This window comes from Allobosea sp. MMO-172 (genome assembly GCF_037147855.1).
GTDB lineage: Bacteria > Pseudomonadota > Alphaproteobacteria > Rhizobiales > Beijerinckiaceae > Allobosea.
This window is the reverse complement of the sequence record NZ_JBBCUM010000003.1, coordinates 226069-281816: the sequence shown is the minus strand read 5'-3', so window position 1 is coordinate 281816 and position 55748 is coordinate 226069. Positions and strand designations below refer to the sequence as shown.

At 66.6% G+C, this 55748-nt stretch carries 56 protein-coding genes and 1 tRNA gene (2 of these 57 only partly in view); 26 read left to right on the top strand and 31 right to left on the bottom strand.

Annotated features, from left to right (window positions below):
- Together WFK61_RS06600 and uxaC are read right to left on the bottom strand one after the other, a co-directional pair.
- Positions 1-1189: the 5' portion of a mannitol dehydrogenase family protein gene (locus WFK61_RS06600; protein WP_336810744.1), read on the bottom strand. It extends 281 nt beyond the left edge of the window; 1189 of the gene's 1470 nt are visible here — the first part of the coding sequence; it begins with the start codon at positions 1187-1189; its stop codon lies beyond the left edge, outside the window.
- Positions 1186-2589: a glucuronate isomerase gene (uxaC, locus tag WFK61_RS06595; protein WP_336810743.1), complete on the bottom strand. Its 1404-nt coding sequence runs from the start codon at positions 2587-2589 to the stop codon at positions 1186-1188. The genes WFK61_RS06600 and uxaC overlap by 4 nt, the downstream gene beginning before the upstream one ends.
- 177 nt (positions 2590-2766) lie before the next feature.
- On the opposite strand from uxaC, the gene WFK61_RS06590 reads away from it, so the two are divergent.
- The 3 genes from WFK61_RS06590 to WFK61_RS06580 all read left to right on the top strand — a co-directional run bounded on the left by WFK61_RS06590 (position 2767) and on the right by WFK61_RS06580 (position 6211).
- Positions 2767-4257 carry an ABC transporter substrate-binding protein gene (locus tag WFK61_RS06590; RefSeq protein WP_336810742.1) on the top strand — a complete coding sequence of 497 codons (1491 nt, stop codon included), beginning with the start codon at positions 2767-2769 and terminating at the stop codon, positions 4255-4257.
- A gap of 152 nt (positions 4258-4409) precedes the next feature.
- Positions 4410-5354, top strand: coding sequence for an ABC transporter permease (locus tag WFK61_RS06585; protein WP_336810741.1), 945 nt, complete (start codon positions 4410-4412; stop codon positions 5352-5354).
- Complete coding sequence (locus tag WFK61_RS06580) at positions 5351-6211, top strand: ABC transporter permease (RefSeq protein ID WP_336810740.1); 861 nt, start codon at positions 5351-5353, stop codon at positions 6209-6211. The genes WFK61_RS06585 and WFK61_RS06580 overlap by 4 nt, the downstream gene beginning before the upstream one ends.
- Positions 6212-6217: 6 nt before the next feature.
- Here the strand turns inward: WFK61_RS06580 and WFK61_RS06575 are convergent, their stop codons facing one another.
- Together WFK61_RS06575 and WFK61_RS06570 are read right to left on the bottom strand one after the other, a co-directional pair.
- The gene (locus tag WFK61_RS06575) at positions 6218-6778 is read right to left on the bottom strand and encodes a DUF4337 family protein (RefSeq protein ID WP_336810739.1); all 561 of its coding nucleotides are present in this window, start codon (positions 6776-6778) and stop codon (positions 6218-6220) included.
- 117 nt (positions 6779-6895) lie between these two features.
- Positions 6896-7822 (bottom strand): tyrosine recombinase XerC, encoded by a 927-nt coding sequence (locus WFK61_RS06570; protein ID WP_442896269.1) that lies wholly within the window; start codon positions 7820-7822, stop codon positions 6896-6898.
- A 304-nt stretch (positions 7823-8126) separates the two neighbouring features.
- On the opposite strand from WFK61_RS06570, the gene WFK61_RS06565 reads away from it, so the two are divergent.
- From WFK61_RS06565 to WFK61_RS06540, 6 genes are all read left to right on the top strand, one after another.
- Entirely contained in the window at positions 8127-10328 is a 2202-nt protein-coding gene (locus WFK61_RS06565) for a primosomal protein N' (protein ID WP_336810738.1), read from the top strand.
- A gap of 208 nt (positions 10329-10536) precedes the next feature.
- A complete protein-coding gene (locus WFK61_RS06560; protein ID WP_336810737.1) occupies positions 10537-11106 on the top strand; it encodes a F0F1 ATP synthase subunit delta in 570 nt (189 codons plus the stop codon).
- Positions 11106-12638, top strand: a complete 1533-nt coding sequence (gene atpA, locus WFK61_RS06555; protein WP_257734010.1) for a F0F1 ATP synthase subunit alpha — start codon at positions 11106-11108, stop codon at positions 12636-12638. Before WFK61_RS06560 ends, atpA begins: the two co-directional genes overlap by 1 nt.
- A gap of 103 nt (positions 12639-12741) precedes the next feature.
- The gene (locus tag WFK61_RS06550; RefSeq protein ID WP_306222610.1) at positions 12742-13611 is read left to right on the top strand and encodes a F0F1 ATP synthase subunit gamma; all 870 of its coding nucleotides are present in this window, start codon (positions 12742-12744) and stop codon (positions 13609-13611) included.
- A gap of 74 nt (positions 13612-13685) precedes the next feature.
- Positions 13686-15170 carry a F0F1 ATP synthase subunit beta gene (gene atpD / locus WFK61_RS06545; protein ID WP_336810736.1) on the top strand — a complete coding sequence of 495 codons (1485 nt, stop codon included), beginning with the start codon at positions 13686-13688 and terminating at the stop codon, positions 15168-15170.
- Between the two features lie 112 nt (positions 15171-15282).
- Positions 15283-15696: a F0F1 ATP synthase subunit epsilon gene (locus WFK61_RS06540; RefSeq protein ID WP_336810735.1), complete on the top strand. Its 414-nt coding sequence runs from the start codon at positions 15283-15285 to the stop codon at positions 15694-15696.
- 181 nt (positions 15697-15877) lie between these two features.
- Here WFK61_RS06540 and WFK61_RS06535 read toward each other — a convergent pair whose 3' ends face one another.
- Together WFK61_RS06535 and WFK61_RS06530 are read right to left on the bottom strand one after the other, a co-directional pair.
- Entirely contained in the window at positions 15878-16369 is a 492-nt protein-coding gene (locus WFK61_RS06535; protein ID WP_336810734.1) for an RNA pyrophosphohydrolase, read from the bottom strand.
- Positions 16370-16415: 46 nt separating this feature from the next.
- Positions 16416-16721, bottom strand: coding sequence for an ArsR/SmtB family transcription factor (locus WFK61_RS06530; RefSeq protein WP_336810733.1), 306 nt, complete (start codon positions 16719-16721; stop codon positions 16416-16418).
- A 101-nt stretch (positions 16722-16822) separates the two neighbouring features.
- On the opposite strand from WFK61_RS06530, the gene WFK61_RS06525 reads away from it, so the two are divergent.
- The 3 genes from WFK61_RS06525 to WFK61_RS06515 all read left to right on the top strand — a co-directional run bounded on the left by WFK61_RS06525 (position 16823) and on the right by WFK61_RS06515 (position 20952).
- On the top strand, positions 16823-17923 hold the full coding sequence (locus WFK61_RS06525) for an NADH:flavin oxidoreductase/NADH oxidase (RefSeq protein WP_336810732.1): 1101 nt from the start codon (positions 16823-16825) through the stop codon (positions 17921-17923).
- Between the two features lie 254 nt (positions 17924-18177).
- The gene (locus WFK61_RS06520) at positions 18178-19239 is read left to right on the top strand and encodes an ABC transporter substrate-binding protein (protein ID WP_336810731.1); all 1062 of its coding nucleotides are present in this window, start codon (positions 18178-18180) and stop codon (positions 19237-19239) included.
- Positions 19240-19335: 96 nt separating this feature from the next.
- Complete coding sequence (locus WFK61_RS06515) at positions 19336-20952, top strand: AMP-binding protein (RefSeq protein ID WP_336810828.1); 1617 nt, start codon at positions 19336-19338, stop codon at positions 20950-20952.
- Here the strand turns inward: WFK61_RS06515 and WFK61_RS06510 are convergent.
- The 4 genes from WFK61_RS06510 to WFK61_RS06495 form a co-directional block, all read right to left on the bottom strand.
- On the bottom strand, positions 20921-22072 hold the full coding sequence (locus WFK61_RS06510) for a GNAT family N-acetyltransferase (RefSeq protein ID WP_336810730.1): 1152 nt from the start codon (positions 22070-22072) through the stop codon (positions 20921-20923). The two genes, WFK61_RS06515 and WFK61_RS06510, sit on opposite strands and share 32 nt — an antisense overlap.
- A 108-nt stretch (positions 22073-22180) precedes the next feature.
- A complete protein-coding gene (locus WFK61_RS06505; RefSeq protein ID WP_336810729.1) occupies positions 22181-23290 on the bottom strand; it encodes a CobW family GTP-binding protein in 1110 nt (369 codons plus the stop codon).
- A gap of 13 nt (positions 23291-23303) precedes the next feature.
- Positions 23304-24185, bottom strand: a complete 882-nt coding sequence (locus WFK61_RS06500) for a DMT family transporter (protein ID WP_336810728.1) — start codon at positions 24183-24185, stop codon at positions 23304-23306.
- Between the two features lie 37 nt (positions 24186-24222).
- Positions 24223-25803 (bottom strand): serine hydrolase, encoded by a 1581-nt coding sequence (locus WFK61_RS06495; protein ID WP_336810727.1) that lies wholly within the window; start codon positions 25801-25803, stop codon positions 24223-24225.
- A 216-nt stretch (positions 25804-26019) separates the two neighbouring features.
- Here WFK61_RS06495 and WFK61_RS06490 point away from each other — a divergent pair, with 216 nt between their 5' ends.
- From WFK61_RS06490 to WFK61_RS06470, 5 genes are all read left to right on the top strand, one after another.
- Positions 26020-26925, top strand: coding sequence for a DMT family transporter (locus WFK61_RS06490; RefSeq protein WP_336810726.1), 906 nt, complete (start codon positions 26020-26022; stop codon positions 26923-26925).
- 134 nt (positions 26926-27059) lie between these two features.
- Positions 27060-28229, top strand: coding sequence for an acetyl-CoA acetyltransferase (locus tag WFK61_RS06485; RefSeq protein ID WP_336810725.1), 1170 nt, complete (start codon positions 27060-27062; stop codon positions 28227-28229).
- 35 nt (positions 28230-28264) lie between these two features.
- Positions 28265-29458 (top strand): MFS transporter, encoded by a 1194-nt coding sequence (locus WFK61_RS06480; protein ID WP_336810724.1) that lies wholly within the window; start codon positions 28265-28267, stop codon positions 29456-29458.
- 69 nt (positions 29459-29527) lie between these two features.
- Positions 29528-29761 (top strand): AbrB/MazE/SpoVT family DNA-binding domain-containing protein, encoded by a 234-nt coding sequence (locus tag WFK61_RS06475; protein ID WP_336810723.1) that lies wholly within the window; start codon positions 29528-29530, stop codon positions 29759-29761.
- On the top strand, positions 29761-30171 hold the full coding sequence (locus tag WFK61_RS06470) for a type II toxin-antitoxin system VapC family toxin (RefSeq protein ID WP_336810722.1): 411 nt from the start codon (positions 29761-29763) through the stop codon (positions 30169-30171). The genes WFK61_RS06475 and WFK61_RS06470 overlap by 1 nt, the downstream gene beginning before the upstream one ends.
- Positions 30172-30174: 3 nt before the next feature.
- Here the strand turns inward: WFK61_RS06470 and WFK61_RS06465 are convergent, their stop codons facing one another.
- Positions 30175-30447: a BolA family protein gene (locus WFK61_RS06465; RefSeq protein WP_336810827.1), complete on the bottom strand. Its 273-nt coding sequence runs from the start codon at positions 30445-30447 to the stop codon at positions 30175-30177.
- 95 nt (positions 30448-30542) lie between these two features.
- On the opposite strand from WFK61_RS06465, the gene WFK61_RS06460 reads away from it, so the two are divergent.
- Entirely contained in the window at positions 30543-31160 is a 618-nt protein-coding gene (locus WFK61_RS06460; RefSeq protein ID WP_336810721.1) for a J domain-containing protein, read from the top strand.
- Positions 31161-31302: 142 nt separating this feature from the next.
- Here the strand turns inward: WFK61_RS06460 and WFK61_RS06455 are convergent, their stop codons facing one another.
- The 5 genes from WFK61_RS06455 to WFK61_RS06435 form a co-directional block, all read right to left on the bottom strand.
- Positions 31303-33291, bottom strand: a complete 1989-nt coding sequence (locus WFK61_RS06455; protein ID WP_336810720.1) for a protein meaA — start codon at positions 33289-33291, stop codon at positions 31303-31305.
- Between the two features lie 241 nt (positions 33292-33532).
- Complete coding sequence (locus tag WFK61_RS06450) at positions 33533-34450, bottom strand: cell wall hydrolase (RefSeq protein WP_336810719.1); 918 nt, start codon at positions 34448-34450, stop codon at positions 33533-33535.
- A gap of 303 nt (positions 34451-34753) precedes the next feature.
- Positions 34754-35230 (bottom strand): DUF1178 family protein, encoded by a 477-nt coding sequence (locus WFK61_RS06445; RefSeq protein ID WP_336810718.1) that lies wholly within the window; start codon positions 35228-35230, stop codon positions 34754-34756.
- Between the two features lie 47 nt (positions 35231-35277).
- Positions 35278-35535, bottom strand: a complete 258-nt coding sequence (grxC, locus tag WFK61_RS06440) for a glutaredoxin 3 (protein WP_336810717.1) — start codon at positions 35533-35535, stop codon at positions 35278-35280.
- A 28-nt stretch (positions 35536-35563) separates the two neighbouring features.
- Positions 35564-36316, bottom strand: a complete 753-nt coding sequence (locus WFK61_RS06435) for a ComF family protein (RefSeq protein WP_336810826.1) — start codon at positions 36314-36316, stop codon at positions 35564-35566.
- 465 nt (positions 36317-36781) lie between these two features.
- On the opposite strand from WFK61_RS06435, the gene WFK61_RS06430 reads away from it, so the two are divergent.
- Positions 36782-36857: transfer RNA gene (locus WFK61_RS06430), tRNA-Glu, on the top strand.
- A 185-nt stretch (positions 36858-37042) separates the two neighbouring features.
- Entirely contained in the window at positions 37043-37282 is a 240-nt protein-coding gene (locus WFK61_RS06425) for a hypothetical protein (RefSeq protein ID WP_336810716.1), read from the top strand.
- 572 nt (positions 37283-37854) lie between these two features.
- Here the strand turns inward: WFK61_RS06425 and WFK61_RS06420 are convergent.
- The 3 genes from WFK61_RS06420 to WFK61_RS06410 form a co-directional block, all read right to left on the bottom strand.
- Positions 37855-38328, bottom strand: coding sequence for a hypothetical protein (locus tag WFK61_RS06420; protein WP_336810715.1), 474 nt, complete (start codon positions 38326-38328; stop codon positions 37855-37857).
- A gap of 560 nt (positions 38329-38888) precedes the next feature.
- Positions 38889-39521 carry a S24 family peptidase gene (locus WFK61_RS06415; RefSeq protein WP_336810714.1) on the bottom strand — a complete coding sequence of 211 codons (633 nt, stop codon included), beginning with the start codon at positions 39519-39521 and terminating at the stop codon, positions 38889-38891.
- 44 nt (positions 39522-39565) lie between these two features.
- Complete coding sequence (locus WFK61_RS06410; RefSeq protein WP_336810713.1) at positions 39566-39796, bottom strand: hypothetical protein; 231 nt, start codon at positions 39794-39796, stop codon at positions 39566-39568.
- A gap of 191 nt (positions 39797-39987) precedes the next feature.
- On the opposite strand from WFK61_RS06410, the gene WFK61_RS06405 reads away from it, so the two are divergent.
- Both WFK61_RS06405 and WFK61_RS06400 read left to right on the top strand, forming a co-directional pair.
- Positions 39988-41346, top strand: a complete 1359-nt coding sequence (locus tag WFK61_RS06405) for a hypothetical protein (RefSeq protein ID WP_336810712.1) — start codon at positions 39988-39990, stop codon at positions 41344-41346.
- 103 nt (positions 41347-41449) lie between these two features.
- Positions 41450-41701 carry a hypothetical protein gene (locus WFK61_RS06400; protein WP_336810711.1) on the top strand — a complete coding sequence of 84 codons (252 nt, stop codon included), beginning with the start codon at positions 41450-41452 and terminating at the stop codon, positions 41699-41701.
- 476 nt (positions 41702-42177) lie between these two features.
- On the opposite strand, the gene WFK61_RS06395 is transcribed toward WFK61_RS06400, so the two are convergent.
- Positions 42178-42423, bottom strand: a complete 246-nt coding sequence (locus WFK61_RS06395) for a hypothetical protein (RefSeq protein ID WP_336810710.1) — start codon at positions 42421-42423, stop codon at positions 42178-42180.
- A gap of 280 nt (positions 42424-42703) precedes the next feature.
- Here WFK61_RS06395 and WFK61_RS06390 point away from each other — a divergent pair, with 280 nt between their 5' ends.
- Positions 42704-43915 (top strand): winged helix-turn-helix transcriptional regulator, encoded by a 1212-nt coding sequence (locus WFK61_RS06390; protein ID WP_336810709.1) that lies wholly within the window; start codon positions 42704-42706, stop codon positions 43913-43915.
- On the opposite strand, the gene WFK61_RS06385 is transcribed toward WFK61_RS06390, so the two are convergent.
- The 11 genes from WFK61_RS06385 to WFK61_RS06335 form a co-directional block, all read right to left on the bottom strand.
- Positions 43898-44989 carry a DUF2806 domain-containing protein gene (locus WFK61_RS06385; RefSeq protein WP_336810708.1) on the bottom strand — a complete coding sequence of 364 codons (1092 nt, stop codon included), beginning with the start codon at positions 44987-44989 and terminating at the stop codon, positions 43898-43900. The genes WFK61_RS06390 and WFK61_RS06385 overlap by 18 nt on opposite strands.
- A gap of 46 nt (positions 44990-45035) precedes the next feature.
- Positions 45036-45947, bottom strand: coding sequence for a hypothetical protein (locus WFK61_RS06380; RefSeq protein ID WP_336810707.1), 912 nt, complete (start codon positions 45945-45947; stop codon positions 45036-45038).
- Positions 45944-46129 (bottom strand): hypothetical protein, encoded by a 186-nt coding sequence (locus WFK61_RS06375; protein WP_336810706.1) that lies wholly within the window; start codon positions 46127-46129, stop codon positions 45944-45946. The genes WFK61_RS06380 and WFK61_RS06375 overlap by 4 nt, the downstream gene beginning before the upstream one ends.
- 308 nt (positions 46130-46437) lie before the next feature.
- A complete protein-coding gene (locus WFK61_RS06370) occupies positions 46438-46944 on the bottom strand; it encodes a DUF411 domain-containing protein (protein WP_442896268.1) in 507 nt (168 codons plus the stop codon).
- An 84-nt stretch (positions 46945-47028) separates the two neighbouring features.
- The gene (locus WFK61_RS06365) at positions 47029-47283 is read right to left on the bottom strand and encodes a heavy-metal-associated domain-containing protein (RefSeq protein ID WP_336810705.1); all 255 of its coding nucleotides are present in this window, start codon (positions 47281-47283) and stop codon (positions 47029-47031) included.
- Between the two features lie 73 nt (positions 47284-47356).
- On the bottom strand, positions 47357-47575 hold the full coding sequence (locus WFK61_RS06360) for a hypothetical protein (protein WP_336810704.1): 219 nt from the start codon (positions 47573-47575) through the stop codon (positions 47357-47359).
- Between the two features lie 74 nt (positions 47576-47649).
- The gene (locus WFK61_RS06355; protein WP_336810703.1) at positions 47650-47928 is read right to left on the bottom strand and encodes a copper-binding protein; all 279 of its coding nucleotides are present in this window, start codon (positions 47926-47928) and stop codon (positions 47650-47652) included.
- 25 nt (positions 47929-47953) lie between these two features.
- Entirely contained in the window at positions 47954-48436 is a 483-nt protein-coding gene (locus WFK61_RS06350; protein WP_336810702.1) for a cupredoxin domain-containing protein, read from the bottom strand.
- A 28-nt stretch (positions 48437-48464) separates the two neighbouring features.
- Positions 48465-49901, bottom strand: a complete 1437-nt coding sequence (locus WFK61_RS06345; RefSeq protein ID WP_336810701.1) for a multicopper oxidase family protein — start codon at positions 49899-49901, stop codon at positions 48465-48467.
- 14 nt (positions 49902-49915) lie between these two features.
- Entirely contained in the window at positions 49916-51439 is a 1524-nt protein-coding gene (locus tag WFK61_RS06340; RefSeq protein WP_442896267.1) for a TolC family protein, read from the bottom strand.
- Positions 51436-51654, bottom strand: a complete 219-nt coding sequence (locus WFK61_RS06335; RefSeq protein ID WP_336810699.1) for a hypothetical protein — start codon at positions 51652-51654, stop codon at positions 51436-51438. Before WFK61_RS06335 ends, WFK61_RS06340 begins: the two co-directional genes overlap by 4 nt.
- Before the next feature lie 121 nt (positions 51655-51775).
- Here WFK61_RS06335 and WFK61_RS06330 point away from each other — a divergent pair, with 121 nt between their 5' ends.
- The 3 genes from WFK61_RS06330 to aceE all read left to right on the top strand — a co-directional run.
- On the top strand, positions 51776-52600 hold the full coding sequence (locus tag WFK61_RS06330) for a response regulator transcription factor (RefSeq protein ID WP_336810698.1): 825 nt from the start codon (positions 51776-51778) through the stop codon (positions 52598-52600).
- Positions 52597-53967 carry an ATP-binding protein gene (locus WFK61_RS06325; RefSeq protein ID WP_336810697.1) on the top strand — a complete coding sequence of 457 codons (1371 nt, stop codon included), beginning with the start codon at positions 52597-52599 and terminating at the stop codon, positions 53965-53967. The genes WFK61_RS06330 and WFK61_RS06325 overlap by 4 nt, the downstream gene beginning before the upstream one ends.
- A 298-nt stretch (positions 53968-54265) precedes the next feature.
- Positions 54266-55748, top strand: the 5' portion of a protein-coding gene (gene aceE, locus WFK61_RS06320; RefSeq protein ID WP_336810696.1) for a pyruvate dehydrogenase (acetyl-transferring), homodimeric type. It continues 1202 nt past the right edge of the window; 1483 of the gene's 2685 nt are visible here — the first part of the coding sequence; the start codon lies at positions 54266-54268; its stop codon lies off the right edge, out of view.

The following is a 55748-nucleotide window of genomic DNA, read 5'->3' as shown; positions in this document are numbered from 1 at the left end:
CGATTCCGGCGCCGGCCTTCAGCCGTTCGCGGATGGTGCCGAGCAGGCGCTGCGGCAGCTTCTGCGAGCCGTCCATGGCGATCTGCCAGGTGCGGTGGCGGATCGCCGGGTTCTGGAAGCGGACGAGCAGCGCCTTGGCGTAGTCCGCCAGCACGACGCCCTGCGGTGCCGGCACGGTCGGGATGATCTCGGCCCAGAGACCTTGCAGGAAACGGGCGAGGATGGGATCGCCGCTGGCCTCGGCGACCGTCTCATGGCCGGCGAGATAGCCGAGATAGGCGAGCGAGGAATGCGCGCCGTTGAGCATGCGCAGCTTCATGAACTCGAACGGCGCGACCTCCGAGACCATCTGCGCGCCGACGTCGTGCCAATCCGGGCGGCCGTTGGCGAAGACGTCCTCGATTGCCCATTGCCGGAAGGGCTCGCCGATGACGGGGGCGGCATCCTCGGAGCCGACCAGCCGGGCCACCTCGGCGATATCGGCATCGGTCGTGGCGGGGACGATCCGGTCGACCATCGTCGCCGGGAAGGCGCCGTTGGACTCGATCCAGGCGGCGAGCTTGTCGTCGATGAGCGCCGCGAAATCTCGGACGAGGCCGCGCAGGACATGGCCGTTGGAGGGCAGGTTGTCGCAGCAGAGAGCCGTGAACGGCCCCAGGCCGGCAGCGCGGCGCGCCCTCAGCCCGGCGACGAGGATGCCGACGGCCGAGCGCGGCGCCTGCGGGTTGGCGAGGTCGTGGACGATGTCGGGATGATCGGCCTTGAGCCGGCCGGTCGCCGGATCGTGGCAATAGCCCTTCTCGGTGACGGTGAGCGAGACGATCCGGGTCTCGGGCGCGGCCAGCCTCGCGACGAGCGCGGATGGGCTTTCAGGCGCGACGAGAACGTCGAGCACCGAACCGATGACGCGCAGTTCCGGCCCGGCCGGGGCGAGCTTGAGCAGGGTATAGAGCCCATCCTGCGGCTTCAGTTTGTCGCGCTGGTCGGGGCGCTGGAGGCTGGCGCCGACGATGCCCCAGGCGCCGAAGCGCTTCTCCAGCGCGTCCTCGGTATATTCGGCGAGGTGGCCGCGGGCGAAGGCGCCGAGGCCGAGATGGACGATGCCGGGCTTGAGGGCCGAGCGGTCATAGGCCGGGCGGCGGACGGAGGCCGGCAATCCGGCGAGCGTGGCGGCGGAGAGGCGGGTCACAGCTTGTAGGCCTCCTTGGCGAGGCGATAGGCGAGGTCATAGGCGACCTCGGCCGCCTCGTCCTCTTCCAGCCGGTGCTCGGCGACGAGCTTGGCGAGATAGGCGCAGTCGACGCGGCGCGCGACGTCGTGCCGGGCGGGGATCGAGAGATAGGCGCGGGTGTCGTCGTTGAAGCCGACGGTGTTGTAGAAGCCGGCCGTCTCGGTCGTCAGCTCGCGGAAGCGCAACATCGCTTCCGGCGCATCGAGGAACCACCAGCCCGGCCCGAGCCGCAGCGCCGGATAATGCCCGGCGAGAGGGGCGAGTTCGCGCGAATAGACGGTCTCGTCGAGGGTGAAAGCGATGACGGTGAGGTTGGGCTCATTGCCGACCGCGTCGAGCAGCGGCTTCAGCGCTTCCACGTAGTTCGTCTCGGTCGGGATATCGCAGCCCATGTCGCGGCCGAAATGCTCGAACAGGACGGGGTTGTGATTGCGCCAGGAGCCGGGGTGGATTTGCAGGACGAGCCCGTCATCGAGGCTCATCTTGGCCATTTCGGTCAGCATCTGGCCGCGGAACAGGTCGGCATCCTTGGTCGAGACCTTGCCCTTCAGGACCTTGGCATAGAGTTTTTCCGCATCCGCATCCGAGAGATTGGCGGTGCGGGCCGTGGCATGGCCGTGGTCGGAGGAGGTGGCGCCGCGCTCCTTGAAATAGGCGCGCCGCTTGCGGTGGGCGGCGAGATAGCCGGTCCAGCTGCCGATATCCTCAGCCGTCAGTTCGCCCAGTTTTTCCAGATTGTCGGCGAAGCCCTCGAATTCCGGATCGACGACGCTGTCGGGGCGATAGGCCGTGACGACCTTGCCGTCCCAGCCGGAATTGCGGGCCATGTCGTGCCAGCGGAGATCGTCGAGCGCGCCCTCGGTCGTGCTGATCGCCTCGATGTTGAAGCGCTTGAACAGGGCGCGCGGGCGCAGCTCGGGCTCCTCCAGCTTCGCGGCGATCCTGTCGTAGATCTTGTCGGCATTCTCAGGCGTCAGGCGCTCGTTGATACCGAAGACGGTCGAGGTCGCGTGCTCGAACCAGAGCCGCGTCGGCGTGCCCCGGAACAGGTGCCAGTGATCGGCGAAGAGCTTCCAGATCTTGCGCGGATCGGTCTCGACGGGCCCGCCATCCCTTCTGTTGATGCCGAGCTGTTCCAGCCGGACGCCCTGCGAATAGAGCATGCGGAAGATATAATGGTCCGGCTTGACGAAGAGGGTCGCCGGATCGGGAAAGGCGTTGTCCTCGGCATACCAGCGCGGATCGGTATGGCCGTGCGGCGAGATGATCGGCAGGTCGCGGACCGTGGCGAAGAGCCGGCGCGCGATGCCGCGCGTCACCGGATCGGCGGGAAAGAGGCGATCGTCGTGCAGCAGCATGGGCATCTCCATCGGTCGCACCGATCTCTAGAGCCGGGCGCGGCAGGGGTCAATCGTCTGGTATACTAGTGCGCCAGATGGCGGCTTTTGCCCAACGGGGATTGCGGTGCGGGCGGGCTTGCGCTCGCTGCGTTTCCCGCGCCATCTTCGCGCCGCAACGACATCGGAGCGATGGACATGACGACGCGGCGTGAACTCCTGGCAGGGGCGGGACTGGCAGCGCTGGCGGCGCAGCTCCCCGTCGTCGCGCTGGCCCAGGCGAAGGACAGCGTCACGATCGCCCAGACGCTGGAGCCGCCGACGCTGGACCCGACCTCCGGCGCCGCGCAGGCGATCCGCGAGGTCACGCTGCAGAACATCTTCGAGGGTCTGGTCAAGATCGACCGCACCGGCAAGCTGCAGCCCTGCCTCGCCGAGAGCTGGCAGATCGCCGACGACAACATGACCTATCGCTTCAAGCTGCGGCAGGGCGCCAAGTTCCACGACGACACGCCCTTCACGTCCGAGCAGGTGAAGTTCTCGTTCGAGCGCGCAGTCGCGGCCGATTCGACCAATGCCCAGCGCCAGCTCTTCACGCCGATCGCCGAGATCACGACGCCGGACCCGGCGACCGTGGTGATCAAGCTGAAGCAGCCGACGGCGAATTTCCTCTTCGGCCTCGCTTGGGGCGATGCGGTGATCGTGGCGCCGGCGAGCGCCGCCAACAACAAGACCAACCCGGTCGGCACCGGCCCGTTCAAATTCGTGCGCTGGAACCGCGGTGACCGGCTCGAGCTCGCCCGCAACGACAGCTACTGGGGCGAGAAGCCGGCCCTGGCCAAGGCCACCTTCCGCTTCATGTCGGATCCGCAGGCGCAGTTCGCAGCGCTGCGGGCCGGCGATGTCGACGCCCATACCAATCTTTCGGCGCCGGAGGCCGTGCCGCAGCTCAAGGCCGATGCCAAGCTCAAGGTCACGATCGGCGGCACCGAGGGCGAGACGGTGCTCGCCACCAACAATGCCAAGCCGCCCTTCGACAATCTCAAGGTCCGGCAGGCCATCGCGCACGCGCTCGACCGCAAGACCATCGCGCTCGGCGTCTACGGCTTCGACGTCAACCTGATCGGCAGCCATTTCTCGCCGCTGCATCCGGCCTATGTCGATCTGACCGGGACTTATCCTTACGACCCCGCCAAGGCCAAGGCGCTGCTCAAGGAGGCCGGCTTCCCGAACGGTTTCAACTGCACGCTGAAGCTGCCGCCGCCCTCCTATGCCCGCCGCTCCGGCGAGATCGTCGCGGCGCTGCTCGCGCAGGTCGGCATCAATGCGGCGATCGAGCCGCTGGAATTCCCGCAATGGCTGGAGCGCGTCTTCCGCAACAAGGATTACGACCTCAGCATCATCGCCCATACCGAGCCGCTCGACATCGATATCTACGCCCGCGACACCTACTACTTCCAGTACAAGAACCCCGAGTTCAACGCGCTGATGGCGAAGATCGCGGTGACCTTGCCGGAAGCGGAGCGCAACGCGCTCTACAAGCAGGCGCAGGAGAAGCTGGCGCGTGACGCGGTCAACGGCTTCCTCTTCATCCTGCCCAAGATCACGGTGGCGAATGCCGCGCTGGAGGGCATGTGGACCGACTGGCCGCTGCCGGTGACGCCGCTGGCGGAATTGCGCTGGCGGTGAGGTTATCCATAGACCCAACCGGGTCATCCCGGGCGACCGGAGGGAGACCCGGGATCCATGCCTGAACCTTTGCCGGAAATGCTCCGGCATGGATCCCGGATCGGCGCGGCTGCGCCGCTTGTCCGGGATGACCGTGCGGAGAGGTATCGGTCGTGATCGGCTACATCCTGCGCCGGCTCGTCGCGCTGGGCCTGACCCTGTTCGCGGCGGCGCTGGTCATCTTCGTCGTGCTCGAAATCCTGCCGGGCGACCCGGCGGCGGTGACGCTCGGCCTGAACGCCGCGCCCGAGGCGCTGGCCGCACTGCGAGCCGAGATGGGGCTCGACAAGCCGGCGGCGCTGCGCTTCTTCCTCTGGCTCGGCGGGCTCGTCACCGGCGATCTCGGCCAGAGCTATACCTATCGCGTGCCGGTGCTGCAGCTCATCACTGAGCGCATGGCGGTGACGCTGCCGCTCGCGCTGATGGCGATCGCATTGGCGACTGCGATCGGCATCCCGCTCGGCATGCTCGCGGCTTCGCGTCATGGCCGGCTCGCCGATGCCGGCGTCATGGCCTTCGCGCAGGCCGGGCTCGCCATCCCGAATTTCTGGTTCGGCCTGCTGCTCGTACTCGTCTTCGCGGTCGGGCTCGGCTGGCTGCCGGCCGGCGGTTTTCCGGGCTGGCAGGCGGGGATCGGCGTTTCGTTGAAGGCGCTTCTCATGCCGGCACTGGCGCTCGCCCTGCCGCAGGCGGCGATCATCGCGCGGGTGACGCGGTCCTCGATGCTCGACACGCTGCAGGAGGATTTCGTCCGCACCGCCCGCGCCAAGGGGCTGAGCGAGAGCACGACGATGCGCCGGCACGCCTTGCGCAACGCGCTGATCCCGGTGGTCACCATCCTGGGTTTGCAATTCTCGGTCTTGATTGCCGGAGCGATCATCATCGAGAACGTCTTCGCCCTGCCGGGGCTGGGGCGGCTGGTCTTCCAGGCCATCGCCCAGCACGATCTGATCGTGGTCAAGGACCTCGTCATGCTCTTCGCGGGACTGGCGATCCTGATCAATTTCGCGGTCGAACTGCTTTACGGGCTGATCGATCCGCGGCTGAGGCAGTCATGAGCGCGGTCGAGGACAAGGCGCCGGGGGGCAAGCGGCACTGGTGGCTCGCGCCTTCCTTCGTGATCGGCGTGGTGCTGGCGACGCTTGTCGTCGCGGCGGCGCTGCTCTCTTACGTCTGGACGCCCTACCAGCCGACGCAGATGATGATTCTGAACCGGCTGAAGGGCCCGTCCGCCGCGAACTGGTTCGGCACCGACCAGTTCGGCCGCGACGTCTTTTCGATGATCATGGTCGGCGCGCGCAATTCGCTGGCGGTGGGGCTCGGCGCCGTCGGCATCGGCATGGTCGCGGGCACGACGCTGGGGCTGGTCGCATCCGTCCGGCGCGACGGCATCCTCGACCACATCATCATGCGCACGGCCGATTTCACCCATGCCTTCCCGGCCGTGCTGACGGCGATCATGATGACCGCGATCGCCGGCCCCGGCATGCTCAACGCGATCGTCGCGATCGCCGTCCTGAACCTGCCCTATTTCGCGCGGCTGGCGCGCGGCGCGGCCTTGCAGGTCTGGGCGCAGGATTTCATTCAGGCGGCGCGGGCGGCCGGCCTGAACAACCGGCAGATCACGCTGCGCCATGTCCTGCCGAATATCGCCGGCATCCTCGTCGTGCAGGCGACGATCCAGTTCGCGCTTGCGGTCCTGGCCGAGGCCGGGCTGTCCTATCTCGGATTGGGCACGCAGCCGCCGAATCCCTCCTGGGGACGGATGCTCAACGAGGCGCAGACCTTCATGGCGGCGCAGCCCTGGCTCGCGATATTTCCGGGCGCCGCGATCGCCTTGACCGTGCTCGGCTTCAACCTGCTGGGGGACGGCTTGCGCGATGCGGTCGATCCGCGTCTGCGCCGGGCCCGGTAAAGCCCGTCAGAACAGAGCGGTCGGCGCGAACTGGGCCAGCGCCATCAGCGCGATGCCGGCGAGGCCGAGCAGGCCACCGGTGAGGGCGAGCAGGCCGACGCCGGTGATGATCGCGGCCGACGAGATGACGATGGCGATCTGGATCAGGCCCGACGCGATGTCGAACTTGTCGTCGCGGGCAGCGGCGATGTCGCGCTGGGCCTCGGCCGCCTTGGCGCGGGCGGCGAGTTCCTTGCGGCCCTCGTTGGTCTCCGGCTCGGAATCATAGCGCGCGACGGTCTGCTTCCAGCTGTCGATGCGCTTGCTCAGGCGCTGCCGGGCAGCTTCGTCGGTGACGCCGGCGAGCTCGACTTCCATCGCCTCGGCGGCGGTGCGCACGGTCGTGCCGCGGATCGTCTTGGCCTGGAAGAAGGCCCAGAGATTGGAGGCCTCGATATTCTTCGCGACCGCCTCCTGCTCGGCATTCTTGCCGCCGATCTCGGAGAAGGCGAGCGTGAGCGCGAGCAGCGCGATCAGCAGCGCGACACGCTTGTTGCCGCCCTGGGGCGTTTCGACGGAAGCGGACACGAATCACCTCGCAGGGCCATGGTGGCGGCGCTGTTTAAGGCTTTCCGATAAGTCAGCAAGATGTCGGATCGCCCTGCGTCCTGACGGACGCAAGATGGCGTTCCGTTCTCCCTCCCGTCAGCGCCCGGCGCGCGGATGGGCGGCGTCATAGGCGGCCATCAGGCGGGCGGAGTCGATGCGGGTGTAGATCTGCGTCGTCGAGAGCGAGGCGTGGCCGAGCAGTTCCTGGATGGCGCGGAGATCGCCGCCACGCCCCAGGAGATGCGTCGCGAAGGAATGGCGCAGGGAATGGGGCGTGGCCGAGGATGGCAGGCCGAGCGCGCCGCGCAAGCCCTCGACCGCGAGCTGGATGATGCGGGGTGAGAGCGGGCCGCCCTTGGCGCCGACGAAGAGTGGGCCTTCCGGCGGCAGGCGCCAGGGGCAGAGCTTGAGATACTCGGCGATGGCGGCGATCACGACGGGCAGCACGGGAACCATCCGCGTCTTGCTGCCCTTGCCGATGACGGTGAGCGTATCGCCGGCCTGAAGCGGAGCCTGGGTGCGGGCGAGCGAGAGCGCCTCCGATATGCGCAGGCCGCTGCCATAGAGCAGGCCGAGCACGGCGGCGTCGCGGGCGAGTATCCATTGCTCGCGTTCCTCGCCGGCACGGGTATCGGCCTGGGTGACGGCGCGGGCGGCCGAGGGTTCGAGCGGGCGCGGCAGCGACTTGCCGAGGCGCGGGCCGCGTGTCGCCGCGAAGGCGGCGGCGGTGAGCTTGCCCTGGCGCTCGCCGAAGCGGGCGAAGGAGCGCAGCGCCGCGAGCTGGCGCATCAAGGTGCGGTTGCCGACATTGTCGCGACGGCGCTGGCCGAGGAAGGCGCGCAGATCGACGGGCTTGAGCGCGGCGATGTCTGCCAGCGAGGGCGCGCCGCCGAGATGCCCGGTGAGGAAAGCGTGGAACTGGCCGAGATCGCGCGCATAGGCTTCCAGCGTCTTCGGCGAGAGGCGCCGCTCGGCCGCGAGGTGCGAAAGCCAGTCCCGCCGGAAGGAGTCGAAGTCGGTCATCGCTGCAGCTATTCCGTCATGGTCGGGCTTGTCCCGACCATCCACGTCTTGGCTGGTCGAGGTCTGTGTTCAAGACGTGGATGCTCGCCACAAGGGCGAGCATGACGGGGCGATCCAGGATCGACCATGACGCTCCCGCCTTAACAGGTCGCGAATCGGTGCTAGACACTGGCGAACGAAACACGTGGTCATCCCGGACAAGCCGTGTGAGCGGCGCCGATCCGGGATCCATGCCTGAACCGTTCCGGCATGGATTCCGGGTCTTCCTTCGGTCGCCCGGGATGACACGGCAATATTTGTGGCGATGGCGCAGTTCGATCTGATCGACGATACGGAAGAGACGGGGCAGGGCGGCACGGTCGATGTGCTGATCCCGCTCGGGCTCGACCAGGCCTATAGCTATGCCGTGCCGGCCGGGCTCGTGCTCAGGCCGGGCGATGTCGTGCAGGTGCCGCTGGGGCCGCGCGAGACCGTCGGCGTGGTCTGGGATGTCGGCAGCGGACGCGGCGGCAACCTCAAGAAGGTCACCGAAAAATACGACATGCCGCCGCTCGATCCGGCGCTGCGCAAGCTCGTCGACTGGGTGGCCTGGTACACGCTGGCGCCGAAAGGTTCGGTGCTGGCGCTGGCCTTGCGCCGGCAGCCTGACGATACGCCCGAGCGGCCGAAGCTGGGGGTGAGGCTCGCCGGGGGGCCTCCCGGCCGCATGACCCCGGCCCGGGCGCGGGCCATCGCAGCGGCCGAGGGCGGGTTGCTGATCGCAAAATCGGCGCTGGCGGAAGCGGCCTCGGTGAGCGCGGCAGTGATCGATTCCCTCGTCGATGCCGGCACTTTCATCGTCGAGCCCATGCCGCGCGAGGCGATCGCGGCCTTGCCCGATCCCGACCATGCCGTGCCGGAACTCTCCGAAGGGCAGAGCGAGGTCGCGCAGGCGCTGGTCAAGTCGGTGCAGGCGAAGGTCTTCGGCGTCTCGCTGCTCGAGGGCGTCACCGGTTCCGGCAAGACCGAGGTCTATTTCGAGGCGGTCGCCGAGGCGATCCGGCTCGGCCGGCAGAGCCTCATCCTGATGCCGGAGATCGCGCTGACGGCGCAGTTCATCGACCGGTTCGAGGCGCGCTTCGGCGTCCGGCCGGGCCTCTGGCATTCGGCGGTGACCGGCCGCAAGCGCGAGCGGCTGCAGGCGGCGATCGCATCGGGCGAGGCCAAGGTGGTAGCCGGCGCCCGCTCGGCCCTGTTCCTGCCCTATAGCGATCTCGGCCTGATCGTCGTCGATGAGGAGCATGAGAGCGCCTACAAGCAGGAGGACGGCGTCTCCTATCATGCCCGCGACATGGCGGTGGTGCGGGGGCGGATCGAGAATGCGCCGGTCGTGCTCGCTTCCGCGACGCCCTCGCTGGAGACCCGCGTCAATGCCGAGCGCGGGCGCTATGCCCATCTCAAGCTGCCGGAGCGCTTCGGCGGGCGCGAATTGCCGCAGCTCGGCCTCGTCGATCTGCGCCGCGACAAGCCGGAACGGGGACGCTGGCTCTCGGGTGCGCTGATCAAGGCGGTCGAGGCCAATCTGGAGGCGAAGGAGCAGTCGCTGCTCTTCCTCAACCGGCGCGGCTATGCGCCTCTGACGCTCTGCCGCGATTGCGGCCATCGCTTCCAGTGCCCGAACTGTTCGGCCTGGTTGGTCGACCATCGCTTCCGGCGGGCGCTGGTCTGCCATCATTGCGGCCATGTCGAGCGCCGGCCGCATGAATGCCCAGCCTGCCACAAGCCCGAGAGCCTGATCGCCTGCGGGCCGGGCGTCGAGCGGCTCGCCGAGGAGGTCGCGACGCTTTTTCCACAGGCACGTTCGATCGTCCTCTCCAGTGATTTTCCGGGTGGGACAGAGCGGCTGAAGCAGGAGCTGATGGCCGTGGCCGAGGGCGAATTCGACATCGTCATCGGCACGCAGCTCGTCGCCAAGGGCCATAATTTTCCAGGGATGACGCTGGTCGGCGTGATCGATGCCGATCTTGGCCTCACGTCCGGCGATCCGCGCGCGGCGGAGCGGACCTTCCAGGCGCTCAGGCAGGTTACTGGCCGCGCAGGGCGGGGCGAGAAGCCCGGCCGCGCCCTGCTTCAGACGCATGACCCCGAGCATCCCGTGCTGAAAGCCCTGATCTCGGGCGATCCGGAGCGGTTTTATGCCGCAGAGGAGGCTTCGCGAGAGGCGGCGGGTCTGCCGCCCTTCGGGCGACTAGCGGCGCTGATCGTCTCCGCCAACAGCCAGGCCGAGGCGGAAACCCACGCCAGAGCGCTGGCCCGCTGTGCCGAGGCAAGCGACGGAATCATGGTGCTGGGGCCGGCGGAAGCGCCGCTCGCGGTGCTGCGCGGGCGCCATCGCATGCGCCTGATCGTCAAGACGGCGCGCGAGATCAACCTGCAGGATTACCTGCGCGGCTGGCTGAAACGGGCACCCCGGCCCAAGGGCTCGGTCAAGGTCGCGGTCGATGTCGATCCGCAAAGCTTCCTTTGAACGGCTGAAAGGCGCGGCAAAATCGCCGCTTATGAAGGGCAATCAGCGATTGCGCGGCCCGGAACCACATGCTAGTGCACCGCCACATTTCGGTCGCGAAGTCGTCTTGCCGGCTTTGCGCCTATGATACTCGCAGCGTCGGGACCATGCACTCCACCTTCGTCCTGAAGGTCGCCGGTGCGGTTCCTTGAAACGAGAGACGGGAAGCGTGGCTGAAGGCGGATCGCAGGGGACATTGGTGTCGGGCGTAGCTCAGCGCTATGCCACCGCTCTGTTCGAGTTGGCTGAGGAGGCGGGTGCGATCGACACCGTCGCGGCCGCTCTGGACTCCTTCAACGGTCTGCTCGCCGAGAGCGAGGACCTGACCCGCCTGATCGAGAGCCCGGCCTTCACGGCCGAGGAGCAGGTCGCGGCGATCAAGGCCGTGATCGAGAAGGCCGGGATCACCGGCATTGCCGCCAATTTCATCGGCTTCGTCGCCAGCAAGCGCCGCCTCTTCGCGCTGCCGGGCATGATCGCCGGCTACAAGCGTCTGGTCGCCGAGGCCAAGGGCATCGTCTCCGCCGAGGTGACGGTCGCCGAGGAGCCCACGGCCAAGCGCGTCGACGAGATCCGCGCGGCGCTGAAGGGCGTCGCCGGCAAGGATGTCGACGTCTCGATCAAGATCGACCCGGCCCTGATCGGCGGGCTCATCGTCAAGATGGGCTCCCGCATGGTCGACGCCTCGCTGAAAACCAAACTCAATTCAATTCGTCTTGCCATGAAAGAGGTCGGCTGATGGACATCCGCCCCGCTGAAATCTCCGCCATCCTGAAGGCCCAGATTTCGAACTTCGGCTCGGAAGCTTCGGTGACCGAAGTTGGCCAGGTTCTCTCCGTCGGTGACGGCATCGCCCGCGTCTATGGCCTCGACAAGGTCCAGGCCGGTGAGATGGTCGAGTTCGAGTCCGGCGTGCGCGGCATGGCGCTCAACCTCGAGAGCGACAATGTCGGCGTCGTGATCTTCGGTTCCGACCGCGACATCAAGGAAGGCCAGACCGTCAAGCGCACCGGCGCCATCGTCGACGTTCCCGTCGGCAAGGAGCTGCTCGGCCGCGTCGTCGACGCTCTCGGCAACCCGATCGACGGCAAGGGCCCGATCAAGGCGAAGGCGCGCGCCCGCGTCGACGTCAAGGCGCCCGGCATCATCCCGCGCAAGTCGGTGCACGAGCCGATGGCGACCGGCCTCAAGGCGGTCGACGCCCTGATTCCGATCGGCCGCGGCCAGCGCGAGCTGATCATCGGCGACCGCCAGACCGGCAAGACCGCCGTGGCGCTCGACACGATCCTGAACCAGAAGCCGCTGAACGTCGAAGGCGCGCCGGAGAGCCAGAAGCTCTACTGCGTCTACGTCGCCGTCGGCCAGAAGCGCTCGACCGTCGCCCAGCTCGTGAAGGTGCTCGAAGAGCGCGGCGCGCTGGAGTACTCGATCGTCGTGGCGGCCACCGCCTCGGACCCGGCCCCGATGCAGTTCCTGGCGCCGTTCGCCGGCTGCTCGATGGGCGAGTTCTTCCGCGATAACGGCATGCACGCCGTCATCATCTATGACGACCTCTCCAAGCAGGCCGTCGCCTACCGCCAGATGTCGCTGCTGCTGCGCCGCCCGCCGGGCCGCGAAGCCTATCCGGGCGACGTGTTCTATCTCCACTCCCGCCTGCTCGAGCGCGCGGCGAAGATGGGCGAGGCCGCCGGCCTCGGCTCGCTGACGGCTCTGCCGGTCATCGAGACGCAGGCGAACGACGTGTCCGCCTACATCCCGACCAACGTGATCTCGATCACCGACGGCCAGATCTTCCTTGAGACGGACCTGTTCTACCAGGGCATCCGCCCGGCCGTGAACGTCGGTCTGTCGGTGTCGCGCGTCGGTTCGTCGGCGCAGACCAAGGCCACCAAGAAGGTCGCCGGCAAGATCAAGGGCGAGCTCGCCCAGTATCGCGAGATGGCCGCCTTCGCCCAGTTCGGTTCGGACCTCGACGCGGTCACGCAGCGCCTGCTCAACCGCGGCGCCCGCCTGACCGAGCTCCTGAAGCAGCCGCAGTTCTCGCCGCTGAAGATGGAAGAGCAGGTCGTCGTGATCTATGCCGGCGTGAACGGCTATCTCGACGCGCTGCCGGTCAGCAAGGTCCGCGCCTTCGAGGACGGCCTGCTCTCGCTGGTGCGCGGCAAGCATGCCGACATGCTCAACGAGATCGGCTCGTCCAAGGATCTGTCGGACGCCAACGCCGCCAAGCTCAAGGACATCGTCGCGGGCTTCGCGAAGTCCTTCGCCTGATCATCATTGCCGGCGCGGTGAGGCATCTGCCTCCGCCGCGCCGCTTCTCTGAATTGCTTCGTCGCCGCAGACAGGCGGCTGACGGGTAGGGGATCAAGATCGGATGCCGTCCCTTAAGGACCTACGCAATCGCATCGCTTCGGTGAAGTCGACGCAGAAGATCACCAAGGCCATGCAGATGGTCGCGGCTGCGAAGCTGCGCCGGGCGCAGACGGCCGCCGAGGCCGCGCGTCCCTATGCCGAGCGCATGGAGACGGTGCTGTCGAACCTCGCTTCCGGCGTGTCCGGGTCGAGCGCGCCGCGCCTGATCGCCGGCACGGGCTCCGACAAGGTGCATCTGCTGCTGGTGTTGACCGCCGAGCGCGGCCTGTGCGGCGCCTTCAACTCCTCGATCGCGCGCCTCGCCCGTGACAAGGCGAATGCGCTGAAGGCCGAGGGCAAGACGGTCAAGATCATCTGCGTCGGCAAGAAGGGCTACGATATCCTGCGTCGCCAGTTCGCCGCGGAGATCATCGAGTTCATCGACCTGCGCGAGTTCAAGCAGGTCGGCTTCGCCAATGCGGAGGCGATCGCCCAGAACGTGCTGGCCCGCTTCGGCAATGGCGAGTTCGACGTCGCGACGCTGTTCTTCTCGCGCTTCCGCTCGGTGATCGCCCAGATCCCGACCGCGCAGCGCATCATCCCGGCCGAAATCCCGGAAGGCACGAAGCAGACCGACGCCGTCTACGATTACGAGCCGGACGAGGGCGAGATCCTGGAAGCGCTGCTGCCGCGCAACCTGACCGTCCAGGTCCTGCGCGGGCTGCTTGAGAACGCCGCTTCCGAACAGGGCGCGCGCATGTCGGCGATGGATTCCGCCACGCGCAACGCCGGCGAGATGATCAAGAAGCAGACGCAGATCTACAACCGCTCGCGCCAGGCGATGATCACGAAGGAACTGATCGAGATCATCTCCGGCGCGGAAGCGCTCTAACCGCCTAATCTTCGCCGGTGGCGCAAGCCGCCGGCTGCCGTCACATCCGAATGCGCTAGTCCCGAGGTTCCGCCATGGCCAAAGCCGCTACCAAGACCACCAAGAAGACCACCGAGAAGCCCGCCAACACCGGCACCGGCCGCGTTGCCCAGGTCATCGGTGCCGTCGTCGACGTGCAGTTCGACGGCGCCCTGCCGGAGATTCTGAACGCGCTCGAGACCGACAACCTCGGCAACCGCCTCGTCCTCGAGGTCGCCCAGCATCTCGGCGAGAACACCGTCCGCACCATCGCGATGGACTCGACCGAAGGTCTGGTCCGTGGCCAGTCGGTCACCGATACCGGCGCCCCGATCGCGGTTCCGGTCGGCGACGAGACGCTCGGCCGCATCATGAACGTCATCGGTGAGCCGGTCGACGAGGCCGGCCCGATCCTGACCTCCGCCACCCGCGGCATCCACCAGCCGGCCCCGGCCTATTCCGAGCAGTCGACCGAGGCGCAGATCCTCGTCACCGGCATCAAGGTCGTCGACCTGCTGGCGCCTTACGCCAAGGGCGGCAAGGTCGGCCTGTTCGGCGGCGCCGGCGTCGGCAAGACCGTGCTGATCATGGAGCTGATCAACAACGTCGCGAAGGCCCACGGCGGCTACTCCGTGTTCGCCGGCGTCGGTGAGCGCACCCGTGAGGGCAACGATCTCTATCACGAGATGATCGAGTCCAACGTCAACAAGAACCCCAAGGAGAACAACGGTTCGACCGCTGGCTCCAAGTGCGCCCTGGTCTACGGCCAGATGAACGAGCCCCCGGGCGCCCGCATGCGCGTCGCTCTCGCCGGTCTGACCATCGCCGAGGACTTCCGCGACAAGGGTCAGGACGTTCTGTTCTTCGTCGACAACATCTTCCGCTTCACGCAGGCCGGCTCGGAAGTGTCCGCGCTGCTCGGCCGTATCCCTTCGGCGGTGGGCTATCAGCCGACGCTCGCCACCGACATGGGCAACCTGCAGGAGCGCATCACCACCACGAACAAGGGCTCGATCACCTCGGTGCAGGCGATCTACGTCCCGGCGGACGACCTGACCGACCCGGCGCCCGCCACCTCGTTCGCTCACCTTGACGCGCGTACCGTTCTGTCGCGTTCGATCGCGGAAAAGGGCATCTACCCGGCGGTCGACCCGCTCGACTCGACCTCGCGCATGCTCTCGGCCGACATCGTCGGCGAGGAGCATTACGAGGTCGCGACCCGCGTTCAGCAGACCCTCCAGCGCTACAAGTCGCTGCAGGACATCATCGCGATCCTGGGCATGGACGAGCTCTCGGAAGACGACAAGCTGACCGTGGCGCGCGCCCGCAAGATCGAGCGCTTCATGTCGCAGCCGTTCTTCGTCGCGGAAGTCTTCACCGGCTCGCCCGGCAAGCTCGTCCCGCTCGAGGACACGATCAAGGGCTTCAAGGGCCTGGTCGAGGGCAAGTACGACCACCTGCCGGAAGCGGCCTTCTACATGGTCGGCTCGATCGACGAAGCCGTCGAGAAGGCGCAGCGCCTGGCCGCCGAGGCCGCGTAAGCGACCGAATGCGTCATCCCCGGGCTTGCCCGGGGATCTCATGACCAGAAACCGCTGGTTTCCGAGATGGCCGGGTCAAGCCCGGCCATGACGAGCCGGGGAGAATGAAACGATGGCCACCTTCAAGTTCGAACTCGTCTCGCCGGAGCGTATCCTGTTCTCGGGCGACGTCGTCAGCGTCATCGTCCCCTCGGTCGAGGGCGAGATGACCGTGCTCGCGGGCCACGCGCCGCTCGTCGCGACGCTCAAGGCCGGCATCGTCTTCGTCCAGACGACCGAGAACAACGGCAAGGAATTCTTCGTCAACGGTGGCCTCGTCGAGATCAACCAGGCGTCGACGACGATCCTGGCCGAGCAGGGCCGCTTCATCGAGGACGTCGATACCGCCGTTCTGGATGCCGAGATCCTGACCGCCGAGACCCGTCTCGCCGGCTCGCATAATGACGACGAGAAGAAGCGCCTGCACGATACGCTGGTGCAGCTGCGCGAGTTCAAGCACGTCTTCGAGCAGCGCAAGGCGGCGTGATCCGCGCCTGAGCTTTGGAATTTGGAAAGGGCCGCGCAAGCGGCCCTTTTTCGTTGGCTGCCGACACTTGCGTCATGCTCGGGCTCGACCCGAGCATCTCATGCCGGGTGAGGCTCCTGCTCCTTCTCGTCACGAGATTCTCGGGTCTGCGCTGCGCTTCGCCCGAGAATGACGAGCCGGTTCAACGCGCAAATTGTGCGAACGCCTGCGCCACCCTCTCGTAGACCGGCCGCTTGAACGGCACGACCAGATCCGGCATCTCGGCGAGCGGTCTCCAGCGCCATTCGCTGAATTCCGGCGGCTCGTCGCCATTAGGCTTGCCGATATCCATCGCGCCCTCGCTGCCGGTGAAGCGGAAGGCGACCCAGCGCTGGCGCTGGCCCCGGAAGGCGGAGAGCTTGTGCCAGGGACCGTCATAGGGTGGGAAATCGTAGCTCCACCAGTCTTCGGTCACCGCAAGCAGCTCGGCCTGGATGACGCCGGTTTCCTCCTCCAGCTCGCGGCGGGCGGCGGCAACGATGTCCTCGTCGGGATCGATGCCGCCCTGCGGCATCTGCCAGTCGAAGCCGGGCAGGACGATCTCGGGACCGGCGCTATGCGAGCGGCCGGCGAAGACGAGGCCCTGCGCATTGAACAGGGCGATGCCGACATTGGGACGGTAGGGAAGGCTCATGCCGCGAGCATAGGACGGCGGCCCGCGAAGCGGAACCGGGAGGCGATCAATCGTTCGACTTGGGGACGACGCAGGCGAGCAGGCCGGGGAAGCGCTGCTCGATATCGTCGCGGCGGAGCGCGTTCATCCGCGTCACGCCCTCGTTGCGGGTGCGGATCAGACCGGCCTCGCGCAGCACACGGAAATGATGGGAGACGCTCGACTTCGGCCGGTCGCCCTCCAGGGCCTGACAGCTCTGCTCGCCCTCGACCGCAAGCCGGCGCACGACTTCGAGCCGGAACGGGTCGCTCAGCGCGTGGAAGACGTCTTCGAGCGCGATCTCTTCGGAGGCGGGCAGGCGGGCGTGGCGCATGGGCGGCAGCTTATCACAGGGTTTTGAACTTGCCAAAATTCGAAAAATATCGAATTATCGAATTATCGAAATATAGAAACCCACCCGCCTGGAGCCGCATCATGCCTGGCCTGTTCGATCCCTTCAGCCTGAAGGACGTCACCCTTCGCAATCGCATCATCGCCTCGCCGATGTGCCAGTACATGGCGCAGGATGGCGTCGCCAATGAGTGGCACCGGGCGCATCTCGCCGGGCTGGCGCGTGGCGGCACCGGCCTTGTGGTGATCGAGGCGACCGGCGTCTCGCCGGAAGGGCGGATCACGCCCGGCTGCCTCGGGCTCTGGAACGATGGGCAGGCCGAAGCGCTGGCGCCGATCGTCGCCGAGATGCGCAAGGCCGGCGCGGTTGCCGGCATCCAGATCGGCCATGCCGGGCGCAAGGCCAGCGCCAACCTGCCCTGGGAGGGCGACGACCATATCCCGGCCAATGACGAGCGCGGCTGGGAGACGATCGCCCCGTCGGCGGTGGCGCATGGCGGCGGGCTGCCGCGCGTTCCCCGCGCGATGACGACAGCCGATATCGAGCGCGTGCGGAACGATTTCGTCGCCGCGGCGGAGCGTGCCCGCGATATCGGCATTCAGTGGCTGAAGCTGCATTTCGCCCATGGCTATCTCGCGCAGAACTTCCTGTCGCCGCACGCCAACAAGCGTGACGATTCCTATGGCGGCAGCTTCGAGAACCGCAGCCGCTTCCTGATCGAGACGCTGGCCGCCGTCCGCAAGGTCTGGCCGGAGAACCGCCCGCTTTCGGCCCGGCTCGGCGTGATCGAATATGACGGCCGCGACGAGGAGACGCTCGCCGAAGCGATCGAGCTGGTGAAGCGCTTCAAGGCCGAAGGGCTCGATTTCATCGATGTCAGCGTTGGCTTCTCGACCACCGAGGCAAAGATCCCGTGGGGCCCGGCCTTCCTGGGGCCGGTCGCCGAGCGGGTGCGCCGCGAGACCGGCCTGCCGGCCTCGACGAGCTGGTATATCAGCAAGCCCGAGCAGGCCGACGCACTGGTGCGGGAAGGCAAGGTCGATCTGGTGACGCTGGGCCGGCCGCTGCTGGCCGATCCGCACTGGCCCTATGCGGCGGCACAGGCGCTGGGCGTCGAGAACCCGGCCTGGGCCACCTTGCCGGCGCCCTATGCGCATTGGCTGTCGCGTTACCGCGCCGCCTGAGGGCGTTCCATCCGAAATCGAGGCGATGCGACGAGGGGCCTTCTGGCCCCTCATTCGTTTGCAGGAGGGATCAGGAACGATCGGCTGCGAGAATGGCGCAGGCTTGTCTTCCAAGGAAAGACAAGGGCCGGTGCAATCCGAAATCGCAACGGAACTTCCGTCACGTTGACGGCATTTCAACATTTTATGATGTCAGGAAGGCTGGACGCACGGACATGCCGTGCCCCAGACAGCATGGCGCCCGGAGGCCAGACATGCCGATCGCTTCGCCCGCCCGTTCCTCGATGCTGTGCCGACGCGGTTTCGGACGGCTGGTGGCCGGGGCCGTGGCAGCCTGTGCAGGAGGAGCGGGGGCTGCGCGCGCGCAGGGCAGCACGGCGGTCCGCTTCGCGCTGGACCGGCGCTTCGACGCGCTGACGGCGCCTTTCCTCGCCGCGCAGGACAAGGGCTATTTCGGCACCGAGGGGCTCGATGTCGTGATCGAGCCGGGCAATGGCGCGCGCGCCATGCTGCAGCGGCTGGCATCGGGTGCGCAGGATGCCGGTTTCGGCGACATCAACGCGCTGATCCGCTTCCGCGACGAGAACCCGAGTTCCGATCTCAAGGCGGTGATGATCGTCCATGACCGGCCGGGCTACGCCCTGATCGGCCGCAAGAGCCGGGGCATCACCACCGCACCGACGAGCCTCGAAGGCCGCAAGCTCGGCACCGCGAGCATCGATGCCAGCTTCGCGCAGTGGCCGCTGTTCAAGAGCCTCAACAAGATCGACGACAGCAAGATCAGGATCGAGACCATCGGCCTGCCGGTGCGCGAGCCGATGCTGGCCTCCGGCGAGATCGATGCGCTCTTCGCCTTCGGTCCCTCCACCGCCGTTTCCCTGAAGGCGCGCGGCGTGCCGGGCGACGATATCGTGCTGATGGAAATGGCCGAGTATGGCCTCCTGCTCTATGGCAGCGCCGTGATCGTCTCCGGAAAGCTCCTCGCGAGCAAGCCGGATGCGGTGCGCGGGCTGGTCCGCGCCGTGATGCGCGGCATCCGCGATGTCGCCGTCAATCCGGGCGCCGGGGCGCAGTTCGTCCTGCGCCGCAACGAAAGCGCCCAGGTCGAGGTCGAGCGCGACAAGCTCGCGGCCGTGATCGAGCGCAACGTCCTGACGCCCTATGTCCGGGCACACGGGCTGGGCGGGATCGACAGCGAACGCTGGACGCAGGCGCTGGGCCAGCTTGCTCTGGCGGGCGCGTTCCGGGACAGGGCGCGGGCGGGAGACGCCTTCACCGACGCCTATCTGCCGCCGGCGGCCGAACGCATGTTCTGAGCGCATCGTTACGCTGGGAGATGATACGCAAGACGCGGGTGACAGGGGGGAACGGCCTGCCTATCGTGCCGCGCCTCCCACCGGACACCTATCTTGATCCTGCCAGACCTGACTGATTACGCCGCGTTGCGCGAGGGCTTCCGCTGGCGCATTCCCCATCGCTACAACATTGCCGTCGACGTCTGCGACCGCTGGGCGGCGGTTGAGCCCGACCGTCCGGCCATCATCGAAGTCTCCACGGACTGGCAGGTGACGCCGGTCAGCTTCGGCTGGCTGCGCGAGCACTCCAACCGACTGGCCGATGCATTGCGCGCGCGCGGTGTTGGTCGGGGCGACCGCATCGCGATCCTGCTGCCGCAAGGGCGGGCCGTGCTGACGGCGCATCTGGCCGCCTACAAGCTCGGCGCGATCGCCGTGCCGCTGGCGGCCCTGTTCGGCGTCGATGCGCTGGCCTACCGCCTGACCGACTCGGCTGCGAAGGTCGTGGTGACCAATGCTGGCGGGCTGGCGAAGCTCGGTCAGATCACTCAGCCGCTGCCGGAACTCGGCCTGCGGATCTCCACCGACGGCGCCGATGGCGCGGTCGAAGGCTGGGATGCGCTGCTGGCGGAGGGCCGCCCGGATTTCACCCCGGTCGAGACCACGCCGGACGATCCGGCTCTGATGATCTACACCTCGGGCACGACGGGCAATCCGAAGGGGGCGCTGCACGGCCATCGCGTGTTGCCCGGCCATCTGCCGGGCGTGCAGATGCCGCATGAATTCATGCCGCGGCCGGGCGATCTCGCCTGGACGCCGGCTGACTGGGCCTGGGCCGGCGGGCTGCTCAACATGCTGCTGCCGGCGCTGCATTTCGGCGTCGCGGTGGTGGCGCGGCCAGTGACGCGCTTCGAGCCGGAGGAAGCCTACCGGCTGATCCAGGATCTCGGCATCCGCAATGCCTTCGTGCCGCCGACGGCGCTCAGGATGATGCGCGGCGCCGGTAGTCCGCAGGGACGCTGGAACCTCAACCTGCGCACGGTCGCAGCGGCTGGCGAGGCGCTCGGCGCCGAGACGCTGGAATGGGGCCGCGAGGCGCTCGGGCTGACCATCAACGAGGCCTATGGCCAGACCGAGTGCAATCTCGTGCTCGCCTCCAGCGCGGCGATCGGCGTCAGCCGTCCGGGCAACATCGGCAAGGCGGTGCCGGGCCACGAGGTCGCGATCATCCGGCCGGACGGCTCGGTCTGCGCGGCCGGCGAAGAGGGGCAGATCGCCGTCAGACGGCCCGACCCGGTGATGTTCCTGGAATACTGGCGCAATCCGGAAGCGACGGCGGCCAAGTTCGTCGGCGACTGGATGACGACCGGCGACGAGGGCGTCGAGGACGAGGACGGCTATGTCCGCTTCATCGGCCGCGACGACGACGTGATCACCTCCTCGGGTTATCGCATCGGGCCGGGCGAGATCGAGGATTGCCTGCTGCGCCATCCGGCCGTGGCGCTGGCGGCGGCGGTCGGTAAGCCCGACCCGCTGCGCACCGAGATCGTCAAAGCCTTCGTCGTGCTGAAGCCCGGGCATGGCGGCTCGCAGGCCCTGGTCTCCGAGCTTCAGAGCTTCGTGCGGGCGCGGCTGTCCGCCCATGAGTATCCGCGCGAGATCGCCTTCCGCGACGAGCTGCCGCTGACGACGACCGGCAAGATCATCCGTCGACTTCTGCGGGCCGAGGCCTGAACAGCGCGCGGGCCATGCGTTCGCGCATGTGAATGGCCAGTTCGGCCGGCCGGCGCGCGCGCTGCTGCGGGCGCCGGGTCAGGCTGATCATGCCGAAGGCCTCGTCGCGGGCGCCGAAGAGCGGCAGCCCGCCGGGCAGGAGAATCTGCCGCGCGGGCTGCGCCTTGCGCATCATGGCGAGCAGCATCGGCAGGGGTTCCAGCTCGGCATAGGCCTCGTCGCCGACGCCGTGATAGAGCCAGCAGGAAGGGCCTTTTCCCAGCGTGAGCGCGGCGGCGATCGGCCTCTCGTCCAGCACGAGAATGGCGATGCGGCAGAGCTTCTGCCGGCCGAGATCGCGGCTCATGCTGCGCAGGAAGCCGACCTCGCGGGTATCCTGCAGCGTGGCCTTGCCGGCCCGGCCGCGCGAGCCGGAAGCCTCGATCGCCAGCAGGATCTCGACGGCATCGCGCCTGTCGGTCTGGTTCATGGCCTCGGCGAGGGCGAGACGGCCCCTGTCCCGCAAGGTTTCGTCGGAGGAGGCGATGCGGGCGGTCGGCGGGAGTTCGAGCGCCCGCCCGACCAGCGGCTGCCAGCCGACGGCGACGCCATGTCCCTCGGCAACGCGCGCGAGCGTGGCCGCGAAGGCGCCGGCCGGATCGATCCCCGACAGCGAGAACGTGTGGGAGACGCCGCTGTGCTCGTGCCAGCCGCGCAGGAAGGCATTCAGCGCGGGAGCGGCGAGGGTGCGGTCGATCAGCGGCGTGCCGTTCAGCAGGCGCGGATCGGCGAAGCCTTCCAGCGTGTCGGAGGCAAGGAGGCGGCGGCGCGTGCGGCAGGGCACGAGCCCGACGAGCTGGCGCTGTTCCGAGCTCGGATCACCCTGCCAGAGCAGCATCAGTTCGGCGTCGCGGAAGGAGACGAGATGCTGCGTGGCGGCCAGCGCGAAGCCCGGCTCGAGGCAGGGATTGGCTTCGAGCGCGCGGCTCGCAAGGTCCGCCCATTCATGGCGGATGGAGTAGCAAGCGCCGAGCGCCTTCAATTCGCTGTAGATCGCCGCATCGGGATGGGGAGGCGGCAGGTTTGGCAGGGGGGCTGCCGCGCTGCCCTCGGTCGCCGCCAGAGCCCTGATCGTGCTCATCTGCCCGTACCCTTCCTGGATCGTTCCGGCGCATGGCTGTGCCGGAATGGCAAGGCGCGCAGGCGCGCCTTGCGGCTCAGGGGGGCGGGTTCAAGAAATGGGCCGGGCTCAGGCGGTTTGCGGTTGTGCGGATGCCTGCCCGAGGAAGGCCGCCCAGAGCTTGCGCACCGTGTCCTCCTCGATATCCCTGACGATCAGGACGAGGCGGGAGCGATGGTCCGCATCCGGCCAGGAATCGAGCTGGATCGGCGGATGCAGAATCTGCTGGACGGCGTGGACGAGCAGGGGCCGGCCGGGTTCTCCGGCGATATCGACCAGCCCCTTGAGCCGCAGCAGGCGCGGGCCGTGGATCGAGCGCAGCAAGGTCCAGAACAGCTCGAACGTGGTGCGGGCGACCGGCTGTTCGGCGGTCAGGACGAAGGCGCGGATCGAGGCGTCATGGCGGTTGACGTCGTGCGGGTCCTGCCCATGGGCGTGATCGTGCCCGTGGTGATGATGGTCGCCATGGTGGTGATCGTGGCCATGATGGTGGTGGCCGGGCAGGGCGTCCTCGGCCAGCCAGTGGCGCAGGGCATGGGGCTGCTTCGCAAGATCGTAGAGCCCGGCGCCGATCAGCTCCGCGGCGGGCGCGCCCGGCGGCAGAATGGCGACGCCGGGGTTGAGGCTGTCGAGGCGTTGCCGCAGGGCCGCGACGGTTTCGGGCGCGGCGAGCTCGGCCTTGGTCAGCACGAGCCGATCGGCGGCGACGACCTGCCGACGAGCTTCCTCATGCGCGTCGAGCGTCGCCATGCCGTTGACCGCATCGACCAGCGTGACGACGCCGTCGAGCCGGAAGCGCATCGCGAGATAGGGATGATTGATCAGGACGTTGAGGATCGGCGCAGGGTCGGCCAGCCCGGTCGTCTCGATGACCAGACGCGAGAAGGGCGCGATGCGGCCATTGTCGCGCCGGCGCAGCAGGTCCTCCAGTGTGACGATGAGGTCGTCGCGGATCGTGCAGCATAGGCAGCCGGATTCGAGGAGGATCATGTTCTCCTCGACGCCTTCGATCATCAGGTGGTCGAGGCCGATCTCGCCGAACTCGTTGACGAGCACGAGTGTGCCGACGAGCGCCGGATCCTTGAGCAGGCGGTTCAGCAAGGTGGTCTTGCCGGCGCCGAGAAAGCCGGTGAGCAGGGAAAGCGGAACGGGCTGTGGGCGGGCAGGGTCGCCGGTCATGGATCGCAGGCCTTTAGGCAGGCACGACGCTCCGCCTCGTTTGTTCTAATATTACATTAGTGGCGATGGCGGCGATGACAAGGGCGCAGCCGGCATATTGCAGCGGCCCCAGCCGCTCGGCGAGCACGAAGGCGGCGATGATCACGGCGAAGACCGGCTCGGCGCAGAAGGCGAGGCCGGCAGGACCGGGCGCGACGCGGGCGAGCGCGAGGATCTGGAACAGGAAACCGACGATATAGCCGCCATAGGTGATGGCGACGGCGATGGGCGCGAGCAGGAAGGTCTGGGGCGGCAGGAAGCCGCCTGTCGCCAGCAGCACCGCCCCGGCGACGGGCAGGATCACGACATGCGACCAGAACAGCTTGGGCAAGGTCGGTGTCTCCGCGCAGCGGGCGGCGGCGAAGAACTGGGCGGCGGCGCAGATGCTCGCCAGCCCGGCCAGAGCAAGCCCGCGCGGATCGAGCCCGTGCAGGTCCGGCCCGACGACCAGCGCGATGCCGAGGAAGGCGACGAGCGCGACGGCCAGCCGGTCGGCGCGGAAGGGGGCCGGCGTCAGCAAAGGCTCGGCCAGAACGATCAGGATCGGGAAGGTGTAGAACACCACGGCGGCGACCGAGACCGGGACGAAGGCGACCGAGGAGAGATAGGCGATGCCGACCAGTGCCGTCGCTAGGCCGAAGAGCAGGACGGGCTGGCGCTCTTCACGCCGCAGGGCGAGCGAGCCGCGCCAGATGAGCGCCGCGCCGCCGACGAGCGCGAGCATCAGCAGGACGCGGTAGAAGACGAGGAGCGGGCCGCTCAGACCGGCCTGCCCGGCGATCTGGGCGCTGACGATATTGGTGCCGAAAGCGGCGGCCGAAGCCAGCGCGAGAGCAAGTCCCTGGCGCTCGCTCATGCGGTCCCGCTCGGGGCCTCCAGCGCCCAATCCTGCCTCAGGCGTCGTTGGCGGGCTTAGCCTTGGCTCCGGCGGCCGGCTTGGCCGTCGAGGGCTTCACGGCAGCCTGGGAGGGCTTCGGCTTGGCCGGAACGGCGCGCGTCGGCGGGATCTTGATCGGCTGGGCCTTTGCCGGCTGGGTCTTGGCCGCCTGCGCCTTCTCGGGCTTGGCGCTGCGCGCAGTGGGCTTGATGCCGGCGGCCGCGCCGGGGCGCAGGCTCGCGGCATTGGCCGCACCGGCCTGCACGGCGCCCTGCAGACGCAGCGGGCCGGACTCGAAGGCATCGCTGGAGGGCTGGACCGGCGTATTCGCCGGCGCGAAGGCATTGGCGCCGCGCGGGATCGCGCCGTTGCTCGAGGCGGTGCGGCGGGTCGGCGGCACGACGAGGCCGGCGGCAACAGGGGCTTCCGGCGCGATGGTCGGGGTGCCGCGGGCGACGCGCGAGCTCGGCTGCGCCGTCGCGTTGGCCGCGATCGGGGCGGACGCGGAGCCGGGGCTGCGGCCGAAGGAAACCTGCATCGGAACCACCTCGGCGCGCGGGCCGAGCACGACGCGGCCGCGCGGCGAGCGGGTCGCGACCGGGCCCGCCGACTGGGTGGTGAAGGCCGTCGCGAAGCGGCCGCCATCGGAATCGTTGCCGCTGTTGGCGGAAGCGGCGGCCGCGATCGGGCCGGACAGATCGGCGTCGTCGGCGAGCGCGACACCGCCGCCGCGATTACGGACCTCGTCGCAGATATTGGGGGCGCGGGCGCCGCTGGGCGGCATCGAGGAGACGCTGTAGCCGGAGCCGCCCCAGGCCGCGAAGCCCTCGTCGAGGAGCTGGGCTGCCTTCACCGTGCGGTCGGTGCCCGAGGTCGAGCCCAGCACGACGGCGATGAGCGTGCGCCCGCCACGGCTCGCGGTCGCGACGACGTTGAAGCCGGAGGCGCAGGTGAAGCCGGTCTTCATGCCGCCGATGCCGGAATAGCGGCCGACCAGCCCGTTGGTGTTGTGCATCACCTGCTTGCCGAGCTGCACGGCCGAGGTGCCCCAGTAATCGGAGTATTGCGAGAAATCATGCATCAGCGCCATGGCGAGCACGGCGAGGTCGCGGGCGCTAGTCTGCTGGTCCGGATGGTCCCAGCCATTGGGATTGACGAAGCGGGTGTCGCGCATGCCGAGGCGCTGCGCCTCCGCATTCATCATGGCGACGAAGGTCGGGACGTCGCCGCCGACACCCTCGGCCACGACATAGGCGATGTCGTTGGCCGACTTGACCATCATGATGCGCAGCGCGTTGTCGAGCGTGATCTCCGACCCCGGCTTGGCATAGACCTTCACGCGCGGCTGGCTTGCGGCGAGCTTCGAGACCGGTATCGCGGTCTCCAGCCCAAGGCGCCCTTCCCGGATCGCCTTCAGCGCGAGATAGAGCGTCATCATCTTGGTGGTGGAGGCCGGGCGCCAGGCCTGGCTTCCGTTTTCGCTCGACAGCACGGCGCCGCTGGAGGCGTCGATGACGAGGCTCGTCCCAGCCGAGGCCGATCCGGTCAGGACGGCGCCAAGGACGAAAGCGGCGGCTGCGAGGCGGGAAGCGATCATCGGGCGGGTCTGAACCTGTCTTGTTCGGAGCGGTCTTGCGGATAGCTTGGCCGGTGACGACGGCGCAGGGTTCAACGCGACGCATGCGGCAATTTCGAGACGGCCGCCGCATTTGTCCGCCCTAGAATGCATACCTACCCTCTGCGGAGCGATTTGCCTAGCTGCGGCGGCCGGTCCACAAGCGGAAGGTTCTCTTGTTTCTCCGAGGCTTGTCGCGTGGCTTTCGGCCTTCTCTGGATACCGGCGACCATCGCCGCCTCGCTCCTGCAGACCGCGCGCAATCTGGCGCAGCGCTCACTGACCGACATCATCGGCGTCGTCGGCGCGACACAGGTGCGCTTCCTGTTCGGCCTGCCCTTCGCAATGCTGTTCCTGGCGCTCGCCTGCCTCGGCCTGCAGCGCCTGCCGCCGGCGATCGGCATGGCCTCGCTCGGCTACACGCTGTGGGGCGCGCTGACGCAGATCGCGGCGACCGCGCTGATGCTGGCGGCGATGCGCGAGCGCTCCTTCGCGGTGACGACCGCCTATACCAAGACGGAGCCGGTGCAGGTCGCGCTGTTCGGCGCGCTGCTGCTCGGCGACGCGCTGACGCCGATGAAGTTCCTCGCCATCGCCATCGCCACGGCCGGCGTGATCGTGGTGTCGTGGAAGCCCGGCGAGAAGCTGACCCGCGCCGGCTTGCGGCCGGCTGTGTTCGGCATCGTCTCGGGTGCCTTCTTCGCGCTGTCCGCGATCGGCTTCCGTGGCGGCATCCAGGCCCTGCCGGAGGGCTCGTTCCTGATCCGCGCCTCGACCATCCTCGTGCTCGGCCTCGGGCTCCAGACTCTGCTGCTGGTCGTCTACATGCTCGTTGCCGACCGGCAGGCCCTGATCCTCAGCCTGAAGAGCTGGCGCCGCTCGCTCTCGGCCGGCTTTCTCGGCGCGGCCGCGTCGCAGTTCTGGTTCATCGGGTTCTCGCTGACGACGGCGGCCAATGTCCGCACGCTGGCGCTGATCGAGGTGCCGCTGGCGCAGATCGCCTCGCGCAAGCTGTTCGCGGAGGGCACCAGCCGGCGCGAGATGCTGGGCATGGCGATGATCGTCGGCGGCGTCGGGCTCCTGCTATCGCTGGCGTTGCAGTGATCAGGAGGGCCGGCTAGTTCTGGGAAAAGCTCGCCAGCCGATCCGTGCACGGCCACCATGCGCGGATACCGGCTTGCCGGGCGGCTCAAGGCTGCCAAGATAACGTGTAGCTGCACATTAAGGGAGATTTCGCCATGAGCGCTGCGATCGTCGGCTGGGCCCATACACCGTTCGGCAAGCAGGATGCCGAGACCGTCGAAAGCCTGATCGTGCGGGTGGCGGTCGAGGCCCTCGTCGATGCCGGCATCACTGCCGACGATGTCGACGAGATCGTGCTCGGCCATTACAACGCCGGCTTCTCGGTGCAGGACTTCACGGCATCGCTGGTGCTGCAGGCCGATCCGGCGCTGCGCTTCAAGCCGACTACTCGTGTCGAGAATGCCTGCGCCACCGGCTCGGCCGCGGTGCATCAGGGCGTGCGCGCGATCAAGGCGGGTGCGGCCAAGGTCGTGCTCGTCGTCGGCGTCGAGCAGATGACCAAGACGCCGGGTCCCGAGATCGGCAAGAACCTGCTCAAGGCCTCCTACCTGCCGGAGGATAGCGAGGTGCAGGGTGGCTTCGCCGGCGTCTTCGGCAAGATCGCGGCGGCCTATTTTCAGCGCCATGGCGACCAGTCGGACGCGCTCGCGATGATCGCGGCGAAGAACCACAAGAATGGCGTCGACAACCCCTATGCCCAGATGCGCAAGGACCTCGGCTACGCCTTCTGCCGCGAGGAGAGCGAGAAGAACCCCTATGTCGCCGGCCCGCTGAAGCGCACCGACTGTTCGCTGGTCTCGGACGGCGCCGCCGCGCTGGTGCTGGCCGACGCGGAGACGGCGCTCAGGATGCGCCGCGCCGTCGGCTTCCGCGGCATGGCCCATGTCCAGGATTTCCTGCCGATGTCGAAGCGCGACATCCTGAAATTCGAGGGCGGGGCGCTGGCCTGGAAGAAGGCTCTGGCCGATGCCGGCGTGACGCTCGACGATCTCTCCTTCGTCGAGACGCATGACTGCTTCACCGTCGCCGAGCTGATCGAATACGAGGCGATGGGCCTGACCAAGGAAGGCGACGGGGCGCGGGCGATCAAGGAAGGCTGGACGCTGAAGGACGGCAAGCTGCCGGTCAACGTCTCCGGCGGCCTCAAGGCCAAGGGCCATCCGATCGGCGCGACCGGCGTCTCGATGCATGTGCTCTCGGCCATGCAGCTTGCCGGCGAGGCGCCGGAGGGCATGCAGCTCAGCGAGCCGCGCCTCGGCGGCATCTTCAACATGGGCGGGGCGGCGGTCGCGAACTACGTTTCCGTGCTCGAACGCATCAAGTAAGCCCCAAGCCGGCCGGCAGAAGCGGAATTCCCGACGTGATCGTCTTCATTGCGCTGCTTCCGGCCTATGTCCTGTCGATCTTCTACCGCTCCTTCCTGAGCGTGATCGCCGGGCCGGTCATGGCCGATCTCGGCATCGGCCCGGCCGCCTTCGGTCTGCTTGGCGCTGCCTGGTTCATGGCCTTCGCGCTGGCGCAGTTCCCGGTCGGCTGGGCGCTCGACAGGCTCGGGCCGCGCCGGACGGTGGCCTTCGCCATGGCGATCGGCACCGTCGGCGCCTTCCTGTTCACGCAGGCCGGCAGCGCGGCCATGGCTGCCTTCGCCATGGCACTGATCGGCATCGGCTGCTCACCGGTCTTCATGTCCTCGCTGTTCCTGTTCGCGCGCAATGCCGCGCCGGAGCGCTTCGGCCTGCTGACCTCGCTGTTCATCGCGCTGGGCTCGCTCGGCAATATCGCGGGTGCGGCACCGCTCGCCATCGCCGCCGGACATTTCGGCTGGCGTGGCGCGATGATGGCGATGGCGGTCGGCTTCCTCGTCGCGACCGTGCTGGCGGTGGCGCTGGTGCGCGACCCGCCGCCACGACCGGCTTCGGCCCAACCCGACGAGGGCCTGCTGCAAGGGCTTGCCAGCATTCTGGCGCTCAAGCCGCTCTGGCTGATCGCGCCCTTGACCATCACCGGCTATGCGATCGTCGCGACGGCCCGCGGGCTCTGGATCGGGCCGTTCATGACGCAGGTCCACGGCTTTGATCCGGTCTCCGCCGGCCATGCCGCCTCGATCATGGCGGCCGCGATGATCGCCGGTGCCTTCATCTATGGCTGGCTCGAAAGCCGCACCGGCCGCGCCAAGGCGATCGTGACCTGGGGCACGTTGCTGACGGCGCTCGGCTTCGCCGCGCTGGCGCTCAGCGGCCAGCAATCGCATCTGACGGCGGTGGCGCTGTTCTCGCTCGTCGGGGCGGCCGGCTTCACTTATGCGATCCTGATGGCGCATGCGCGGCAGTTCTTCCCCGAGCATCTGATCGGACGCGGCATGACCTTCGTGAACTTCCTCTTCATCGCGGGCGCGGGTGCGGTTCAGTCGGTTTCCGGCTGGTTCATCGCGGAGCAGCGCGCGGCCGGGCTCGATGCGGCCACGACCTTCGCCAACCTGCACTGGGCCTTCGCCGCGCTGCTGCTGGCCTCGGTCGTGGTCTACGCGCTGTCGCCGGCGCGGCCGAAGCCCTGACAGCCGATCTCCCTTGCCGCTAGATGCGGCAGGTATTACTTTTCGTGCCAGAGTAATACGGAGGCTGTAATGGCGACGACGGTCACCAGCAAGGGGCAGGTCACGATCCCCAAGGCCGTGCGCGACAGGCTCGGCATCAAGCCGGGCCATGCGGTGGATTTCCGGGTGGAGCCCGACGGCAAGGTGGTTCTGCTGAAGGTAGGCGGGAAGGGGAGCACTGATCCCTTCCAAAAATGGGTTGGTATCGCCGGGCCCGGTCCCAGCACGGACGAGATCATGGAGATGTCGCGCGGGGAGCCATGATGGCGACGCTCGTCGACTCCAACATCTTCTTCGACCTGATCACCAGCGATCCGAAGTGGGGCGCATGGTCAGCAAGCCAGCTGCGCGCTGCGATGGCGACCGGAGCGCTGTTCGTCAACGATGTGATCTATGCGGAGCTTTCGATCCGCTTTGACGATGTCGAAACGCTCGATGCCATGCTCAGCGATTTTGGTGTCATCGTCGACGCGATGTCGCGGCAGGCCTTGTTTGCAGCCGGCAAGGCGTTTCGGCGCTATCGAGCCGCGGGCGGGCTGCGCACCGGCGTTCTGCCGGATTTCTTCATCGGTGCTCATGCCGAGGTGGCGGGCCTGCGCCTGCTGACGCGCGATGTCCGGCGCTACAGGACTTACTTTCCCTCGGTCGAGCTGATCGCGCCGGAACAGGCGTGAGGTTCAGCCCTCTCCGGGGGCCTTTGCCGCGATCGCCAGGGCATGCACCCGATCCGCCAGCTCCTGCGCCAGCGCAGCATTGACGAGGCGGTGGCGCTCCAGCCGGGACTTGCCGGAAAAGGCTTCCGACACGATATTGACCCGGAAGTGAGTCTCGCCGCCTTCGCGCCAGCCGCCATGGCCCTGATGCTGGTGTGATTCGTCGATCACCTTCAGCTCCTGTGGCGCAAAGGCCTCGGTCAGCTTTCGCGTGATTCTTTCGGCGATTGAGGTCATGATCGCGCCACCGTTGCCATGATTGTTCGTTGGTTCGGCGATGCGCTGCATTGCACTTGCCGGCCCTAGCTCCTGCGTCTCATAACCCGTCGACGATGAACATCAACTCACGCCTTTTCGATAGCATCAGGATCGGAGCTTCCGAGGCGGAGGCGCCGCTGGAAAGCGACGCGCCGCGTTGCGACCATCCGGGCTGCGCGCGCGCCGGCGAGTTCCGGGCGCCGAAGGGGCGTGGCCGCGAGGGCCAGTTCTTCCTGTTCTGCATGGACCATGTGAAGGCCTATAACGCGACCTACAATTATTTCGCGGGCATGGATGACGAGGCGCTCGCCGCCTACCAGAAGCAGGAGGAGATCGGCCACCGGCCGACCTGGAAGCTCGGCGTCAATTCCAAGGCTGCGCGGATGTCGCAGCGCGGACGCAAGGCGAATGGCGAGGCCAGCGCCGACATGCACGATGCCTTCAACCTGTTCGGCGCCCGCAACAAGCAGCAGGCGGCCCAGCCGGAATCGCGCGTCGGCATCGTCGCGCGCAAGGCACTGGACACGCTCGGGCTGGACGACACCGCCGATTCAGCGGCTATCAAGGCACGCTACAAGGAGCTGGTGAAGCGCTTCCACCCGGATGCCAATGGCGGCGACCGTTCGCGAGAGGGCACGCTTCAGGAGATCCTGAAGGCCTATCAGCAATTGAAGAGCGTGGGGATGGTGTAAGCGTCATCCCGTGCGCGGTGCAGCGCGAAGCGATGCGCCGCAGACACGGGACCGCGTGACAAGAGGGCGCCTTTTCCTGCGCACGATCCCGCATCTGCGCAGCAGCACTTTCGTGCCGCAGCGCGCATGGGATGACAGCGGCTTATCCCCCTTTCGCCGCGAGCCCGGCGACATCGGCGATGATGCCGTCCAGCGCGAAATCCTTCGGCGTATAGACCCGCGCCACGCCCATGTTGCGCAGAGCGTTCTCGTCGTCGGGCGGGATGATGCCGCCGACGACGACGGGCACGTCCATGCCGGCGACGCGCAGGCGGGCTGTGACGTCGCGCACCAGCGGCAGATGCGAGCCGGACAGGATCGAGAGCCCGATGATGTCAGCCTGCTGCTCACGGGCCTCGCTGACGATCTCCTCCGGCGTCTGCCGGATGCCGCCATAGCTGACGCTCATTCCGGCATCGCGGGCGCGCACGGCGATCTGTTCGGCGCCGTTGGAATGGCCGTCGAGGCCGGGCTTGCCGACGAGGAAGCGCGGGGCGCGGCCGAGGCGCTCGGTCGCCTTCTCCACGGCGGCCTTGGCGGTGGCGAGGCCGGTGGCGTCGCCGAGCTTGGTCGTGTCGACGCCGGTTGGCGCACGATACTCGCCGAATATCTCGCGCAGGGTCTGCGCCCATTCGCCCGTGGTGACGCCGGCCTTGGCGCAGGCGATCGAGGCCGGCATGACGTTGCGGTTCTCGCGGGCGCTGGCGGCAAGTTCCGCGAGCGCCGCTTCGGCAGCTTTCGCATCGCGGGCCGAGCGCCAGGCCTTGAGCCGGGCGATGGCCTCGGTCTCGACCGAATCCGGCACGGTGACGACGGCGCCGTCGCCCGCGGAGAGCGGGGAGGGCTCGCTGTTGGTGAACTTGTTGACGCCGACGACGACCTGCTCGCCACGCTCGATCGCCTCGATGCGGCGTGCGCCGTTCTCGACCAGCGCCTGCTTCATGTAGCCGCTCTCGACGGCGGCGAGTGCGCCGCCCATGTCGTCGATCTTCGCCAGTTCCTCCAGCGCGGCGGCCTTGAGCGCCGCCACCTTGGCGTCGACCACGGTCGAGCCGTCGAAGATGTCGCCGAATTCGAGCAGGTCAGTCTCATAGGCAAGCACCTGCTGCATGCGCAGGGACCATTGCTGGTCGAAGGGACGCGGCAGGCCGAGCGCCTCGTTCCAGGCCGGAAGCTGCACGGCGCGCGCACGCGCCTTCTTGGATAGCGTGACCGCCAGCATCTCGATCAGGATGCGATAGACGTTGTTCTCGGGCTGCGGCTCGGTCAGCCCCAGCGAATTGACCTGCACGCCATAGCGGAAGCGGCGCATCGCCTCATCGGCGATGCCGTAGCGGCCGAGCGTGATCTCGTCCCAGAGCTCGACGAAAGCCCGCATCTTGCAGAGCTCGGTGACGAAGCGCATCCCGGCATTCACGAAGAACGAGATGCGGCCGACCGTGCCGGGGAATTCCTCAGCGCTCACTTCCGGCCGGGCGCGGATCGAATCGAGCAGGGCGATGGCCGTCGCCAGCGCGAAGGAAAGCTCCTGCACCGGCGAGGCTCCGGCCTCCTGCAGATGGTAGGAGCAGACGTTGGTCGGGTTCCATTTCGGCAGCTCGCTGGCCGTGAACACGACGATGTCGGTGGTGAGCTGCATCGAGGGGCGCGGCGGGAAAACATAGGTGCCGCGGGAGAGGTATTCCTTGACGAGGTCGTTCTGGGTCGTGCCCTGCAGCAGCTTGCGGTCGGCGCCCTGCTCGTCGGCGACGGCGATATAGAGCGAGAGCAGCCAGGCCGCCGTCGCGTTGATCGTCATCGAGGTGTTCATCTGCGCCAGCGGAATCTGGTCGAACAGCGCCCGCATGTCGCCGAGATGGGAGATCGGCACGCCGACCTTGCCGACTTCGCCGCGGGCCAGGACATGGTCCGGGTCGTAGCCGGTCTGGGTCGGCAGGTCGAAGGCGACGGAGAGGCCAGTCTGGCCCTTGGCGAGATTGGTCCGGTAGAGCTTGTTGGATTCCGACGCATCGGAATGGCCCGCATAGGTGCGGAAGATCCACGGCTTGTCGCGCTGGGCCGTTTCCCGGCCGCCCTTGTCCGTCGCGGTCATGGCGTCTCCCCGTATTGCAGAGCAATCTGAATGTTGCACTGCGGCGAGGATAACGCCAGAGCTTCGGCGATGTCCTATGCGACGTTAGGCTGACACGGTTTTTCAGCCCTTATCCTGAGGAGCCGCGAAGCGGCGTCTCGAAGGATGTTCCAGGCATCTCCGGAGCCTCCTGAAGCATCCTTCGAGACGCAGCCAGCGGCTGCTTCTCAGGACGAGGGTTGCGGAGGCTTCGGCCAGACGCTTATCGCGAGGGCAGGCTGCCCCGGATGTCGGAGGCCTGCAGCAGCGCCACGCGGCGGTCGTCCCTCGGCGGGGCGACGAAGGCGCGCAACGGCGCCTTGGGCAGGTCGAGATCGAGCGGACGGCCAGGCGGCAGCGGCGCGTTCTTGATCAGCGTGACCAGGGGCGTCTCGAGCGCCGGCCGCTGCGGCGCCGGCATCTCGGGCGCGAAGGCGAGCGGTGCCGAGGCGAAGGAACTCGCCGTCGTTGCGGACGAGGACGCGGTCGTGAGCGGCGCGGATATGGTGCTGGCCGAGGCGAGCTGGATCGCCGGCTCCTCGATGCGACGGCGCTCGGGGCGCTCGCCCCTCACGTAAAAGGCGTTGCCGCCCGCCACCGTCACGTAATGCATGTTGTTGTAGCCGAAGCGCAGGCCGGCCATGTGGAAATGCTTGGCGGCACCGACAGCCTCGTTGCGACGGCCGTTGAGAATGTCCTCGGCGATGGCCTCGACCTTTGGCAGGACCTTGTCCGTCATCGGGCGGGTCAGCACGCCGGTGGCGAACTGGCGAGGGGCACCGACGACGCCGCAGATCGTTTCGGGATATTTCGCCGATTCGACGCGGTTCATCACGACGGTGCCGACGCCGAGCAAGCCGGACTCGCTCGACCGGTTCGATTCGAAATACATCGCGCGAACGAGGCATTCCTTCTCGCGTGGATCGGCCTTGGCCAGCGTGACCGCGTGCCTGCGGGCCTTGGCGGGCTCTTTCGTGGCGGGAGCAGCGGCAGCGGAGGTCGCGGCCGTCTCGACCGGGGATAGGCTGCAGGCGCCGAGAACCGGCGCCGCGAGCACAATCAGAAGCGGGATCGCCTTGCTGCCATGCCGGGCTTTTTCACCGGAACGAAGACCAAGCACAGCGATCGCGGTCCGCTTCATGCGGCAACCTCCTGAGTTCCGGACCCGTGATCGCCGAGGGCGGCAAACCGGGATTGCCGGCAAGGAACCGCGAATTCCTTAACAGAAAGTTAATCCGGGACGGAAGGGGGGAGGCGGCGTAACGTGCCTTGGCGCATCTCCCATCCGGCGAATCCGGGTCGGTAGCGCCTTGTTACACAACGAAAAAGGCCGGGACGTCGCGCTGAAAATTTTCGTCCGGGCGGCGTCTCTTTCCTTGCCGGAACCGTAATGTTTGCGTCGCCGCGAGCGCGGTTTCGTGATCGGAGCCGCGCCGAGCGCGCGTCAATTCCCGGAGCCGGGCAGACGGGGCAGGGGGAGGAACTCGACGCCCTCCTCATGCAGCATCCGGGCATCGTCCGGTGTCGCCTCGCCATAGATCGGGCGCTCTTCCGCCTCGCCGTGATGGATCTTCAGCGCCTCGTCGGCGAAGCGCGGGCCGACATGCTCGGCATTCTCACTGACATGCCGGTGCAGGGCCGTCACCATCTCGCGAAAGGCCTGTTCCTTCTCGCTCATCAACGCGACCGGCGCAGGCGCCGGGGCTGCCGAGGCGGGAGCCTCGGCCACCGGCCCCGGCACCTTCGGCCCGAGATCGGTGCGCGCGACATTGGGCGCCATCACCGCGCGCTCGACCTTGGCGCTGTTGCAGACGGGACAGGTGACGAAGCCGCGCTTCGCCTGCTCCTCGAAGCTGGCCGAGGAGGCGAACCAGCTTTCGAATTCATGGGCGGTGTCGCAGATGAGGGCGTAGCGGATCATGGCATCATAGATGGTGACGGGGTGTCACCAAGGCAAATGGGGCGGCGTCAGGCGGCGAGCAGCTTGTCGAGCTCGCCACGGGTATCGAGCGCATGGATGTCGTCGGAGCCGCCGACATGCTGCTCGCCGATGAAGATCTGCGGCACCGAGGTGCGTCCGCCGGCGCGGGCGGTCATGGCCTGGCGCAGCTCCGGCTTGCCGTCGACATCGATCTCGGTGAAAGCCACGCCCTTGCGTGTCAGCAGCGCCTTGGCGGCCTTGCAATAGGGGCACCAGGACGTGGTGTAGATCGTGACCGGCGGCATCAGGGCATGTCTCTCGTTGCGATACCCCTCATGTAGTGATTTCACGGCCATCCGTCACGACCCGCGCGAAGGTCAGCACGTCGACGGCGCTGGCGCCCGCTCGCAGCAGGGCGCGCGAGGCGGCATTGACCGTGGCGCCCGTGGTCAACACGTCGTCGACCAGCAGGACGCGCCGGCCTTTGACGCACTGGCGCATCGCGGCCGATACGTGGAATGCGCCCTGCAGGTTCTCGGCGCGCTGGGCGCGCGTCAGCCCGACCTGCTGGCGCGTCCACCTGATCCGGGTCAGGGCTGTCGTTTCGAGTGGCAGTCCGGTTTCGCGGCAGATGATCCGGGCCAGTGCTGCGGCCTGGTTGAAGCGCCGATGCCAGAGCCGGGTCCGATGCAGAGGCACCGGCAGGACGAGATCGGCGTCGGCGGTGAGCTCTCGTCCGGCCTGCGCCATCATCCGGCCCAGCGTCAGCGAGAGCTCGACGCGGTCGCCGTATTTCAGGCGATGGACGAGTTCGCGGGCCGTGCCGTCGAAGCGGCAGACGGCCCGTGCCCGGGCGAAGACGGGCGGATCGGCGATCGCGGCCGGCGACAGCAGGCCGTTGCCGAGATCGACGGGAAACGGCGTGCCGAGGCGCTCGCAATAGGGACGCTCGATGAAGCCGATGCCGCGCCAGCAGGCCGGGCACAGCGCCTGCGCCTCGCCGGTCGCGGCCTGGCAGGCGATGCAGGTCGGCGGATAGACGATACCGATCAAGCCGCGCAGGCCGGACCCGATCGAGCGGCGCATACGCCTAGTGGAGGCATGCCACAGCTCCATCGCCGAATGGACGCGTCCAGCGCCGCTCGCCGCCGATGGCGCCTGCGTCCGCTCGGAGGCGGCTTCGTCATCGGGACCCTCGACCCGCCATTCCGGCATCGTGCTGTCGCCGTCCGACCATCCAGCCGGCAGATGCCGGCTCGGGGAGTCAGCTTCGCGCGTCGCGTCGCGAAGAACAATCGCTGATACCGATGAGGCGATCGATGAGGCGCTGTCCGATCGGCGAAGGGGCAGCATTGTTCCGCCGTGCTCGGGCAAAATAGCCGGTAGGCGCTATAATGCGGCGACCCAGCCGCGGCGCTACCCGGGATTTCGTTGCGCTCCAGGCGAATTTTCGGGGTTTTCCGCAAGTCAGGCATCTTTATGCGTTCGTCTTGCAAAAAGCTGTTGCAGGCCCGCACATGTCCGACTACATAGGCGCCCTCGGCCAGCGCTGCTCCCTTCGTCTAGCGGTCTAGGACGTCGCCCTCTCACGGCGAAAACAGGGGTTCGAGTCCCCTAGGGAGCGCCAACGATTTCAACGACTTAGTGTCGTTTCGGTCGAGAAGCCACATAGAGGCGCCACATAGCCAACCGCCTCGCTGGCGCGTGGGGCTTTTGGCGTTTGGGCTATGCGTAGCGGCCGCGGGCTGCACGACGAACGCCGAGATCGCCGCGCAGCGCGAGGCGCAATTCCAGTCCCTCGTCGGCGGCACAATGGCCGATTTCATGCGCCGCACCGGCCTGACGCCGACCGACATGTATCCGACGAGCTCGGGCCGGACGTTCATCGTCAACGGCCCGGCCAGCACGATCGTCATTCCAGGCAGCTACGGCGTGCCGACGATTGCGGCGCAGCGTCAGTGCCGTATGCAGATCGACACAGTCGCGATCGACGGGAAGGGCCTGGCCGATAGTTGGCGCGTGACCGCGATCACGCGGAATGGGTGCGGGTGACGCCGCATCTCAAGACGCATTGTGGCCGTGACGGGCGAATCGCACTGCTCAAAAAATTCCCAACAAGATCAAACCCTTAAACGCTAAAGGATCCGGCGGTCGGCTGATGTTGCGATTTTCGCAACGAAAACAAGGAGTTGTTACCATGGGCCTTAAAAAAAGATTCGGCCTAGGTCGTTAGCGCGAGCATGAACAAACCCCGTTTGTTCCCAGCGGGTTGCAAGGCACATACCGGCCGTTCTGAAAATTTGGCTCGCGCCTTTTCTATGGGAAAAGCCGAATTTTCTAAGCAGCTTCCTTGCGGGAGCCAGAGAGCCACAGGCATTCTGAGCGAGTCAGGACGGCGGAGCGGCCGGGCATGGTCCCTGAGAAAGACATGCCCGGCGCTTTTCCCAGCGGGGAACCCTGACTGGCAGGGGCTAGGAGTTGGAGGGCGGCCGTCGCGTTCTCCAACTCCTCCCCATCATGACAATCGAGCACCCGGCTGGCAACATTCCACGTTGCGATTTTCGCTACAGATTGATTGACAGCGCTGAGTAGGCTTACCCTCTAACCAGGGTGTCTCTTGAGCGCTAATTTGGGTCCACGCGCTCGGCGTCGATTACGGTGTAGCTGGCGCCATCGATCTTCGTCTTCCGACGCGTCACTTCCTCAATCAGCACATTGGCGAACGAAGCGCCGGCGCCGAGCACGACCCATAACGGCACGCCCACGGCCGTGCCGAGGGCGGCAATGCCTGCGCTCTTGCCACCGAACACCGCCGCGCCAACGGCAGCGCCACCAAGGCCGAGGCGCGCGGTTTTGCTGCGATCATCCCAACCGATTCGCTTCGCCTCTTTCGCCACCATCTTGGCGACGGGCCAAACGACCTTGCTCGACGCGGTGAGGGATACCGCAGCTTTTGCCTTCGCCAGCTTGCTCGTCGAGGAGGCCCGGATATCGAGCAACTTGCCGGCCCATGTCCTGATGGCGTCGAGGTCGCTTGGAGTTGCCGCTTCCGCGACAAAGGCGGCGACCTGGCGCTGCTTGCTAAGTTTCTCGGACAAATTTTCTGCCCCCGATCGAAAAGCAGGTCGTAATGAGCGCGTTGCCGCGGCGCGCCTTGTCGCGTCGCGGAGGCGCTGAGGCCGTGCTTGGCGGTTTCACGTAGATATTTAGCAAAAGCGAACTAGATCTCCGAATCCCCAAACAATAGTTGCTATTAACAATATAATTGGCTGCAACCAAAAGTGAAATCTTGCAACCATTTCTGTGTTTAGTTTCAATTTAACTTCGATTTTTCTTTGGCTTTCTCGCCCAGAAAGTGGAAGAGTTTCAGTGTATTTTCGAAATTTTTCGGCAGCATCACTCTCGCTGCGCAGTAGCCGCCCTTGAATATCGTAGAGCGTGAACAAAATCGCGAATGCCGTTGCAGCTGCTCCCGCCCGTGCCAAGGCCGTAGGTGAGCACTCTGACGACGACAGATACCAGCCGATAAAGTAGCAAATAACAGAAACGATAACGTTGCCGACAGCTGGAGTGGCGTACTTCCACAGTGACCACTTTACCCGAAGGCGTCTCATCAACTCACGAATTCGCATTGACACAATAGCCGCTCTGCCTCGCTTTAGGCGCCGCCAGCGGTGGTGAAGCCGCCGAGCGTATCGCTCTCGCCATCCTTTTTCACGCCGCGGGCGACGATGTCGAGCGACCCGTTTTGCAGGGGACGCTGCAGCACCTTCGCCTGCTCCCATGGCGCCGTCATCCAGGCCTCGCACTCTTCCGGCGTCGTCAGGATCACCGGCATCGCCTTCGGGTGGATGGCGCCGACCTCGGCGTTGGGGTCGGTCGTCAAGAAGGCGAAGAGATCGATCGTTTCCTCCCCGCTCTTCACCTTGCGCACGGACGTCCATTGCCGCGCCCAAATGCCAGCGAAGAACGCCGTCGGCCGCTCCTCGCCGAAGGCGAACGCGAGACATGATCGACCCCCGACAAGGCGGAAAATCTTGACCGAACGCTCACCGTTCACATCGACCACGACCGGATCGCCATCGCGCGGCCGCAGGCTGCGATCAACCGTGATCAGGCTGCCGTCGAAGATGCCGGCATCGATCGCGCTGTCGCCGGCGACCGTCATGATGAAGGTTGCCGGCGCGTTTTGGATTAGCGCGCGGGACAGGTCGATCGGCGCGTCGAGGTAGTCGTCGGCCGGGGACGGGAAGCCCGCGCGCACGGCCTTGCGAAAGACCGCGAGCAGCACCGGCGCTCCGATAGCGACGGGCCGCATTTCCATACACGCGGCCATCATGACTTTTGCTCCGCGTCCGGCCGGGCACCTTGCGAAAACAGGCCTCGCAGATAGCCCCGCGAGACCGAACGATCGGCGTCGGCAAGGAGCACGATGAAATCGTGCGCCAGGGCTCGCAAAGCCGCGGTTTCCGTCCCGTGTTCCTCCAGCAGCATGGAGACGATGCCGCTGATTTCCGCGTCCAGCGATGTATCTTCAACGTGCTGGTCGGCCGGCTGCGGTGACATGGCTTGCGTCCTCTGGAATGAGAACATTAAGAGAACAAATCAGTCTGCGGAGTCAAGCCATGAAGCGGGCGCCGCCTTTCTAGGCCGCCCGGATTGCCTCGAAGAGGCGGGCTTGAGCCGCGCGCAACCGGGCGGATTTTCATTTTAGATTTGAGTTGCTTCATCCTGCGCGCAGTACCCAGATAGCTGTCATGACGATCGCCTGTCTCGACTACGAGGATCCCGCCGACGCCGTGCGCGCGGCCTTCCGCCATTTCGTCGCCCTGACGGAGCTGAACATGAACATGTTCAGCGGGTCGGTCGGCGGTGACGCCCCTTCGTCGCGCCCCGACCAGGTGCTCTCGTCGCGCGAGCGCGTCCGCGCCGAGTCGCGCCAGGCGAATGCGCGCGCCGCCGCGTTGCGACAGTTCCTGAACGGCAACACGACGCGCGTGACCGAATCGCTCGGTGGCCTGATGCTGTCGCTCGCCGGCGAGCACACCGCCAACGCGAGCCCTTCGGATCGCGCCCTCTTCAAGCCCTCCCTGCAGGCGCTCCAGGCGGCCGTGGCCGAAGCTTCCGGAGACGGTGCCCGTCATGGCCACAGCCTCGGAGCCATGGCCTACACGGTTACCCAGTGCGGCAGATTCGCCAAGGCCGTCGCGGACCGCCTCTGTGGCGGCTCCGGCGCGATCCTCCTCCGCGATCATTCCGTGGCGCAGCGGATAACCTACGATCTGGCGTGGGAGGCTGGTACGACGGAAGCCGCCCTGCGGGCCGTATCGAAGTTCGTCCGCGGCTTGCCCGTCCTGCAGGCGAAAGGCCTGCTCTCCGAGGAGGACGTCGCGCTCCTGATGGCGATGGCCGCCCAACGAGGCGGAGGGCGCTTGTCGCACGACCACGCCCGGCACCACCTCGCCGCCGAGTGGTTCCACGCGGTCAAGGCGTGGGGGGCCGGATCCGGAGAGACGGCCTACAGCCGGGCTCTTCCCTTCTTCCAGTTCGGCTATTTCGACCAGCAGCAGCTGCGCTTTGACAGGAAGGTGCGCGAGAGGACGGTGATCGCCTTGGCGGATTGCCATGCACTACTGCCGGTCCGCCCGAACGGTCCCTTTCAAATCTCGGTCGAGCACGGTTATCGCTTCCACGTCGCACTCCAGCACGCCCTCCTTTCGGAGTCGCTGGATGTGCCGCTCTTGCTCGCCTCAGGCGGCGCCTTTGCCGGACGCACGGCGGACGCGCTCTTTGCCCTAGCGATGGAGCGCCCTGCGCCGGGGCAGGAGGCGACGGGACTGGTGACAATGGCGTCTGTCCGGGCCGGCCTGGCCTTGGACTTCCACGGCCTCGACAGGGCGATCCGAGCGCTCGAGTCCGGCTTGTCCGGGGTCGACCTCGCCTTAGCAGCGCCGTCCGCGCTTGAATCCCTGGCGCTAGTCAAGGCTAGGCTCTCCGCTGCGGGTGGTTCCGGGCTGGGCGCGGTCTCCGGCGTGGCCAAGCGCTTCGCGGCCAGAGGCCGCCACAAGGCCGCCGACCTGATTGCGGCCGACGTCGCCCGCGCCGTCGTAAAATGAAAATCCGGACATCCCGCTTTAGGGCCGCGTCGCCTGTCGCCGCGGTCCGGAGCAATCTCCCCTGGCGCCTTGGAGCGCCAACCTGAAGGTGAAGGAGAGTGTGATGGGTATCTTCTCTGGACTGTTCTCGAGCCCGTGCAGCGAAGCCACGACGGGAGAGTACCACTGCGGTGATTCGGTCCCGGTCCATGCCGGGTCGTTCGGCGACTTCGCGGGCGGCAACGTCCACCAGGCCGACTACGGCGACCAGGTCATGGGGATCTCGACCCCGGTCCACGTCGCCAGCTTCGGCGAGTACATCTGCGGCGACTCGGTCCCGGTCGATCCCGGCTACTTCTCGACCCTGTCGAAGTGAGCCAGCCGGCTTTGCAAGCCGGTTCTAGGAGAGGGGTCGGGTCATTCCGACCCCTCTTTCACCGCACGGCGGCCATTAAGGTCGCCGAACGGGACTAACTCCTAAGCTCGCGGGCCGTCGACGCCATGGAATCGCAGAGTTCTTTGACGAAGGCGGCCGCGGGAGCTCTCGACGAAGTGACATAGAAAAGCCCGCCGCTTGGGAAGCGACGGGCCTCTGACTTCTGTCAGGACTAGGCGGCTCCGGCTATCGCCGGGAAACTGGCTTTGCCCTCCCGTCGGCTGCGGCCGGTACATCCGCGGCAACGCATCGACTGGAGAGCATGCAGGCATCGGGGGATGCCGCGCTGAGAACGAGATGGGGGCGCGTCCGGTTCCCTACAAGACGACCGATCGCGAAGAAAAATGCCCGCCGGCTCGAGCCAGCGGGCGAAGTAGAGCGTCCAAAGATTGGTCGCCGCGAACCGTCCGGCGGTTCTAGCCGGCAGCCGTAGCCCGCGCGTCGCGCCTTTCGACTGCCTCGAGAAAGCGTTCGCGGGCCTCATTCCCCGTCAGGCCGTCGGCGAGGGTGATACGCTCGCCTGATCTGAGCTCCGCGAAAAACTCCCAACCTCTCGGGGCGCCCCAATCTGCGACGCCGTACACAGCCCCTTCCATTGCTTCATGCTCCTTGGCGTCGCGCTCGGCGCGACGTGCCGCCAGATCTACGATTTCCGCTGTCATCTACGTTTCCCTTTTCTAGGGATCGCTTTCTAGGGCGATCGGTTCCGGGGCCTAGAAAGCCGACGTAGGCGGCCCTTCGCGCCTTTGGGCCGAAGCCTTGGACATGCGCGCGAAGACCCCGGAAGGGTGAGGCAAACTAAGATGGAGATTTCTAGGCTCCAAATACTATCGAGCACACGAGAATAATGAATGTTAAATATAGTAAATGTAGGTCGATGTATGACGATTTATCATACAACAACATACTTGCTTTAAGTGAACATATCGATCATATAGAATCATGTCTGAGTTTGACGATTTTCTGCGAAGGTTTGTCTTTGTCTCGTCGGTGCAAGCGCTTGTGCTGGCCGAGCTATCCAAAGGCGATATCCCGAAGCACATCGTCACCGACCTGATGCTGACGATCGATCGCGCCTTGCGCATGGCTGATGAGATCCCGGCCGATATGGGGCCGGCGATGGCGGCATACGATCTCATGACGCACACGATGATGATGTATGCCGAGGACCGAGAGGTGCCGGGCTACGAAAAGCCGCACTGGCTGCCTGATCCTCCGCCTTCAGAGCCGAGCGAAGGTATCGGCCCCACAGAGTGGTTTATCGATGGAACATGGGTCATCGCTGATCCGAGATGGGACGGACTGCCCGGCGAAAGCATCCTCGAGCTCAACATCGCTGCGCTGCTGCGCGAACAGGGGGCTCTTCGCCCGAACGAGATCGCCGAACACTTGAAGGTGTCGGAAAGCGGCGTTCTGACGGCGTTGCATGCTCTAAGGCAGTCGCGCGATGTTAGGGTAAGCGGTCGCCCGGCGCACTGGAGCTTGTCACAATCGGTGCTCGACAACCTCGCGCTGGCCGAACTTCGAGAGCCGAAGGCCAAGCCCGAGACTGATGCTCCGCTGACGATCAGGACGCGTATCATCCTGGCTCTGCAATCTCGGCCGCGCCAGCGCTACCACGAGCTCGCCGCGGCGGTTTCGCTGTCGGAAACCTATATCCGCAAGCACCTTCACGATATGGCGCAAGAGGGGTTGGTCAAGGCGAGCAAGCGCCCCGCCCGCTGGTCGCTCGTGAAGCCGGAGAGCGAGAAACGCCCGCCGAAATTCAAACCGCCGCAGGAGCACGCTTCGGAAGTCGAGCCGGCGGCGCTCATTGAAGCGGCGAAGCCGGCAGCCGCCAGGAGGCCACGCAGAGAACTTCCGAAGGGATTGGGTAAGCCCCTCAATATCCGCATCGTCAACGAGATCGTGGCCGAGCTGCAGGCTCAACCGGCGCAGCGCTACTTCACGATTAGCGTAGGCCTGTCGATCCGCGACGATCTCATCCGGCGGTATCTGCACGACCTAGAAGTGCTCGGCGTCGTCGTGCGGGTCGATAAGAGCCCGATGCGTTGGTCGCTAGCTGCTGATTGGTCCGGCGCGCTTGATCAAGTGCTGGGAACTATTGTCGCTGATGCAAGCGAGCCAAGGCGGCTTTCAACTCGACGTGCCTGATATCTCGATCGGTTCAACGAGACCGCTGCCGTCTGCATTCAGTCTGCCAACCGAAACGCGGATGCTTTCAGAGCCCAGCTTCTTAAGGAAGCTGGCTGTTGATTGAACATGCGCGAAGTCATCCGTTTTGTCGACGATGTTCCAAATTTCACGACCGGCCTTGGTCAGAAGGCGAACGGGCACCGAGAAATCACGGGGGACTGCGCTAACTAGAAGGATACCGTACGATTGAAAGCGAAATAATTCCTGTTCAGCGGGTGCCCCAAATGTGATGGTTGTGCTGGTTGTAGTTGCGGATTTTACAAGACCGGCTGTGTCGAGTTCCTCTAGGTCGTCAAAATACAGGCCGCTATTCCAACGATCGTCCGCGACGAGGCGCCCAAAATCCGAGATGCAGCTAGCGACACGTCTAAAGCGAATCGCAATATCAGCATCAATTACAGCTAAGACTTGAAGCGTCGAGAAGGAGAATGATCCGCGCTGCCGGATTTCTCCAGCCAGCACCTTGGCCCACATTTGCCTCAGGCGATCACTGCTTGCCCGCTCGGCGTGCGCCCCGAACACGTTCAACCAATCATCATCGATGTCTTCCGGCTGAGGCGAGATCTGCTCCGTCTTAATTTTGGATAGGTGCTCCAAGGCAATTTTTGCAATTGCTTCCCGGTTCTCCTGCTTCGAAAGCTCTTGGTAAGCCATCCGCTCCAGCGTGCGGCTGATCAATTCGGGATCCTGCACGGCGCGGTCCGCTGCGGCTTTTGCGAGAGCTTTAGACATCAAGGTATCAGCGTCGGCCTTATCTTTTACCGCCTGCTCGCTCGCCTTAATCTTCGCGACGCCGAGGTTGCCGTAAGCGCCGATGAGCTTGGCGACTGCCTTTTGAGCGGGAACAGCTAGCGCGCCAACAACGCTTACCGCGCCTCCAATAAGAACCCCCGCAGTAGTCGGATCTACCATCATCGCCCCCGTTTTCGGGGAGGCGATCACATCAGTATTTGGCGTGCAATCGAGATTGCGCAAGCAATCAGGATTATCGACAAAGAAACATAGAACGCCGCCCCAAAGAGCAGGTGCCAAGTCGGCATTTTGCCTCGCGCGGCCTTCACTCTTCCGGTCGTGACGCTCAACGCTGGACACTCGGCGACTGGATGAGCTGACGGCGCAGGGCGTCGATGAATGGCGTCTCGCCACCCCGCGCCGCAACGGCCCGCATCTGGTTCACGCTGTCGGGCGCCAGGAAGAGATCCGCCAGCCGGTTCGCGCCGCGGCCGTACCAAGCGCGTTGAATCGCGTCGCCCGCCAGTCGAGGCAACGCCATGCCGGCCGTGGACAAGCTGCCCGCGGCTACTGGCACGGCGCCGAGGTCGTCGGCAATCTGACGGTTGAATTCTGTCGCGCTGCCTTGCGGCTTCCGCATCCCGGTTGCCCGAAGGATATCGATCATGTCGTCTACAGCGGGGCTCGCGGTCATGCCGTTTGGTAGCGCGCCGACGACGCCGCGCAGATTGGTTTCCTGCTGCGGCGTCCCGGCGATGTCCTTGGCGAAGCGTGCGCCGCCATAGGCGTTCTCGCCACCGACGAGGCGGCCGGCGCTGTGGTCGAATTGGTCCGCCAGGCGCTGGCGCACCAGTCCGGCCGTTAGCTCGGGATCGCGGGCGCCCATACGCATGATCGTGTCGATCAGCTCCGCGTCGCCGCCTGCCAGCGGCTGCGGCGGAAGGACGGCGCGAGACGCCGCAGCGGTATCGCCGGCGGCCGCGACCTGGCCGAGCGGACCTGCCGTGACCGGCTCGACGACGTTGCGCGTGATATCGGCGTACTGCTGCTTGCCGGCGACGAAACTCGGGCTGTGCTGCTCCATCAGCTCGTCAATCTGACGTAGCACGGCAGAGACGGCCGCGTTCTGCTCCTTCGTGATGGCGTCGGCGCCGATCTGCGGCAGGTCCATTCTGTCGCGAAAGAACTTGCGCGCGCGATCCAGGTTCTCGACGTCGGTGATTGGGACAGCCGGCGTCGGATCAACAGCTGGCGTCATCTCGTAACGGACAACTTGTCCGTTGGGACCGAGCACAGGCTCGCGAGCCGCCGGAGATCGGGCGGGCCGTAGTCCGTGGCCCCACGCAATTCGTCGAGCACTTCGACGATCTGATCGAGTTCAGGACCGCAGCAGCGTTCCACCTCGACCAAGCGACGCGCGAGATACACGAGATGGGCCAAGCCGCCGATCCGCCCGCGCTCCAGAGCTCGAAGTGCCCGATCGCGCAAGACATCGGGCAGGGGCTCGGCCCGATCGGTTTCGGAAAGCTGGAGCCAGCGGTCGGCCTGAAACAGCGGCCATCAAGTGGACCGGCTCGGCTTTGGCGCCAGGCGAGAAAAGATGCGCGTATCCGCATAGGCGGAGAGATCGTGTCTGCGGGCGTTTATCCGCCCCAACGCGGCAAGTGCGTGGCCTGAGTTCGAACGGAAAGCTGACAGGCGGGACGAGCTGCGCCCCGCAGGGGTGCTCAGAAGCCCGAACATTTGCTTCAGATCTGTTCGAGCCCCCGGTAGCGCGCGAAGACGTTCTGCCGCCCGGCCGAGAAGATCGTCACCTCATAGCTGTCCGGCGCCTGTCCGCGGATTTCCATGCCGGGCGAGCCGACGGGCATGCCGGCCACCGCAAGCCCAATCGCCTTGGGACGCTCGGCCAGCAGGCGCTTGATCGCCTCGGCCGGCACATGGCCCTCGACGACATAGCCGCCGACCTCAGCGGTGTGGCAGGAGGCGAGCGCGTCGGGCACGCCGAGCTTCGTCTTGAGCGGCGCAACATCGTCGATCTCGATCACCTCGACGGGGAAGCCCGCCGCCTTCACATGCGTGACCCAGGCTCCGCAGCAACCGCAATTCGGGTCGCGCGTCACGGTCATCTTCGGCAAGGGCCCGGCCGCGTTCGCCGGGCGCCAGAGCATCAGGCCGGCCGCCATCTGGGCCATGCCGAGCATCAAGGCGCGTCGCGTCGACGTAAATCCGTGCGTCACGAGGTTTCCCCTCATTCTCACATTAAGGTCTGCCCCGCTTACGGCAGGGCGATGCGGGCCGATCACACAGGGACGGCCCGCCTGGCGTCAACCGGGCCGTCAGAGGCCGGGCGTATAGCCCGCCGCGGTGACGGCGGCCTTGATCGCCTCATGGTCGGCCGAGCCCAGAACGCTCACGCGTTTGCTGTCGGGATCGGCGGTCACCGAAGTTCCCGGCAGGCGGGATTCGATGGCGGCCTTGATCCGTCCGGCGCAATGGCCACAGGTCATGTCCTCGACCTGAAAGGCCACGGCATTGCTGGCCGGCGCGGCGGTCTCGGTTGCGGGCTTGGCATGTTGCTGGCAGGAGCACATCTGCATCATCCTTATCGATGTGGCGATGACGGAAGCCTGCGCCTTCCCATTATGGGAAGGTCAAGCGGTATCGTCACGGGCGGCCCCGACCACCGCTCGAAGGGCTCGGACTGCACCGGCCCTTGCTGCAGACGATGGTGATGATCTTGTGCGAACTGCCGAGGCAATTGGCGCGGTAGGCGACGAGATCGCTTTGCTGCAGCACGATCTCGATCCGCGGCGCGGCGCAGCCGCTGCCGAGCAGGGCCTTCTGCAGGTCGGCATCGGAGGCCAGGGCGGCGGCGCTTGCCATGGCGGCTCCGGCCAGGACGGCGGCTTCGAGACGAAAGCGGGCGCGCCGAGGCCGCCCGCCTTCCCCGGATATCGTCACTTCGCCTTCTGAAGCTTGGTGACGGTGATCTGGCCATTGACGCGGTCGGCGTCGAACTTGACCTTGGTTCCGGCCTTCAGTCCCTTCAGCATCTCGGGCTCGCCGGCTTTGAACACCATGGTCATGGCGTCCATATCGAGATTCTTGATCGGGCCGTGATTGATGGTGAGCTTGCCCTGAGCCTCGTCGACCTTGGTGACGGTGCCGCTGACCGACTGCGCGGCGGCCGGCAGCGCGGCGATGAGGAAGGCGAGGGTGGCGGCAGTCTTCAGCATGGCGGGCTCCTTTCGCTGAGCGCGTTCACTTGACGATGATCTTGCCGGTCATGCCGGCCTCGCGATGGCCGGGGATCAGGCAGGAGAAGTCGAACTCGCCCGCTTTGGTGAAGGCCCAGACGATCTCGCCGGTCTTCTTCGGCGCGAGCCGCTTGGCGTTCGGATCGTCATGCTCCATGTCGGGGTTCTTCTGCATCTCGACGGCATGCTTGAGGTTCTCCTCCAGCGTCGCCAGCACCAGCTCATGGTCGAGCTCGCCGTTGTTGCGCAGCTGGAAGCGGATCTGCTCGCCGCGGCGGATTTCGATCCGGTCCGGGATGAAGGCCATCTTGCCGTCCCGCTCGGCCATCACGACCTGGACGATGCGCGCGGGCTTCTTCGGATCGCCTGCCTTGCCATAGGCGGTCTCGTCGCCATGGCCATGGCCGGCTCCTCCGGGGCCCGCGAGTGCCGTCCCCGCGGAAAGAAGGACCGCGATTGCGGCAAGCCTGAATGCTGCTGTGCTCATCTGCCTCTCCTGATCGTGGAACTCGGTATCAGTGGTTGGAATGCGGGTTCTTGCTCGCGGGGCGTGGCTTGCCGTCCGGCCCGAGGTTTGGCTTGCGCGGGTCCTTGGCGCGCCATTCGGCTGCCTTGACGCCGCCTTCGGGCGGTGTCGCGCGGGGCGCCTCGCCGAGCTTCGCACCCTTGAGCTCGTAGGCGACGGTTCCCTCGGGATGCTTGAACCAGCCGGGGTCCTTGTAGTCGTTCTTCGCCAGACCCTCGCGGACCTTCACCACCGAGAACATGCCGCCCATCTCGACCGGGCCAAACTGGGCATAGCCGCTCATCATCGGCAGGGTGTTTTCGGGCAGGGGCATCTCCATCGAGCCCATCTCGCCCATGCCGTTCGAGCCCATCGGCATATAGCCGGGCGCGATCTTCGCGATGCGCTTCGCCAGGTCCTTCTTGTTCACGCCGATATAGTTCTTCACCGAATGCCCCATCGCATTCATCGTGTGATGCGACTTGTGGCAGTGGATTGCCCAGTCGCCCGGCTCGTCGGCGATGAAATCGAAGGCGCGCATCTGGCCGACGGCGACGTCGATCGAGACCTCGTCCCAGGCTGCCGCCGGATCGACCCAACCACCATCGGTGCAGGAGACCTTGAACTCGTAGCCATGCATATGGACCGGGTGGTTCGTCATGGTCAGGTTGCCGAAGCGGATGCGGACCTTGTCGTTCTTGCCGACGACGAACGGGTCGAGCCCCGGGAACACGCGGCTGTTCCAGCACCACATATTGAACTCGGTCATCTCGGCCACGCGCGGCACATAGGAACCGGGCTCGATGTCGAAGGCGTTGAGCAGGAAGACGAAATCGCGGTCGACGCGGCGGAAGGCCGGGTCCTTCGGGTGGACGACGAAGAAGCCCATCATGCCCATCGCCATCTGGACCATCTCGTCCGAATGCGGGTGGTACATGAAGGTGCCGGAGCGCCGCAGCAGGAATTCGTAGACGAAGGTCTTGCCGGGCGGGATATGCGGCTGCGTCAGCCCGCCGACACCGTCCATGCCGTTGGGCAGGCGCTGGCCGTGCCAGTGCACCGCCGTGTTCTCCGGCAGCTTGTTGGTGACGTAGATGCGGACCTTGTCGCCCTCGACCGCCTCGATGGTCGGCCCCGGCGACTGGCCGTTATAGCCCCAGAGATAGGCCTTCATGCCGGGCGCGAGCTCGCGCACCACCGGCTCGGCGACGAGATGGAACTCCTTCCAGTCGCCGTTCATCCGCCAGGGCAGCGACCAGCCGTTGAGGGTCGCGACCGGCTGGTAGTCCGGGCCCGTGGTCGGCACGAGCGGCGCCTGCGTCGCCGCCTCCGTCATGGTCGGCGCCTCCGGCACGGCGGCGAAGGCGCTGCGGCCCGAGACGGCGGTGGCTCCGGCGAGCACGAGCCCCGACGAGCCGATGAAGCCTCTGCGGGAAAGGGATGTCATGTCCGTCAGCTCCTTCAGTGGCCTGCGCCGCCGGCATCGCCGCCGCCTGCCGCGGCGACCGTGGCCGAGCCGCCCCCACTGCCGCCGCCGATCAGTGTGTGCTTGAAATCGGTATGGGCGATCCAGAAATCGCGGCGGGCATTGATCGCGGCGACGTTCGAGAGGATGCGGCTGCGCGCATCCGCGATGAGGTCGGTCACGTCGTTGAGCATGCCGCTATATTGCAGCAGCGACTGCTCCTGGATGATCTTGCGCAAAGGCAGGACGTTGGTCTGGTACTGGCGCGTGATGTCGTAGTTGGCGCGATAGGCGGTGTAGGCCTCGCGGGCTTCCGAGCGGATATTGACGGCCTTCTCGGCCAGCCTGTTGGCGGCCTGCATATAGGTCTGCTCGGCGAGCGCGACCTTGGACTGGCCGAAATCGTAGATCGGGATGTCGATCTCGAGTTCCAGCGTCCGGCTGCGGCTGGCTTCGCGCTCGACATGGCCGTCAGCACCGACGCTGCGGCTGCGGTCATAGGTGCGCCGGCCGAGCAGGTCGATATCGTTGACGAAGCGCGTCGCCTGCGTGAGGCCGAGCAACTTGGCGAGCGCGTCGAGCTCGGCCCGCGCGATTCGGAGATCGACCCGCTTGCGCAACGCCTCGGCCTCGATCGCCTTGAGCGATTGCAGGCGCGGCAAGGGCGGCAGGCTGCCAACCCGGAACTTGAGATCGTCGCCCCAGAGGCCGAGCTGGCGGACGAGGCGCTCGCGCTCCTGGCGCTGCTGTTGGCGGGCCTGGGCAAGCTGGACGGTCAGCTCGGCCTCGAAGGCGAATTCGCGGGCCTGGTCGATCTTGTTGACTCCGCCGGATTCGCCGAGCCGTTTCAACAGCTCGGACGCCGCGTCGGCCGAAGCCTTCGCCTCCTGGTAGAAGGCGACCTGCGCATTGGCGGCAACCGCCCGGTAGTACTGGCGGCGGGTGTCCGCCGCGAGCCTGAGCACCGCTTCGGCCGTTCGCATCTGCGCGGTCTGAAAGCGGTCGCGGGCGATCTCGGCCCGGGCCGGCAAGGTCGCCAGCGCCAGCAGGCTGCCGACGATCTGGCGCTCGATTTCGACCTCGAAGCGGCCGGAGAGCTTGGAGATGCCGAAGCGCGGATTGGGTGGCAGGCTCGCCGCGACCATCTGCGCCTCGGCCATGCCGAGTTCGTTGAAGGCCGCCTGCAGACCGCGATTGCTGAGCAGCGCGACCTGCACGGCCGTATCCGCCGTCAATGGTTTGCGCAGCAGCTGGTCGACGCGCCCCCTGGCGGTGAGTGCGGCCTGATCGCCATCGATCTTGACCACGTCCTTGCCGATATCGGCATAGGTCGCGGTCTGGATCGCGCTCATGCCGCCATCGGCGGATAAGCCGGCGCAGCCGCCGAGCAGGGCGGCAACCCCGGCGAGCAGCCCGAGGCGCAGGAGGCGGCCAGTGCCGCGGATCGGGGGAGCCGTCACGGCCGCTCCTTCGAGAGAGGTCCACAAGGGCGAGGCAGGTCGCTGAAATGGCGCAGTCATGATTGCGGCCCGACCCGGCGGTTGAGTTCGCGCCAGTCCTTGGGATCGGCCGGGCGATAAGTGGCGGCACCCGCCGTCACGCTGCCGTAGGTGACGGCGGGAACGCGGGCATTCGGATCGGCCGGCCGGGCCAGATGGTCTGGGACGGCGGAGACCGTGCAGGCGCCCAGCGCCAGACCGATCGCCGTCAGGAACGGCAGCTTCACCAAGCTCACGACTCAAGGCTCCCCTGTTGCAGTGAGGCAGGGGTAGCAACGCCGCGCGGCCGGCGTCCGTTACAAATTGTTTCAAACCGGGGCGGGCAACCGCGTCGCGGGCGCGCTATGGTCGAGGCAGATGGGAAAGGAGAGCGTGCGCTCGAACGGCATGGCGATGTCAGGGAACACCAGCAGCGAGACGGATCAGCCACCTGTCGCGCCGATCACCGACGACCACGGCCATATCCTGATCGTGGACGACGATCCGCAGATCAGGCTCTTGGTCGCGCGCTTCCTCCAGCGCCACGGCTATCAGGTCACCGGCGCCCCGGATGGCCGCGCCATGCTGGAGACGCTCGCGCATAGCGCCGTCGACCTGATCGTGCTCGACCTGATGCTGCCCGGGCGCTCCGGCGTCGAACTCTGCCGGGACGTGCGGGCGAGTTCGCAGGTTCCGATCGTGATGCTGACCGCACGCAATGAAGAGAGCGACCGCATCACCGGCCTCGAAGGCGGGGCGGATGACTATGTCACCAAGCCGTTCAGCCCGCGTGAATTGCTGGCCCGCATCCGCGCCGTGCTGCGCCGCGGGCGGGCCCCGCGGAACTCTGTCCTGACGCAGCCGAGCGGGATCGTGACCTTCGATGGCTGGCGCATGGACCTGCGCCGCCGGGAGCTGCAATCCCCGGCGGGAACCCTGATCGACCTCTCGACCGGCGAGTTCGATCTGCTCGTCGCCTTCGTCGAGCATGCCAACCGCGTGCTGTCGCGCGAGGCGCTGATGCAGTTCGCCAAGGCGCGGATGAGCGACGACCCCTTCGACCGGACGATCGACGTCCAGATCAGCCGGCTGCGCCGCAAGCTCGAGACCGATGCCAGCGGCGGCCAATTGATCAAGACGGTGCGGGGAGCAGGCTACCTGTTCGCCTCCGCGATCGGGCGCGAAGAGGAACCATCCGCGTGACGAGGCTGTTCGGCCGCTTCTGGCCCGACACGGTGGCGAGCCGCGCGATCCTGATCCTGGTCGCGGCCCTGCTCGCCTTCCATCTGCTCGGCTACTGGGCCTTCCGCGTCGGCGTCGAGAGTTTCGCCTCGGCCGGGCGCGACGGCAGCCTGGCCGAGCGCATCGTCTCGATCAAGCGCGCGATCGCGAGCCTGCCCGACGGGGCGGAGCGCGACCGCGTCGCGCATGACCTGTCGAGCGCGAGCCTCGACGTGCACTGGAGCAAGGTCAGCCTCGTGCTCGGCAACGCACCCGCGACCGAGCGCACACGTGCGCTGGAAGCGCGGTTGAGGGAACAGGCTCCCGATCTCGCAGCCACCGCCTTCCGCATCGGGCAGGCGGATGACGGGGCGCTTCCGGCCGGTGCCGCCAATACGGACCGGCACATCATGCTGGTCTCGATCCGGCTCGATGATGGCAGCTGGGTGAATTTCTCGTCTTCGGCGCTCGGCGCGGCGCAGCATCTCGACTGGAACCTGACCGCGATCATGATCTGCTTCGCCGTCGGGATCGTCGTCGTCGCGCTGCTGCTGCTGCGCTGGGCGACGCGGCCGTTGCGCGATCTCGCGCTGGCTGCCGAGCGTTTCAGCCTGGATCAGGTGCCGCAGCCCCTGCCGGAAGACGGCCCGGCCGAGGTGCGCCGCGCCGCCCGCGCCTTCAACACCATGCGCGAGCGCATCCAGCGCCTCGTCAGCGAGCGCATGCAGGCAATGGCCGCCGTGTCGCACGACCTGCGCACGCCGATCACCCGGCTGCGCCTGCGCTCCGAACTGCTCGACGACGACGGGACGCGGCGCCTCATCGATGCCGATCTCGGCGAGATGGAGGAGATGATCGATTCGACGCTGGAATATCTGCGCGGCGGCGTGTCCAGCGAAGCCGCCCGGCCGATCGATCTCGCCTCGGTCATCGAGACCCTCGTCGACGAGCATCTCGACCAGGGGCACAAGATCAGCCTGTCCGGCCTGAACGCGGCGCCGATCCTGGGGCGCGTCCTGCCACTGAAGCGGGCCTTCTCGAACATTATCGGCAATGCGGTCAAATATGGCGGCTCGGCCGCCGTCGGCATCGCGGAAGCCGACGGGTTTTTCATCGTCACGGTCGAGGATGAGGGGCCTGGCATTCCGCCCGCGGACATGGAACGCGCGCTCCTTCCTTTCGTCCGGCTGGAGGAATCGCGCGGCCGCGAGACCGGCGGATCCGGGCTCGGCCTGACGATCGCCGAGGCTGTCGCCCGCTCGCATGACGGGTCCATCGCTCTGGAAAACCGGGCGGCCGGAGGGCTTCGCGTCACCGTCTGCGTGCCGAGGCTCGGTCACTCGGCATAAGCCGCTCCCCGGGGGCGCCCCCGGCGACCGGACATGGCTGAAGGCATTCGCGGCGGCCTTCCGGCACCGGCCGCGGCCTGCCGTGGGCGCCTGATCTGATTCGCCCCGAAGTCGTGCCCCCACGATGCCGCAAATGGGCTTCACGTCGTTCGTGCAACTTTTCCGCGAAAATCTCCTATTCCGGTCGTGTTCGAAACTATGTTTGCTTTTTTCTCCCAATCGTTCGTTGATCATCTTGCTCGCTGCGAATGGTTGCGGACAATCGGCTTCAAGAAGAACGAGACCAAGGAGGGACGCGATGGCTGATCAACGGGACGGGGACGCCCTCGAGACTCAGGAATGGCTGGATGCGCTTGCCGCGCTGGAAGCCCATCGCGGCAAGGAACGGGCGAACTCCGTCGTCAATGCCGTCGTCGATGCCGCGCGGCGCGACCGGCTCTATGTGCCGCAATCCCTGACCACGCCCTATTGCAACACCATCCCGCCCGAGGAGCAGCCGCCGCTGCCGGGCGATGGCGCGATCGAGCACAAGCTGCGCTCGATCATCCGCTGGAACGCGCTCGCGATCATCCTGCGCGCCAACAAGACGAGCTCCGAGCTCGGCGGCCATATCGCCTCCTTCCAGTCGGCGGCGACGCTCTATGACATCGGCTTCGGCCATTTCTGGCATGCGCCGACCGCCGACCATGGCGGCGACCTGATCTTCGTGCAGGGCCATTCCTCGCCCGGCATCTATGCCCGCGCCTTTCTTGAAGGCCGCCTGACCGAGGAGCAGTTGCTCAACTACCGGCAGGAGACGGCCGGAAAGGGCATCCCGAGCTATCCGCACCCCTGGCTGATGCCGGATTTCTGGCAGTTCCCGACCGTCTCGATGGGCCTCGGCCCGCTGATGGCGATCTATCAGGCGCGCTTCCTGAAATATCTGGAGAGCCGCGGCTTCGCCAAGACCGCCAACCGCAAGGTCTGGGCCTTCATGGGCGACGGCGAGATGGACGAGCCGGAATCGCTCGGCGCGATCTCGCTCGCCGGCCGCGAGAACCTCGACAACCTCGTCTTCGTGATCAACTGCAACCTGCAGCGCCTCGACGGACCGGTGCGCGGCAACGGCAAGATCGTGCAGGAGCTGGAGAGCGTCTTCCGCGGCGCCGGCTGGAATGTCGTCAAGGTGCTCTGGGGCACGGGCTGGGACCGGCTCCTGGAGAAGGACAAGTCCGGCCTGCTGCTCAAGCGCATGGAGGAATGCGTCGACGGCGAGTACCAGGACTTCAAGAGCAAGAGCGGCGCCTATGTGCGCGAGCATTTCTTCGGCAAATACGAGGAGCTGAAGGAACTCGTCGCCGACATGAGCGACGACGACATCTGGAAGCTGACGCGCGGCGGCCATGACCCGGCGAAGGTCTTCGCGGCCTATACGGCGGCCGTCCAGCACAAGGGCCAGCCGACCCTGATCCTGCCCAAGACGGTCAAGGGCTACGGCATGGGCGAATCCGGCGAAGGCCAGATGATCGCCCACCAGGCCAAGAAGATGACATCCAGCGCGCTGAAGGGCTTCCGCGACCGCTTCCAGATCCCGGTCTCGGACGAAGACCTCGACAAGGTGCCCTTCATCAAACTGCCGGAAGATTCTCCGGAGATGCAGTATCTGCGGGCCCAGCGGGCGAAGCTCGGCGGCTCGCTGCCGCAGCGGCGCCAGAAGTCGCAGTCGCTCGAAATCCCGGCGCTCTCGACCTTCCAGCGCCTGCTGGAAAATTCCGGCGAGCGCGAAATCTCGACCACCATGG

Bases quoted from the DNA above. Each gene is read 5' to 3' on its own strand.
- WFK61_RS06425 (WP_336810716.1), top strand. From the start codon at position 37,043: ATGGCCGATTTCATGCGCCGCACCGGCCTGACGCCGACCGACATGTAT.
- WFK61_RS06535 (WP_336810734.1), bottom strand. From the start codon at position 16,369: ATGAGCCTTCCCTACCGTCCCAATGTCGGCATCGCCCTGTTCAATGCG.
- WFK61_RS06410 (WP_336810713.1), bottom strand. From the start codon at position 39,796: ATGTCACCGCAGCCGGCCGACCAGCACGTTGAAGATACATCGCTGGAC.
- WFK61_RS06530 (WP_336810733.1), bottom strand. From the start codon at position 16,721: ATGCGCCACGCCCGCCTGCCCGCCTCCGAAGAGATCGCGCTCGAAGAC.
- WFK61_RS06470 (WP_336810722.1), top strand. From the start codon at position 29,761: ATGGCGACGCTCGTCGACTCCAACATCTTCTTCGACCTGATCACCAGC.
- WFK61_RS06345 (WP_336810701.1), bottom strand. From the start codon at position 49,901: ATGACATCCCTTTCCCGCAGAGGCTTCATCGGCTCGTCGGGGCTCGTG.
- WFK61_RS06525 (WP_336810732.1), top strand. From the start codon at position 16,823: ATGCCTGGCCTGTTCGATCCCTTCAGCCTGAAGGACGTCACCCTTCGC.
- WFK61_RS06340 (WP_442896267.1), bottom strand. From the start codon at position 51,439: ATGACTGCGCCATTTCAGCGACCTGCCTCGCCCTTGTGGACCTCTCTC.
- WFK61_RS06435 (WP_336810826.1), bottom strand. From the start codon at position 36,316: ATGCGCCGCTCGATCGGGTCCGGCCTGCGCGGCTTGATCGGTATCGTC.
- WFK61_RS06500 (WP_336810728.1), bottom strand. From the start codon at position 24,185: ATGAGCGAGCGCCAGGGACTTGCTCTCGCGCTGGCTTCGGCCGCCGCT.
- WFK61_RS06590 (WP_336810742.1), top strand. From the start codon at position 2,767: ATGACGACGCGGCGTGAACTCCTGGCAGGGGCGGGACTGGCAGCGCTG.
- WFK61_RS06570 (WP_442896269.1), bottom strand. From the start codon at position 7,822: ATGACCGACTTCGACTCCTTCCGGCGGGACTGGCTTTCGCACCTCGCG.
- WFK61_RS06400 (WP_336810711.1), top strand. From the start codon at position 41,450: ATGGGTATCTTCTCTGGACTGTTCTCGAGCCCGTGCAGCGAAGCCACG.
- WFK61_RS06520 (WP_336810731.1), top strand. From the start codon at position 18,178: ATGCCGATCGCTTCGCCCGCCCGTTCCTCGATGCTGTGCCGACGCGGT.
- WFK61_RS06565 (WP_336810738.1), top strand. From the start codon at position 8,127: ATGGCGCAGTTCGATCTGATCGACGATACGGAAGAGACGGGGCAGGGC.
- WFK61_RS06505 (WP_336810729.1), bottom strand. From the start codon at position 23,290: ATGACCGGCGACCCTGCCCGCCCACAGCCCGTTCCGCTTTCCCTGCTC.
- WFK61_RS06390 (WP_336810709.1), top strand. From the start codon at position 42,704: ATGTCTGAGTTTGACGATTTTCTGCGAAGGTTTGTCTTTGTCTCGTCG.
- WFK61_RS06485 (WP_336810725.1), top strand. From the start codon at position 27,060: ATGAGCGCTGCGATCGTCGGCTGGGCCCATACACCGTTCGGCAAGCAG.
- WFK61_RS06495 (WP_336810727.1), bottom strand. From the start codon at position 25,803: ATGATCGCTTCCCGCCTCGCAGCCGCCGCTTTCGTCCTTGGCGCCGTC.
- WFK61_RS06395 (WP_336810710.1), bottom strand. From the start codon at position 42,423: ATGACAGCGGAAATCGTAGATCTGGCGGCACGTCGCGCCGAGCGCGAC.
- WFK61_RS06465 (WP_336810827.1), bottom strand. From the start codon at position 30,447: ATGACCTCAATCGCCGAAAGAATCACGCGAAAGCTGACCGAGGCCTTT.
- atpA (WP_257734010.1), top strand. From the start codon at position 11,106: ATGGACATCCGCCCCGCTGAAATCTCCGCCATCCTGAAGGCCCAGATT.
- WFK61_RS06445 (WP_336810718.1), bottom strand. From the start codon at position 35,230: ATGATCCGCTACGCCCTCATCTGCGACACCGCCCATGAATTCGAAAGC.
- WFK61_RS06510 (WP_336810730.1), bottom strand. From the start codon at position 22,072: ATGAGCACGATCAGGGCTCTGGCGGCGACCGAGGGCAGCGCGGCAGCC.
- uxaC (WP_336810743.1), bottom strand. From the start codon at position 2,589: ATGCTGCTGCACGACGATCGCCTCTTTCCCGCCGATCCGGTGACGCGC.
- WFK61_RS06450 (WP_336810719.1), bottom strand. From the start codon at position 34,450: ATGAAGCGGACCGCGATCGCTGTGCTTGGTCTTCGTTCCGGTGAAAAA.
- grxC (WP_336810717.1), bottom strand. From the start codon at position 35,535: ATGCCGCCGGTCACGATCTACACCACGTCCTGGTGCCCCTATTGCAAG.
- WFK61_RS06580 (WP_336810740.1), top strand. From the start codon at position 5,351: ATGAGCGCGGTCGAGGACAAGGCGCCGGGGGGCAAGCGGCACTGGTGG.
- WFK61_RS06360 (WP_336810704.1), bottom strand. From the start codon at position 47,575: ATGGCAAGCGCCGCCGCCCTGGCCTCCGATGCCGACCTGCAGAAGGCC.
- WFK61_RS06460 (WP_336810721.1), top strand. From the start codon at position 30,543: ATGAACATCAACTCACGCCTTTTCGATAGCATCAGGATCGGAGCTTCC.
- WFK61_RS06330 (WP_336810698.1), top strand. From the start codon at position 51,776: ATGGGAAAGGAGAGCGTGCGCTCGAACGGCATGGCGATGTCAGGGAAC.
- WFK61_RS06365 (WP_336810705.1), bottom strand. From the start codon at position 47,283: ATGTGCTCCTGCCAGCAACATGCCAAGCCCGCAACCGAGACCGCCGCG.
- WFK61_RS06475 (WP_336810723.1), top strand. From the start codon at position 29,528: ATGGCGACGACGGTCACCAGCAAGGGGCAGGTCACGATCCCCAAGGCC.
- WFK61_RS06370 (WP_442896268.1), bottom strand. From the start codon at position 46,944: ATGAGGGGAAACCTCGTGACGCACGGATTTACGTCGACGCGACGCGCC.
- WFK61_RS06380 (WP_336810707.1), bottom strand. From the start codon at position 45,947: ATGACGCCAGCTGTTGATCCGACGCCGGCTGTCCCAATCACCGACGTC.
- atpD (WP_336810736.1), top strand. From the start codon at position 13,686: ATGGCCAAAGCCGCTACCAAGACCACCAAGAAGACCACCGAGAAGCCC.
- WFK61_RS06350 (WP_336810702.1), bottom strand. From the start codon at position 48,436: ATGAGCACAGCAGCATTCAGGCTTGCCGCAATCGCGGTCCTTCTTTCC.
- WFK61_RS06405 (WP_336810712.1), top strand. From the start codon at position 39,988: ATGACGATCGCCTGTCTCGACTACGAGGATCCCGCCGACGCCGTGCGC.
- WFK61_RS06355 (WP_336810703.1), bottom strand. From the start codon at position 47,928: ATGCTGAAGACTGCCGCCACCCTCGCCTTCCTCATCGCCGCGCTGCCG.
- WFK61_RS06540 (WP_336810735.1), top strand. From the start codon at position 15,283: ATGGCCACCTTCAAGTTCGAACTCGTCTCGCCGGAGCGTATCCTGTTC.
- WFK61_RS06550 (WP_306222610.1), top strand. From the start codon at position 12,742: ATGCCGTCCCTTAAGGACCTACGCAATCGCATCGCTTCGGTGAAGTCG.
- WFK61_RS06455 (WP_336810720.1), bottom strand. From the start codon at position 33,291: ATGACCGCGACGGACAAGGGCGGCCGGGAAACGGCCCAGCGCGACAAG.